A 56,387-nucleotide genomic window follows, 5' to 3' on the forward strand; every position below is an offset into this window, starting at 1 on the left:
ACCGACGGTTCTTTCCTCTTGCTGCCACAGGTCATCCTCGAAATGAGCCTGTCACCGCAATTACCGTGTCTCATTCCAGGGGTGCAGTCCAGTGCCGTCTTTGTCTTTCCAGAGTTCGGACAGACCGCGTGGCCACCAGTGATGGAGAGCGGACTTAAGAGGCTTCCCATTCATGCCGACGGTTCTGGTCTTTCCGACCATGGCAAATCCTAGCCTTGGAGTTTCCGTGCTGCTTCCGCGTGTGGCATCAGGAACGCAGCGAGCCTCTCGACGACGCCCTTTATAGCACCCGGATCGATCGCGACGTCCTGGATGAAAGCTGTCCATTGCTGGATCTTGGTCGGGTCGTTCGCGAAAGTCTCGCTGAGTGCGTCTGGCCGCTCAGTTGGAATTTGTGTCTTCCTGCGGTCGAACGTAGCGCGTATTGCGCGAGCGAGCCGGTCACCCTTGAATTCATAGGTGCGAGCCAGCACCCAGATATCGTAAAAGTCTTTCAAACGCGTATTGGCGAGGCCAAGATGGACCATCGCCTGGAATTTCTCCGCGATGACCGTCTCCGGCGGATAGGCTCGCAGCTTGGGAGCCGGTTGATCGAGCAACGGCAGAAGTTCGATTTCATTGAGTCCAGGCTCGGTCGCGTCGCCATATCCGATATCGACGACGATACGCACGCGAGCCCCATCAATCGTCGCGTAGCATTTGAGGCGGAGCCCGCTATATCCTGAATCGTCGCGAATCGTGTCAACCTCGAGTGTGCCGATATCGAACGTCACGCCATCGTCGGCTTGGATGGAACCAATTTCCCTGAAAAAGCCGAGGGTAAGCTGCGGATCGCTCTCGCCAAATCCAAGCAGATCAAGATCCCGGGTCGGCCGGTGCGGGTCGTCGAGCCATTGGCGCAGCAGTATCGCGCCTTTGAGGACGAACTTGTCCTTGTACTTGCTGATGCTGAGCCGGTAGAGCAATCTTTCAAGCGCATACTGCGTGAGCAGGAGATCGAACGGCTCGTTCCGCTCTTTCGCAAGGTTGAGCAGACGGGCGCGGACCGAAGCCGCGACATTCTTCAGCGGCTTACGCATTGACAGTCAGCGTCTCAAGGCGCGGCTGAACGACTTTTTCCCATATGCCGGCCTCGACTGCGTACTTTGCGATTTCGGACGGTGTCGCCTTGCGTAGCCTGAGCGCGTCTTTCATCGCTTGCGTGGCATGTGCGAGACCTGCGGGCGCGTTGTAGAAAGCCTTCTGACGTTGGCCGCTCTTGAAGAGATCAACGATCGTCTTGGCCGGCACATAGATCGGTACTGAGACCCCTTCGATGGGGTGACGCTCAATGCCCTTGTCGAACTCCTTGGGACCAATTCGCGCGATCTCAATACGGGGGTTCGTGATCTTGGGTCGCCAGTCGCGCGGGCCAATCGCCATCCACACATAGGGAGGGATACGGTCTGTCAGTTCATGAAAGGCGAGCGCGGAGTCGTAGCAGATGACGCCGTTGGGAATGAGTTTCGCGGCAACGGCGAGTGAGTGGTTGCCATCCAGCAGGGCATCAGGGAGCTGGTAAAGGCCGCGACTGAGTTGATTGACCGCAGCCTTTTGCTCCATTCTGGAAATGGTTGCGGCCGTGATTCCTTCCTCGAGGAATTCGGAAAGCCGCATCATTCCCCGCTTCTGGAGAAGCGAGATCGCCCTATCCTCTTGGCGCTGCGGTTCCTTTCTCATGGAACCTATATGATACAAAACCTTGCAAATGTCAAGATATTGCGCAATGATATGTATCTTTTACTCTCCTATCTGTTTGAAACTAATGGAGTTTATTTTATTCTCTGGCTAGGTAGTTTATCTTGCCGGATCGGGGCTCCTCATAGACAACATGATCCAAAAGCCGCCGGGTACGGCAAGGCTTCGCAGGTTTAATAAAACAATTGTTCCCGTTATGATTGTTAGCTTTTAGCGAATCGACGAGGCCCGCGGTGCAATGCGTTGTGAGTTTTCCGGCACGTTGGATTAATATCTCTTCATTTGAAGGTGCATTGCGCCATTCGAGCGGACCTCACGAGCCAGGAACGTACAGTGTCGTCTTTGATTTTCCCGTCGGCTGCAAGATTATGGTCGACGCCGCGATACGGTTGCTGTCGCTTGCCCATCAACTCGCCTCGACGACGCGGCGTGTCTGTCTGAACTTCGAAGAAGGCGAAGCGGGCACGATGGGCTACCTCAATCGGATGGGCTTTTTTGACCATCTCTCCGACCAGGTGGAGGTCATCCCCGCCTGGCCAGATTACTCGGCAGCTCAGATACATCGGGGTGGCAATAAAGCGCTCGTCGAAATCGCCCGAATCAACAAGGATGAACGCGACAACGATCTGCCGACCCGATTGACGAACGCGCTTATGGTGTCGTGCCGCGATCGGGAGGATTCGTCCGCGCTCGAAGGAGCGGCATGGACTATCTTCGCCGAGCTTATCGACAACATTTTTGCTCACAGCGACACCCAACTGGATGGGTATGCGGCACTTCAAGTATATTCAGCAGGGAATCGTTTGTCGGTAGCAGTGTCGGACAGCGGCCTCGGCATTATGAATACGTTGCGCCCTTCCCTCAGGACCGAGTTTCCTCGACTTTCCGAGCTATCCGATATGGACTTGCTCGTCGAGATATTTCGGCAAGGCGTTTCGCGTCACGGAACCGACCGAGGTTGCGGCTTGAAAGGCTGCGCGGGAAAGGCGATCAAGTTCAGTGCAAACCTTGATGTACGGCTGCCGCGACAACGCGTGCTTCTGACGCCGGCCCAGGGAACGTACCTGCCGAATACAGCTCACTGCTATGACGGACTGCCGCTGATGTGGGGCACCCACATCGCCTTTGCTTTCGGTCTCGGGGCTTGACCGTACGGCAAAATCTGGTTAAATGAAGCCAATGAACGAGGAACCACGGGTGCTTGAGCTACGCGGCGTCATGGACAAAGCGGAAGGCTGGGGGCGCGGCCAAGGCCGCGAAGTGTATCAGCGTTTGCTCAAGGCAGTCGAAGATACCCCGGGAGTGTTGATTTTCAGGGTTTCGATGCGGGGCGTAAGCCGGCTGGACATCTCATTTTCGTCGGAGACGATTATTGAGCTTGCCCGACGGTTTCGTGGAAGGAAGGGCTTTTGCCTCATTGATCTGACCGACCGCGACCTGATCGAGAATTTGGATGCTGCAGCGGAGAAGAAGGAGCAGCCTATTCTGGTTTGGCACGGGAAGTCGGCCGACTTGATTGGAGCCACGCCAACCGAAGGAACGCGCGAGGCGTTTGGCTTCGCGATGGGGAGGAGTGAGTGCCGGGCCGCCGAATTCGCTCAGACCCGCGGGCTCTCGATTGCCAACGCGAGCTCGAAGTTTAAGCAGCTTTGGGAGCAGGGATTCCTTCTTCGACGTGAAGCGGCTGCTGAGTCCGGCGGGGTTGAGTATGTGTACCAGCGAATAGGGTAAAATTTTTTACAACCTGATTAACTGGATTAATTGAACGAGACTGGACGAGAATAAGCGGATCGAACGAGGAAACTTGAAGAATGAGCACATCTTCGAAGATCGACGAGTTGGAGCGTCTCCTCAACAGTGAGGAAGACATTCCCATGCAGATCTTGCCGAACGGCGAGATCCGGCGCGTCGGCACGGCGACGGCAGGCGACATCGGCAACAAAAAGCCCCTCACCATGAAGGAAGACCTCGGCGGGGAATATTGAGGATCGAGATGGACAAGACGCGGATCTACCGGGAATTTGCCGAAGCCGAGCGAACCTTCGCGCTGCTCGAGCTACGCTCGGCGGCAGATGGGACGCCGTACGTGCGGGTCGCACTACAGACGACCAATAAAAAGCAATACGTATCGTCGATCCGATTTCCCGATAGCTATCCGAATGCAATGCCACGCGTCTACATCGACGCACCGGTCATTAGCTACGCGCCCCATCGCTATACGGATGGAAACATTTGCTACATGCACCATGCAATGTGGAATCCCGGCGCGCACCATCTGACCTTTGTCATCGGCCGAGCGGCGAAATGGTTGAACAAATACGAAGTGTGGCTCAACAACGGAGGCGTCTGGCCTGGCGCCGAATTGCAGCACTAGAGGACAGCAACGACGAGTGAGCGGCCTGGAAGGAACGAAGCGTTATGACTGATCGCACTTTCGAGAGGATTGAAGCGCTTTTCGACATCGCGAGTTTCGCGGACGTCAAAGTGTTGGTTGCCGGCTGCGGTTCGGGAGGCGCCAATGTTGCTCTGCAGCTTGTCATGTCAGGGGTCCGAAACTTTACCCTGATCGACAATGATATCGTCGGGCCCGAGAACGTCATTCGGCATGTCTGCGGTCGCCGCTATATCGGGCAAAAGAAGGTTGATGCCGTTGCGGACGTCCTCCTCGATCGCAACCCCAAGGCAGCAATCACCAAGGTCGACGCCGACATCATGACGTACGCCGGCTTGGGCGACGCGATTGCGAGTTCGGACGTCGTGGTACTTGCCACGGACAATGAGCCATCGCGCTACACTATCAACGAGATGTGCGTTCAACGCCGGGTCCCATTCGTGGTCGGCAAGGTGTTCACGCGCGGCATCGGAGGTGAAGTCTTCGCCTATCGTCCGGGTGGTCCTTGCCTCGCATGTCTTGAAGCGGCCCTGCAGCGCACACCCTTCCGAAAGGGGATCAAAGAAATCGAGCTCGTCAGTGAAGAAGAGCGCGAAAAAGTCTACGGGATGGAAATCGCCGAAATTAAAGACTCGCCTGGACTGACGGTCGATATCACCTTCATCACTGCATTTCATACGCGCTACGCGCTGGACGCTATTGCTCGGCGTGTTCCTGAACGTCCGAAATTTCTCGACCCCATCGATGAGAATTATCTCATCTGGGGCAATCGACCTGTTCATCCATTCAACAAGCACTTTCAACTGCAGCGTATCTCGCTGAGCCAGCAGGAGCAGTGCGCGGTCTGTGCTTCAGGGAGTGTCCCCCATGCTGTTTAAGTCGAAGAAGTCAACGATTGCGATCTCTATCGCGCGCGGCGTCCTGGACTCGATTTTTGACGAATGCGATCGGTGCGACGCTGACGAAACCGGCGGTCGTCTGCTCGGTACCTACCGTCAAAACAAGAACCATCTTGATATTGAGGTCAAGGGAGTCCTGGAGCCAGGTCCGAACGCACAACGTACGCCAACGTTTTTCATGCAGGACGGCGACTATCAGGAAAAGTTGTTCCGGGAGATCGAGGCCGCGCACCCCGATGTCGAGCATCTTGGCAATTGGCACACGCATCACGTCAACGGCTTGCAAACATTGAGCGGCGGCGACAAGGCGACCTACAATCGGGTCGTCAATCATGACAAGCACAATACCGACTTCTTCTATGCGCTGCTGGTCGTCAAAAAGAACCGCAGCCATCCCCGCTACACAGTGAAGCACTTCATCTTCCGTCGCGGCGACGAAAATTTCTATGAAGTGCCCCATAGCGACGTTCAGCTCGTCGACGTGCCGCTGTTGCGGCCCGCCAACCACGCCGCACCCGTGAGGGAGCGATCGAACGCACCACAGACAGCGGCCAACCCTGAACGGGTCAAAGACCAGGATTTCTTTTCAGACTTCTACCCGGGGATGAAGGTACTTCTCGCCAAGGAGATGAACGCACCCTATTGGAAAGGCTCGTTGCCGCTGGTGGATGGTTCGCGGGCCGATATCGTGGCCGTCGAAGATCCCGAAGATGCGACGAGATCCTATTCCATCGTCAGCTCCTGTAAGAATCCGATGTTGGCAGAGACGCTGGCGAAATATCGGGCTCGCAAATTTCCGTCCGCACGACACGCCGTCATTAATTTGGAGCGTGACCTAAATCAGTCACTTTATCAGGGCCGCGGGGGCAAGGGATGAACATCGTTACGGTGAATGTCGGCCAAGGCGCCCTTGCAATTGTGCGCCATCAAGGGGAGGCCATCATTGTTGATTGCCAGGTCCCGGCATCGGGGGACGACACCGTGGCCTCCGTCAAGCAAATGATGGCTCTGGCGCTCAAAAATCATCGTGTCAGAGGTTTGATCCTGACGGGATTTGACAGCGACCACAGCGAGATTGTCGGCGCGTCGATCGTGCTGCGCAAGTATCGACCTGACTGGATTATGTACCCCAGTTATTACAAGGATACAGCCGAGGCCAAACGGGTGTTTGCCCTCATCGCGAGTGAGGTGAAGGCCCGGCGGGATACGAACAATCCCCTCACCCGCATCGGGGTTCGGCTTGATCGGCTTGCGAGCCGCACTCTTACCGGTCTCTCGGACAAATTCGATTTCGAGCTGTTCTCGCCGCACACCGAGGACATGGATTCGTCCAACAACTGCAGCATCGTGCTCAAGTTGACTGGCAGAGGATCGGGTGGATTTTCCTACCTGATTACGGGCGATACCGAGAACCCGCGATGGGACACTATCAGCAGGCTTTTTGGCAGCGCCCTGAAATCTCACGTTCTTGCGGCGCCCCACCATGGATCGAGGAACGCAACCCATCCTAAGTCGCTGCTCGACATCGCCCCCCATACTATTCTGATCAGCGCGGGCGTGGAGAGCCAGTATGGACATCCGCACTCTCAAGCATTGCAGGTGTACGCGCGAGTGGCCAAGCACGTCTTTTCAACCCACATGGAAGGTGGGGTCTCGCTGCTCACACAGCCCGGCCAAACGGAGATCACGACGACGTTGATCCGGCCCATGGGCGCTCAAGCCGACGTTGCCTGACCAGGTGGGTATGGAAGACGCGACGAAACCAAAGATCGGGCTAGCTCTCTCGGGCGGCGGCTCGCGCGCGATAGCATTCCACCTTGGATGCTTGCGCGCGCTCGATAATTTAGGGCTACTGGACCAGATTGCCATCGTGTCGACGGTGTCGGGTGGCAGCGTTATTGGTGCTTATTTTCATGCGCACCGCGGCGATTTCCCTTCCTTTGAGATGAAAATCCGAAACCTTCTAGCGGAAGGTCTCGTAAAGCGCATGTGCCGTAAGCTGTTGAGCCCGCTTGGGTTCAAACTTATGGCGGCGTCGCTGCTAATCGGTGCCGTGGCACTTGGCACTTTGCTCGTCCGTATTGCCGTTGCCGCCTGCCGCCTATTAGCTCTCCAGTCGCTTAGAAAGAAGTTCGAGCGATTTGACATCAGATCGCCGCTTCATCGCTTTGTAAGCCGAACCAACCTTCTCGAAGCGGTGCTCGATGACGTTCTCTTTGATGGAGCAGCGTTGAGCGACCTTCCTGCCCAACCTCATTTGGTGATCAATGCTTCTGAGCTGAGGACGGGTTCGGCTTTCCGATTTGGAACTATTGAATCGGGGAGCTGGCGCTGGGGCACGGTGCGCAATAACCAAGTTTCGGTTGCGCACGCGGTCGCCGCATCGGCGGCCTATCCCTTGTTTCTCCCGGCCCTAGATGAAACTTTTGCGTTCAACAGAGACGGCGCGATCAGTCAAGCTCGCGTCATCCTGACCGATGGCGGGATCTACGACAATCTTGGCCTTGGCTGTCTCTGGCCGGACCGGTCGCGTGATGTCAGCCTGAATATCGTTTCCGTCGATACAATTATTTGCTGCTCTGCAGGCTATGGCTTACGCCAAGAACCGCCAAGCCAATTCCTTCCGGCGCGCATGTTGAGCGTTTTCAGCACATTATTTGACCGAGCCCAGAATGCGTCGATTCATCGGCTTCACGACGCGCAGCGTTTCGGACTGATCAAAAATTTCATCTTTCCATATCTCGGGCAACTCGATCGCCAATTGCCCAACCCTCCCCCGGATTTGGTTCGCCGGGAGGAAACTCATTCGTATCCTACGAACTTCAACGCAATGCCGGTCGACTGGATAGATCTACTAAGCCGGCGAGGCGAGCAGCTCACAATCTGTCTGGCGCGCGCGTACTTGCCGCATCTCCTCAATGATCCGCCAAAATTGATCCGCGCTCAAACTGCCTAGGAGCGTGCCATGCTGCGTGGAGTCGCCGACAGGATTTGAGAGTCATGTCAAAGTTGTGAGTCCAAACGGCGCGCCTCAACCGCACCCGGATGCGATCTAACGTCAACTTCCGTATCAGGCGACGAATGAAATCCGTGGCGCCTAAACCCATGCGGCCGAATTCTGGCAAGAGCGCCGTGCTGTTGATGTGGTGGTGGGAGCACGGTCGTGTCATCAAATGAGTGCCTGAGGAAATGCGCGTTCAAAGTGGTGTTGCTCCCTAAAATCGCGCGTCCATTAGTTCGACATGTTGGTGTCAATGAGCGCCAAAAGCGAGCGCACCACTACTAGTCGCCGACGTCCGATCGTTGTCGTGACGATACGCCCAGTTCCTATCAACTCGTAAAGTTTCGTGCGTCCCAAGCCAGTCACTTCGCATGCATCGACAATCGTGCAGGTGAGCCGCTGGGCGAATGGCATCGTGCTCGGTTCTGTGGCATTCGGAGCGGATAGACTGACTTGTGACTGCCGTCCGCCAGTTTTCTCTCGTCGATTGTGTCTCACGTGGACCTCATATTCGCAGAAACTCGACGGGACAAGAGTTGATCGTGCGACGAGCAACGTCAATGCGAACAGGCGAGGGCGCTCGCGTACGACAGCGCACGTCAGCGGCGGTTTGAATATTTCTGGACATCAAGGAGCGACGCGAAAATTTTTCGCGAATGCGCCAGCCACAGTGAGGCATCGCGCCGAGGCTATTTGGCGAATGTCGGCAGCAAATTCCGCAAGCGTTCGCCGCTGATCACCAGCGTCTTATTCAACCATTATTCAACGAACTCGGCCGATGGCTACCTAAGTGCCTGAGTTTGCTGGCGCTCCCTAGGGGAATCGAACCCCTGTTTCAGCCTTGAGAGAATTGCATCGCGCACCTTGGCGAACGTCGGCGAACAAGGATAAGCCTTTGATTTCAATTGCTTAGTTCGTACCCGTTTGGTACTGTTCGTGACCATCTTCGACCGCCTGTTGAAGAAAACTTGAAGAAATGGGGAACGGCAGTTGGCACGCGCGGCGCGGCATTCTTCACTTGAAACCCGTACGGCTCGTGCGCGGTTACCGGCGCGTCGGACGCCCTATTTTGCAAAGATCGCGAAGGGACTGCGTCTTGGTTATTACCGCGGCGCAAGTTCGGGATCGTGGGTTGCAAGTTTTTATCGAGGCACAAAGGGCTATGAGACGAAGGCGATTGGTCCAGCCGACGACACCATTGACGCTGATGGCGTCACGGTCTTCGACTTTTGGCAGGCGCAGGATCAATCTCGAATTTGGGCGGAGCAGCGACGCCTGGTCGCGGCGGGAATTGTTCGGACCGGACCGTACAAGGTTGAGCATGCCGTCAACGACTATCTGTCGGAGATAGCCGCCGAAAAGAAGCCCGCTGCCGTCAAGGGGGCAAAATACGTCTTCGATGCTTGGATTCTGCCCGACCTGGCGCCGCTTCTCGTCGATGAGTTGACGACTGAAAAGTTGACTCGGTGGCGTAACAAGATTGCAACCGCCCCCAAGCGCTTGCGAACTAGGCGCGGCGCCCACAAGCCGGCCACGCGAGAAACTCCTGATGACGAGGACGCCCGCCGCGCTCGCAAGGCAACCGCCAATCGCATTCTCACGTTCCTCAAGGCGGCGCTTAACCGAGCTTTTTATGCCGACCGCGTATCGTCCGATACCGCTTGGCGGAAAGTGAAGCCGTTCAAGAAGGTTGACGAGGCGGTCGTTCGTTACCTCGCTCTGGCTGATATTCGTCGCCTGGTTGATGCTTGTCCTCACGACTTTCGGAAAATAGTCGAAGCGGCTTTGCATACCGGATGTCGCTATGCAGAACTCGGTCGCCTCAAGCGCGAAGACTACAACGATGATAGCGGCACGCTATCTGTCAGGTTAAGCAAAGGAAAAAACCGGCACGTCGTTCTGGCGGAAGAAGGAAAGATTGCCTTCCGGCAATGGATAACAAACGTTGTCTTTGGCGAGCATATCTTTTTGAGGGGCGATGGAAAGCCGTGGGGGACCTCTCACCAACAGCGACCGCTTGATGAAGCAAGTGATCTGGCTGGGATAACTCCCGCGGTGAATTTTCACATCCTACGACATACTCACGCATCCTATCTCGCGATGGCTGGCGTGCCCATGGCGGTGATCGCGCGGCAACTTGGCCATGCAGATACGCGAATGACGGAAAAGCACTACGCGCACCTCGCCCCGAGTTATGTTGCTCAAACAATCCGCGAAAACTTCCCGGCTCTCGGCCTCACGCTTCCCTCGACGCCGGTCATCGCATTTCGAAAGCTCACGGCGTAATTCAAGAACGGACGCTTCGGATACCTGAGACCCCTGCGTCCCGAACGTAAGAAGCGGTCGAAAAGATCAACAAAAACAATGAAGTTCGTTGAGGATAGGCCACCTTTATCGCCGTTTGTTCACGGGGTTTCGGTGGTCAACCGGTAGTCAGCAGCGTTGCCTCCCCTTATCGATAAAAGACGGAACACCGGCTGATTCAGAGGCTGACGCTCATGTTACGATTCCTGCGCCTTACCGGAAATTTCATGGTTTTAAGCCTGCTGAAACCAATGCGTTATTTGCGGATTGTAAATCGCAACTCGCCGCCAATCGTGGCGCTATTAAACTGTCGGTCGGTCCAATCCATCGTAAGCGTCGTTCCGCTCGCACCTTTTCGGGGCTAGGCGAGTTTTACGATCTCTTTGAAGGGATCGGCTTGTGTCTATGTTTGACCATACGCTTAAGTCGGATGTAGCGGCGCGCCGGCTGGAAGTGATCACGGAGACGGGACGACGTCGTTGGTTCTCCAAGGACGACAAGGCCGGGATTGTCGAGGAGTTCCGAGATTGCCCGGCGACACGGGCTGACCCCCCAACAAGTGTTCACTTGGCGTCGGAAAGCGCGCCGGCAGCCGGCGCCGATGGCTAACGATCCGCAGTTTGTACCTGCGGTGGTAGACCCCATGGCGCCAGTCGTGGTTGCGGGCCGTGAGCGCAAGACAGCGCGACGGAAGGCCAAGCCGGATGTTGGGGGCATCGAGATCGAAGCCGAAGGCGTCACGATCCGGGTCGGCCAAGGCGCGGACGTGGCGATGATTGCGGCCATCGTCCATGCGCTGAAGGCAAGCCGGTGATCGGCCCGTCAGGCACTGTCCGGGTGATGGTGGCAACCAAGCCAGTCGACTTCCGCAAGGGGATGGAAGGGCCCGCTATGTTGGTACGCGAGCACATAAAGGCCGATCCGTTCTCGGGTGCTGTTTATGTGTTCCGTGCCAAGCGTGCGGACCGGATCAAGCTGATCTTCTGGGATGGAACGGGTTTGTGCCTGTTCGCCAACTACGTGCATTCATACTACATCTCCTTCAGCTTCAGTTGAGGGTTTTAGCACCATGGCCGTCTTGAGGGCGGCGGCTCGATCGAAGCCGATTCCATCGACTGCACTGCTTGCGCGGCAGATTCGATGCGAGGCCTCGTACAGGTAATAGTGCGCATTGTAGGCATGCTTGGTGAGGAGTCCATGTTCAGCCCACCTGGCGAGGGTCGTTTCGTGGATATTGAGGCGCGCAGCGGCTTCCCGTTTTGTCAGCATTCCGCGATCTCGCACTCGGTCATAGCGCGAGCGCAGGCGGTAGCGCTGGACGAGATACGCGACCCGCAAAGCCGTGAAGCGGGCATGGTGGCGGCCCCGCCGCGCTGATCCTCCTGGGCGATATCCTTGCTGGTTGAGGAGTTCGGCGATCTCAGAATCGATGTGTTTGTCGAGGAGCTTGTCGACCAATTCGACGATACCGGGCGGCGTCTTTACCTGTTGCGCGGATGATTTTGGGCTCATGATGGCGAGCGTTTGGATTTTGCCGCCCTTGAAGCGGACGTGAATCGACATCCTCAATGATGTTGGCGAGCAGCCGTTTGCGTTCACGATCCGGCGTATCTGGATCTGCCCAAAGCTTACTGAAATCTACCGTCATCGCGATCAGCCGCTCGCGGATGGCTTCATCGAGGACGAGTTGATCCTGCTCTCGAGCGCGCTCTCGATCTTCGCGGGCTTTGGCCAACACGCGTAGCTTGTCGTTCCATTCACCTTCGAGCGTGTCGGCGACGAGACGATTATTGGGGTCGACCATCATGAAGCGGCGCTGGGCGAGATCCGCTTCGATTTGGGCCCGTTCGATCGAGCGACGGCGCAGCCGGTCTGCTTCCTCATACCTGGCTTCGATATCCCTCCGGATCTCGAGCGTCAACTCGACAGCGGCTGGCGCCATCGCTGATTCCGAAGAAGCCGGGCGACCGGGTGAAGACCAATCGGCGCGACGCGCTCAACTTGGCCAAGCTGTTGCGCGCGGGCGAACTGACCGCAGTCTGGGTTCCGGATGCGCGGCACGAGGCGATGCGGGATCTGGTGCGGGCGCGCGAGGCTGCGGTCGACGACCTCAAATCCAAACGCCAGCAGGTTTTGTCGCTGCTGCGGCTCGGCCGGCATTTTACCGGCAAGCGAACCTGGACCAGGGCTCATATGAACTGGCTGGTGAGCCAGAGGCTCGCTCATCGCGAACAGCGTATCGCCTTCGAGGAGATGCTGTTGGCGGTGCGGCAAGCCAATGAGCGCGTGACCCGGCTCGAGCGGGCGATCGCCGCGGCAGTGCCGGACTGGTCGCTTGCGGAGGTGGTGACGGCACTGATGGCCGTACGCGGTCTCGATCTCATTTCAGCTACGATTTTCCTCGCCGAGATCGGCGACCTGTCGCGCTTTACCACCCCGCGCCAATTGATGGCCTATCTTGGCCTGGTGCCCGGCGAAGTTCGACCGGTGACAAGGGGCTGGCGCGGTGGCTTCACCAAGGCCGGCAACCATCGGGCAAGGCGTATTCTGGTGGAGTGCTCCTGGAGCTACCGCCATCCCCCGCGCGTCGGCAAGAAGAAGCTTGCCAAAGTTGAAGCCACACCGCTCGCCGTCCAGGAGATCGCCTGGAAGGCGCGGGCGCGTCTGACCGCGCGCTACCGCGCATTGGCACGGCGCGGCAAGCGGCCGACCCTCGTGCTGACCGCGATTGCGCGTGAACTGTCAGGCTTCATCTGGGCCGTCAGTCGCGCCGTCGGCGCGCCCGCGACGCCGGCGATGTGAGCACATCGACAGGCCCGACAAGGAGCCAGCACCGCGCCACGATCCCGACGAATATCGTGCAACGGCGGGGGCGAAGCCACGGCAGGGGAATTCGCGATGTCGCTTTGTGGCCGATCAGCCGATCGACGCCCGCGCGTAGACAGCGGACAGCCCCGGACGAACTCTCGGAACTGCGATTTAAACCCGCGTATCAGAGCTTGATCACCGACGTCTTCAGGCTTCGCCTCCACCGTTGCACGATCATCACTCCTGTGCTCTCGGGTGAAAATCGCCGGGAGACGACATCTCGCGTTCAAACCACTTGACGAAGGACATCAGAAGCGACTTCGTTGGAAAATCGTCGCCGATTGCAGAGTGCTTTGTTCAGAAGCCACACAGCACAATAATCCTAGTGCACAACAATCCCACTCGCCGCCCGCCTCTACGCGCAATCATGAATGCGCATATTTAGGCAGTGATCGAGCGTGATGTTCGGTCCAAACTTGTGGTCGGCGAGGAATTATTTCACGACTGGCAACGCAGAGGCGCCGTTGCTCTCAGCAGGCAACGGTAACTCGTTCGAATCGCGTCAGGCGCGTTATTCAGAAATAAAAATGCGAATTCATATATTATCGAAATAGCTGTATAGCTTCGGGAGCTTGGGTGTCAGATGCGCGCCTGCGTAATCACCTTCGTGTAGAGGTAGCCTTCAAGCGCTTCCGAGCCCCCTTCACTGCCGAAGCCAGAATCCTTTATGCCGCCGAATGGCAATTCGGGAATTCCCAACCCGTGATGATTGATAGCGACCATGCCAGCCTGAATCCTGGAGCCGATCCGCTCCGTCACATCGGCCGACTGTGTGTAAGCATAGGACGCGAGCCCGAAATCAATGCGGTTGGCTTCGGCCCAAACCTCTTCCTCGTCCGTGAAACTCCGGATCGCGGCGATCGGACCGAACGGCTCGTCGTTCATCACAGTGCAGTCAACCGAAACCTCGGCAAGAACGGTTGGTTCAAAGAAGGCGCCGCGGTTGCCGATGCGCGAGCCGCCCGTGGTCAGCCTGGCACCTTTAGTCTGGGCGTCGCGTACCAGATTTTCCATTACCGGGATGCGCCGCGCGTGCACAAGCGGTCCCATCTGGGTTTCAGGCTCCATGCCGTCGCCCACACGGATCGCCTCGGCACAGGCTGTAAACTTTTCAACGAACTCTTCGTAAACCTTGTTTTGAATCAAGAAACGTGTGGGTGCAACGCACACTTGTCCCGCGTTGCGGAATTTGTTGGCGCAGAGAATTTCAACAGCCTTGCCGACATTTGCATCGTTGAAAACGACTGCCGGCGCATGCCCACCCAACTCCATTGTGAACCGCTTCATGTGCTTGCCGGCAAGGCTCGCAAGGTCCTTGCCGACCGGCGTCGAGCCCGTGAACGAGATTTTGCGGATAACCTCGTGCGGGATAAGATAGGCCGATATTTCCGCCGGCTTGCCCAGTACGTAGCTGAGAACGTCGCTAGGCACGCCCGCGTCTAGGAAAACCCTGATAAGCTCCGCACAAGACGCCGGCGTGTCTTCAGGTCCCTTCAGGATGACGGAGCAACCCGTGCAAAGGGCGGCTGCAAGTTTGCGAACCGCCTGGTTGATAGGGAAATTCCAGGGTGTGAATGCGGCAACCGGGCCAACAGGTTCGCGTACGACCATCTGCGTAACACCGCTACTACGAGCGGGAACGATGCGGCCGTAGGTCCGCCTGCCCTCCTCCGCAAACCAGTCGATGGTGTCGGCGCCGGCAAGAATCTCGATCATGGACTCCGTCCGAGGCTTTCCCTGCTCGAGCGTCATGATGGCGGAGATTTCTGTCGCCCGCGCGCGTAACAGTTCGGCAGCTTTGCGCATGATCTTGCTGCGCTCGAGCGCCGAAACGACCCGCCAATTCTCAAAGCCACGCTGGGCGGCGGCGAGCGCCTCATCTAAGTCAGCGATCGCAGCAATCGGAAACGTGCCGATGTCTTCGCCAGTGCTCGGGTTGGAAACCGGCCCGGACGCGCCGCCGGATGCGGCGCGCCAGCTGCCGGCGATATGTAATTGAACGGTCGGAAACTTCATTGTTGGCTTGCCATTTCTTGAACGTGACGAATTGCAGCGGACCGGCTTAGCTACCAGCCGTGCAGATAGATGGCGTCGTCGGCCGGCGCGTGGCCTTGTTCAGCCGCCAAGTTCCGAAACTTACCGCCGAAGAACAGCAGCGGGTCGTGTGCGGCGTGGAGCGCCTGTTTGTGCGACGTGATGCGACCGAGGAAAATTTCGTGATCGCCGCCGTCGTAGCGCGCATGAGCGTCACATTGGAGGACGGCGATGCTGCCCGCGATGTGAGGCGATAACCCTTCTGGCTCTTCAAATTTGGTGCCCTCCCACTTGTCGTCTTTGGCGCGAGCGAAGCGGTTGGCGACTTCTTCCTGGGCAGCTCCTAGGATATTGACGGCGTACTTCTCCACGGTTTGCCACGCCGGCAGGCTCAATGCATTCCGATGGATGCTGAACAGGATGAGCGGCGGATCGAGCGAGACTGTGTTGAACGAGCTCATCGTCATCCCGATACGTTGCCCGTCGGCCGTTCTCGCGGTGACGATGATGACGCCCGTGGCGAAGTGCCCAAGCAAATTTCTCAGGGTGCGGCTGTCTAATACCGAAGTCATGCCAAGATCCTTGTTTCAGGGCTATGCAGGCTCGGAACGAGAACGCCGCGATGATGAACGCCGCGGCGCCCTCCCCTCTCAAGTCACCCGAATACTCAGGCCGACATCGCAGCGGTGGCGGGATTTCCGTATTTTCCGGCAATGCCCTCAGCCACCTTGCCGGCCCGGGCCCAGTCGTAAGTCCTGTAACTGTGACCGCGGGTGACGAATTGCGCGCCAGCATAGAACATCTCGTACTGGAGATGCCGCGAGGCGAATTCAGATCCGACAGCGTCCCATGTCAGTTTCAGTAGCTTGACGCGTTCCGCGCCCGACATCGAAGGCGAAACCTGCGTCAGCGAGATAATCTTCGACAACTCAGGATTGCGGAAGTCGTCGACCGAGGACGGCAGCATCAGGAGGGAGCCGCCAGCAAGTTCACGGATCGTATTGATGATCTGCGGGTACATTTCCTGCGACTGCACCTGCGCAGCGTACATCAGGTTACGGTTGGGCAAATAATATTCTCCCCGCATGTTGCCGGCGGCTTCCATGCCGTAGACCATCCCTTCGATGAGTGACGCCTGGGATGCAAGTTTCCCGAGGGTTTCGACGACCGGCGGGAAATTGATGGTCCCGATCGTTTTCGCGATGCCCTGCGCCAGGCCAACAAGGAAGCGGAGCTTAACTGAGAGACGGATCTGCGCCTGATAGTTCTGGTAAACGTGCGCCGGCGTGTCATGGAACTGTGCCCGACAGGCGTCTGTATTGCGCAGATGGAACACGCGCTCCCACGGCACCTTCACGTCGTCAAAGAAAACGAGCGCATCGTTCTCGTCATAGCGGTAGGATAGAGGGTTGTCGAACTCACTCGGCGCGTGAGCTTCGAAGGACTTGCGTGAAAGCAACTGTAAGCCCTTAGTGTCCATCGGAAGCGCGCATGAGAACGCGAGGTCTTCCTCGCCGGGCTTCAGCGGCTGCCCGGATGCGACGAATATCTCGTTCGCCATGATCGCGCTGGTCGCAAACAGTTTGGCACCGCGAATCGTGATCCCAGAGGCGTCTTCATCGACGATACGCGCCACCATGTCCTTGGCGTTCACGCCCTGGTCGCCGAACGCCTTCGAACGGTCGCCCTGCACGTTGTTGATGACATAAGTCAAGAAGATGTCATCGCGGCGAGCCTGCTGATACCATGCGCGAAAAGCCTGACCGCGCTTCGAATCGTATTTGTCGAAAACTTCGGCGGCCATATACATGGCCGAGACCGACGAAGCGACGTGGTCCGGAGACCGGCCCATGAAACCGCCGTGCATTTCCGCCCATTCGACCAGGGCCTTACGCCGCTCAACCAGTTGCTCGTAGCTTTTGGGCAGTTCCCAGGCGCGGCTTACGCGGTGTCCGTCGCCCAGATCGAACGTCAGGCGGTCAATATTCTTGAGATCGGCTTGATAGTCGTAGAGCGCGCCCGAGGACGCCGCGGCGTTTTTGTATGCCGGGTGGGTGGTCACGTCGTCGACCTTTTTGCCATCGAGATAGACGGCGCGGCCATCGCGCAAGCTGGCAATATGACTGGCGCCGTCCTTAACGGACGTCTTCACTGATTGAGGGATTGTCTTCGACTGAACGGCTAGGCTCATGGAGAAACTCCGTTGATAGGGAAGCGACGGCGCTTAATTTGACCAATAGCTAATATACAAAGCTATTGCAAGAAGCGTTTGCGCTGATAGTTTGGCTTGATGCCGCTACTTCGTTGGTCTTCGACCTGCAAGGCTGCACCCGATCAGTGCGGGCCGCCCAGAAACGCGTCTGCAAGCGTCGGATCGTTGATAAGGGCGCTTGCTGAGCCACTCGTCAAAACGCGACCGGTTTCAATGAGATAAGCGCGGTCAACAATTTTGAGGGCCTGACGGGCCTTCTGCTCGACCAGGACGACAGTGAGACCATCACTTCTGAACTGTCCGATCATGTCGAAAAGCTTCTCGGTCATTAGCGGCGCGAGCCCCAGCGACGGTTCGTCGAGAAGGAGACAGGACGGACGGGCCAGTAGCGCGCGCGAGATCGCCAGCAATTGCTGCTCGCCGCCAGACAGCAGGCTTGCAAGCCTGTCGCGGCGCTCGGCAAGTATCGGAAACCGCTCGAGCATCCGCGCGACGTCATTGGACGCCGCTTTCTTATCGCGACGGGCATACGTGCCCATGAGCAGATTTTCGTACACCGTCATGCGGGCCAAAATCCCGCGTCCCTCCGGGACCAGCGCAACGCCGCGACGTAATGTATTCTCGGCATCGTTGGGTTTGAGCCGTTCATTTCGGTAGGTGATGCTCCCCTGGAACGCCATAAGGCCGGCGACCGCGCGCGCGATGGTGGTTTTGCCGGCGCCGTTGGCACCGAGAAGCGCGACGATCTCCCCCTCTTTCACTTCGAGGCTGACGTCACGTACCGCGGTGATCGCGCCGTACTTGACCTGGAGATTTTCGACGGAGAGCACTAGGCATCCCTCCCAAGATAGGCATCGAGCACTATAGGATTTGTACGAACGTCTTCGGGTGCCCCTTCAGCGATCAGGACGCCGAAATCGAGCACATAAAGATAATCGCACAAGCGCATGACAAAGTTCATGTCATGCTCGATCAGAAGGATTGTGAGCCCAGAGTCGCGTAGTTTTACCATGAGGTCTCGAACCTCTTCCGCCTCGTCGTAGTTCATTCCCGCGACCGGCTCATCGAGCAGCAGGAGTTTTGGCCGCGCCGTAACCGCCCGCGCCATCTCGACTTTGCGCTGGATCCCGTACGACAGCGACTTAGCGGGGTAGTCCCGCAGCTTGGTAAGTGCAAAGAATTCCAGGACCTCTTCGGCACGTGACTTTGCTGATGGGTTGGCCCAGCCAATCGGCAGCAGGCGGCGCCACCAGGACTCGCCATGCGGCTGTGCAACGAGCAAGTGTTCGAAGACCGACATGCTTCCGAAAAGGCGGATATTCTGAAAGGTCCGAGAAATTCCGCCACGTACGATGCGATGCGATGGCCAGTGGGTGATAGCCACGCCCTCCAGCCGGACCTCGCCAGCGTCAACACGATAGGCGCCGGTGATCGTATTAAAAAGCGTGGTCTTGCCGGCACCGTTAGGCCCGATAATTCCGACGATTTTTCCTTTGGGCACCTCGCAGACCATCTCGGAGAGTGCGCGAATCCCGCCGAACTGCTTGGTCACGCCGTCCAGCTCGAGGAGCGTACCGGTCATGCCCCACCTCTCTGCAACATCAGTTGGCGAATAAGGGCGCCATCAAGGATCCCTTGCCGGCGTATCAGCAGGACGAGGACGAGTAGTGCTCCAAAGGCCGCCATTCGCCAATCGGCGATCGGTCTCAAGACCTCGGGAAGGAACACGAGCAGCAGTGCCCCGACGAAGGGCCCAAGACACGTCGTCGAACCTCCAAGGATCACGGCCAGCACGAGATCGATTGAGCGCTCGAAGCCAAAGCTTGATGGTTCGATGTAGACGAGGTGATGGGCATAAAGGCCGCCAGAAACGGCGGCTATGGCGGCACCCGCAGCAAATGTGCCAACCTTGATCATGACGGTGTTTAATCCAATCAGCCCGGCAGCGATCTCGTCATCGTGGACCGCTTGGATTTCGAGCCACATACGCGAGCGTTCCATCACCATGACCGCGACCAGGATCAGAGCGCTCCATGTCCAAATATATCCAACGGATACGTGCTGCATGCCGTGAAAACCGCCGGCGCCGCCCATAGGGTCGAAGTTCAACAAGAAGCTACGTATCATCTCGCCGAAGCCCAGCGTCGCCATGGCGAGATAGATTCCACGTAGGCGCAGCGCCGGAAAGGCGATGACTGCGCCGATCATTCCTGCCGCGAGAGCAGAGATCGCAATCGCGACCGTAACCGGCAAGGCAACGACGACGGTCAGGTAGGACGAGCAGTACGCGCCGATACCCATGAATGCGGCGTTACCGAGAGAAAGCTGTCCAGTCGAAAGGATGATGTAGACACTGAGCCCCCCGAGCAACAGGATCCCAGCATCGGCAAATAGACTGGCGTAATATGTGGACATCAGACGCGCTGCCCCTGCTGGCGGCTTCCGAGGAGGCCTTGCGGCCGAAGCAGCAAGATCAGGATCATAAATCCGTAGACGACGAAGTCGCGGATCTGCGAGCCTCCATAGGCAACCGTCATCACCTCCGCGGTCCCGATCAGCGGTCCGGCGACCAGCGCCCCCCAAATGTTGGTCGTTCCTCCGATCACCATAACGGCAACGGCCTTCAACCCGATCTCGACGCCCAGATACGGCGTGATGGCGCCGTAATGCAGGGCGATCAGCACGCCGGCGACACCAGCCAAGGCTCCCGAGAGAGCAAAAGCCAACAGCGTAAGTCGATCGGCAGACACGCCAAGGAGGCGCGCAACGTCCCTATTCTCGGCGACGGCGCGCAGCGCGCGCCCAATAGAGGTCCGCTGAATGACAAATGCGACGACGGCTACCAGACCGACCGTGGCACCGATCACGATCAGTTGCATCTCTCCAATGCTCGCTGCACCGATCGCGTATTGTTTGCTGAAGAGACTGTCTGGCAGTTGCAGCGGGTCCGAGCCCCAGATGTTCGTCGCAACGTTTTGGAGAATGATCGAGAAGCCAAGCGTGCTTAGCATCGGCGTCACCAGCGGCGCGTTGCGCAATGGTTGATAGCCGACTTTCTCGATCACGACGGCGATCCCGGCTGCGCCGAGAAGGCCACCCGTCACGGCGACGGGAAGTGGCAAGCCGGCGGCTATCAGCGTGAAACCGAGATAGGCTCCAAACATGAAAAGCTCGGCGATCGCAAGATTGAGGATGCCAAGTATCCCCATCACGATCGAAAACGATAGGGCCAGCAATGTGTAGACCGCGCCGAGCGTCAGTCCATTTATAAGCTGTTGAATGAGCATGAAGGCTATCCGCGCAATAGAGTGATCGCCCAGGCGACCCGAGCCGATCCGGTCGCCTCATTTTTTAAGAGTTGCGTTCAGCAAGCCGGATGATTGGGTGCCGAACTGCAGCCGCGCACCTTTGTTTCCCAAGTGCCGCTCTGCCCCTGCAAGACGAAGAACGCCTTGATGGCATCACCGTCGTCGTTAAACCCGATCGGCCCACTCAGACCAGGAAACCCTTCGAGCTTTGCGAGATAGTCTCGGACCTTGCTACGATCAGCCTCCAGATCTTCAGGCTTGCCGGAAATCCCGGCCTTCTTCAACGCCGCGATATACATGTTGACGATCTCGTATATGTTAGCGTCGTACATGCTGGGCTCGATCTCCGGCGGAAGGCCGGATTCTTTGCGGAGCAACGGCTGCAGGCTGGCAACAAACTTCTCGGGCGCTTCCCCCTTCATCGTCGCGTAGAACGATGCAGGCGCTACGATCGGAAGATCTGGAGCGGCCTTGAGGATTGCCGACGAGATGAGCTGAGTCGAACCAATCACCGGTTTCATCAAGCCCTGTCGCTTCATCTCACGGATGACTGTAATGGCTTGGCTGTAGTCCGCGCTCACGACGACCCCATCGGTATTCAGCGACTTAAGCTTGGTGACCTGCGCCGAAACGTCGAGATCGCCAGTACTGAAAGAGAGCAAATCGCCTTCGTTGGCGACCGTAATCTCGTTAGCTTTCATGACCGCGGGCATGATCACCTTGCCCACCGTCGATGCGGTCGCATCCTTGGCATCGAAGATGATGGCGACACTCTTGATGTTAAATGCCTTCTTGTAGAACGGCACAGTCGTGTTCGCGAGGACGCCTTCATCAATCGTATTGCGGAAAGCCCACGGGCGGTTGAGCTTTGCCACGCCGGGTTTGGCCGACGCCTGCGATGTCGAAACCACCTTCATTTCGTTCGCGACTGGAAACGTTACTTCCGCTGCGCTTGACGTCAGCGGCCCCGCCACAGCAATGACCTTGTTGTCGCCCGCCAGTTTGCGAAGCGAACTTGCCGCTTGAGCTGGCTTGGCGGCATCGTCGAGGATGGTGATCTTGAGCTTCGCTCCATTGATACCGCCCGCTTGATTGGTCTGCTGCTCGAGCATTTTCAAAGTGACGGTGTTGCTGCGACCCCATTCCGCAAACGGGCCGCTGCTAGGCACAACTGCGCCAAGCTCAATTTCGCTGACCTGCCCGAAAGCCAGACCCGGCGTCATTGTAAGGATCGCAGCGGCGAGTGCATTTGTAAGCATAGCCATGGAGTCTCATCCTTTTTAAGGTTATATCGCAGGAGGCGCAGGCTTGTCGGGCTTAAGCGTCAGTGCGCGGCCGCTCCAGAGAAGTCGCGAGGAAGCTTGTTCTGAGCGACGCGGACATTACGGATGGCGGCCGGCGTATTCCTGCTGCGTCCGACAAACCGCGGCACGCCGTCGGTGAAGACCGCGGCCACGGCTGGCACGTCGCCGTTGCGAAGCGCAGACAAAGCGTCGTCCTTAGACCCTCCTGCGCACGCGTCGACAAGCACCACGTCCGCGTCCCTGCCCGCAGCCAGAATGCCGCTGTTGAGCCGATAAGTAATCGCGTTGTTGCCCGTCGCGGCCGCGATCGCCTGCTCAGGCGGAATGTTGCCGAGGCTGGCGAGATGGCTAATGGTGTACAGCATGCCGAGCGGCATAATTCCGCTACCCGTCGGGGTGTCCGTCGCAATCAGCAAGCGCTCGGGCTGACCGGCCTCATCCAAGAGCTTGGCAGTAAGAAGCGCAGTGCGAAGATTGCCCGCAGTACAGAGCTGAAGGGCGATGCGGCTCTCGTTTACCAGTCGCGCAAATCCTTCGTCCGGCATCGCGACGGGCCCGCCATTGACGTGGAAGGAGACTGATGGATCGGAAGCGAGTATGTGCTCCGCCCAGATCCCCGAAGAGCCGGGGATAGACGATCCACCAGTGTGCATCGTCGTCACCATCCCCATCCGTTTGGCGGCTTTCATCAGGGGCGCGTACTCGAACGGGGTCTGGAAGGCTCCAAAGCCTGCTTTGGCGAGCCAAAGTCCGGCCTTTACGAGTACTTCAAGGTCGCCTTCGGTCAGACCGGGCTCAAGAATGATCGAGCCCGCGTGAACGCGCATGCCGCCGGGTCGATAGTCGAGAAAGCACGATCGCGCGGCAAGCGCGAGGGCTTTAACGCCGGCGGGGTCCTTTGGACGACCCGGCGTATGGACCTCGGACGCCGTGATCGATGTGGTAACACCGCCGTGGACGTAGCTTTCAAGATATCCCACGGCGCGCTGGCGCGGCGTGTAGTCGCCGAACGTGATATGGACGTGACTGTCAATCAGCCCGGGGATTGCCGTTGTCGCATCGGCGTCAACAACCACGTCGGCTGATGCGACCTTATCGGCTGCCACGGTACCGATGCCGGTGATCCGGCCGTCTTCCATAAGGATGGTGTCGCCGCTCAGGATCGGTGACTTGAGTTCACCAGTGACGATGCGGCCGATATTGACGATAGCTGTTCGCATCACGACCTCCCGTGCGCTGCTCTTTAATGCAGGCCATCTGTACCTGCGACATCTTTAGCTGCGAGACCGCCCACGCGGGCGTTCAGGCGGCCACGATTTGCGACGCAAACGATCAGGGCCACCTCATCTGCGCCCGGAGCATCGGGCGGCAGCGTGACCGTCATCCCGTCGTAGTGCGACCGAACGTAGAGCGCGTCCTTGTGCGCGAGCGGCACGTCGATCGAGCAGCCTGGCGCAGCGTATTTCGTGAAAGAAGGGATCCAGGACTTCGCGCCACCAACCGCGTCACGCAAGGGCGTCGCGAACGTGGTGGTGAGCATCGCATTCGAATGCTCAAGTTCGCCGCCAAGGCCGACCACGCCGCCCTTGCCGTAGCTCTCAATCTTGTGCGGCCCCATCGCCTCGAGCGCCAGTTTGGCAAGCAGTGCCCCGACGTCAACGCTCGCCTCGATGGCAGCTTGCAGGTCTTCTTCATACCGGCCTGCAAAGGGATTAGCGACGATGGCGATCGCCGCCACGCGGCGGAGCGGCTGCGAGTGTCGACGGCCGGCCTCCACCTCCCTGTGATCGACCAAGCTAATCAAACGTCGGATATCAAGTTTCATCACGGGTCTCCGGAGAAAGCTAAAGGCTAATAAAAAGCCGTTAACACCTCCGTACAATAGCTTCGTTTACAAGTCAAGTATGCAAGCTGTCCCACTCAGGCGTCGCTTTACTTGTTACGATTCCGGCGAATTTCGGCAACACCTCCGCCTGACGCGATCGAATTGACGAGATACAATTCGTCTGCGCTCGGCATCACGGCACCGCGCTTTTGAGTTGATCCGATCCAGTTCGGCAGCGTAGCGCCTTCGATCTTGACGATCAGTTCGTCGCCCGTCTCCGCCACGGTGTAATTCCCAAAATACGCAATTAAGCCGCGTACAATCGCGCCGTTTTCTGCAGGTGTCCCCTGCTCGCGGTTTCCGGACGCGATTTTGGGAAGATCCGACCGGATAATCGAAATCATGAAGTTGCCCTTGGCGTCGAAGCTCGCGGCTCCGATCGGATTAGGCCCGAGATTCTCGCGTTTTGTACCGTCGCCGGCGGTGCTGACGTACGAAACCAGTGTCCAAGATCCGACGGCCGTGGCCTTGATAGATTGCGCCATCGAAATCCCTCCAAACGCTGTTGTCGTGACTATCGCAATGAACGCTGTCCGCCACATGTATCCGCCACGCAAAAAATCACACCAGCGCCACCCCCGCCGAATCGCCGCGGCCGCGACCTTGCGGAGCGGTGGTCTGCGTCGCGGCCGGCCTCGCGGCGAGCCTCGTCAATAAGGGTGTGACTTTCCTGATGCGCATCTCTTACCTCCGGTATGCAAGCTTTAATCGCTAATTCTCGAAGCTATTACAAGCCGCACCGAAGAACTTTCCGCGCGCGGTCGCCCCGATCTGGCAGGCGTGGCCAATCGGAACCGCGGACCCGCGTTGTCGTCGAAGCTGTGGTGATCGAGGATGCGCGCACCTGCTAACACGCGCGCGGTTAGCCGGCTTGGTTACCCGGTTCAGCGCAACGCTACACGAAGACGGCGTCGTGTGACCGGATGCGCGCAACGCAAACCAGCCATTGCAAGCTCAGCTTTGCCTGTTTCCGGTCGCGCCTTGGCGGATCGGAGCGATCCGACGCCGCTCCTCCTCCAGGTAGGCCTGGAGCCGCAACGCGCGGTTGCTGCTGTCAATAAGCCGCTGGATCATATCCGAGAGCTGCTTGAATTCAGAGGCGCTGAGGCAATCGAATTGAACATCGTTCACCTGCCGTTGAACGGGCGCCAGTTCAGCCAGGCGTCCCCACCCCTCTTCGGAAATCTCAAGACGGACGCGGCGCCGGTCATTGGGATCCGGGGTCTTGTGGATAAAGCCATGCTGCAGCAGCTTATTTGTCACGGTGGTGACGAACGCCCCACTCAGATAGAGGTGCTCGGCAACCCGATTGACGCTCACGTCACCTTCCTGAACGGCCAGATGGCCTATCGAAATCAGTACAGTGTACTCAATCCCCACGAGTCCGATCCGCGCGCCGTGGCCGGCACGCACCGCCTCGTGGCGCGCAAGAAATCCGAACAAGCTGTGCACAAGACTGCGGAATGCCCGATCGGATCCCTGGACGAGCAATTCGGGCCGCGACACGGTCAGCGGAGGCGCTGGACGCGCCTTCTTGCCCGCAGCCTTAACAGGAGGGCCGCCCTTGGTTTTGGAGGCCGTCCCGCGGACGACAGGACGTTTGACCGTACTTTTGCTCAATGAAGCCACCATAAGCCGGACCAGAAATTGCTGAAGGAAACACGGCGAATCGTCACCGTGGCCGCAATTCTGATTGACCGGTTGCATACACCGCCGCGGCAGGGCTGGCTAGGTTTGATATTGATAAACGATTTCAAAAATAGCTATGCGGCTACGATAATTTGGCGGCATCGCTGCGCTGCATCATCGAAGATTGAAAAGCTCGCGGGTTGACGTACCGGTTCCAGACCGTCGCACCCGCGTGCGGAGAACACCGATCGCCGAGGCGCTGTCCTTACCGACGCGGGCGACCGGTGGATGATTGTTTCTCCCCAAACAAGCGCGGAGATCCACTCGCGCTGCACATCTTGGCACGCTGCTCGACTGACTGCCGCGCACCACCCTGAGATTCCCGCGGTCAATGGCTGCTCAGCACGCTGCCGAAGCGGGCCCATGTTTTTCCATCAAACTTCACGAGTTGGAGCTGCTCGATCGGGTAGTGATCCTCAGGACTTGTGTTGAGGGTGATCCCAGGCAGCAACAACGGGAGCTGGAGATCCTTGATGCCGTTTGCCTGCTTCAGGACATTTTCGCGAGTGAGATCGGCACCGCATTGCTTCAGCACCTGAACAAATGATGCCCCGATCGACACGCCGATCTGATTTTGCGGATCGTTCACGTCGCCATCGGAATAGTACTTCTTCATGAAATCGAGGCACCATTTCATTCCGGCATCATCGGCAAACTGCGGATCCACCGGATCCCGCCAATCGAAAATGGTGGAAATAGCATGGCGTTTTACATCGACTCGACCCCCGATGGGTTGCCAGTCATCGGAGAAGCATCGAGCCTACCTGGCTTGATATTGGCTGCGGGCTTTAGCGGCCATGGCTTTGGTATAGGCCCAGGATCGGGCCACCTTATCGCGGACATTGTGACGGGCGCCAAGCCAATTGTGGATCCGAAGCCCTACAGAGCAAGTCGCTTTACTGGATTTAGCGTGGGAAGCGTATCGGACTTCTGATGCGGCCATGGCCATGCGATACGCCTTAACCACGGAGCGACCGCCGCGTCGGCGAAGGCTTTCCGGGTCGGGAAATGGAAGTCGTCGTCCGTGAAAAATCCTGAAGCGATTGAGCGGCAAGGAAAATGCCGGAACTTCCGGGATTGGATTTGCCAGCAACCGGTGTTTGGGAGGCGGTTTTCTTGCAGAATGATGTTTGTGATTCCTTCGAATCTCGAGCTGTGATTCCCTGCTGGTGGTGACGAGCGGAGGATTCGATGCGGCCACGGGAGCGTCGGGAGAGCGGCGATCAGGATCTGTTTCGTTCACGGCTTGACCAGATCATTGACACGGAACACGCGCTGGTGAAGCTGGCGCGGACGATCGATTGGGGATTTCTGGAAGCGAGGTTCGGAGCGGTCTACACCGATGCCCCCGGCCGCCCGCCGCTGCCGACGCGCTTGATGGCGGGGCTGGCTATTCTCAAGCACACTTATGACCTGTCGGACGAGGTGCTTTGCGACGCTGGGTCGAGAACCCCTATTACCAGTTTTTCTGTGGTGAGGAGTTCTTCCAGCACCATCTGGTGTTCGATCGCTCGTCGCTGACGCGCTGGCGCAACCGGATGGGCGAAGAGCGGCTGGCTGCACTGATCCAGGAGAGCCTGTCGGTGGCCACCAGGACCAAGGCAATCAAGCCGTCCGAGCTGTCCCGGGTGATCGTCGACACCACGGTTCAGCCCAAGAACGTGACGTTCCCCACCGATGCGAAGCTTCTGAACCGGGCGCGCGAGAAACTGGTGCGGCTGGCGAAGCTGGCCGGCGTCAATTTGCGTCAGTCCTATGCGCGGGTGGGCAAGTTCGCCCTGATCCAGCATCAGCGCTATGCCCACGCCAAGCAGTTCAAGCGCGCCAACCGGGCGCTCAAGACGCTGCGGACCTATCTCGGCCGCGTGATCCGCGACATCGGCCGCAAGATCGACGGCAACGGCGGGCTCAAAGCGGCGTTCGCGAAGCTGCTGCCGCTGGCGCGGCGCGTGCGCGAGCAGCAACAGCGTCAACGCGGGCCGAAGGTCTATTCCCTGCACGCGCCGGAGGTCGAATGCATCGGCAAGGGCAAGGCCCATCGGCCTTACGAGTTCGGCGTCAAAGTCTCCGTTGCAACCACGATCAGCCGCGCCAAGGGCGGCCAGTCCGTCACCCATGTGAAGGCGCTGCCCGGCAACCCCTATGACGGTCACACGCTGGCCACCGTGATCCCGGACATGGAAGCGATGGTCGGCAACACCATCGCGCGCATTCTCGCCGACAAGGGATACCGCGGGCACAATGCGCCGCCCGATCACAAGTTCAGGGTCTTCATCTCCGGCCAGAAGCGAGGGGTGACGCCCAAGATCAAGCGTGAACTGCGCCGCAGGGCCGCCGTCGAACCCGTCATCGGCCATCTCAAGGCCGAGCACCGCATGGGCCGCAATTATCTCTGGCGCTGCCAGGGGGACGCCGCCAACGCCGTCCTTGCCGCCGCCGGCTACAACTTCCGCCGCCTCGTCCGCTGGCTCAGCCTGTTGCTGCGCCGAATCCTCATGGCTCTCACCGCCGCGATTCAGACTGTTCCAGCGTGAATCTAAAGTTCTTCACGGACGACCGAGTAATCTTGGCAGACGGCAACAGCTTCAGCGCTGCCGTGCACTCATCCTGTCGTTCGCCTCGCGGACAATGAGGCCGTCAGCGCGGCGCCGGATCAACGAAAACGTAGAGCGACTTGATCCGTCCGCCTTCGAAATGGGCTATGTCGGTACCCGTCACGGCTACGGCGCCGTCGGGTGGGCCCGCCCGCCAGAAGAGCCGTCCGACGCCGTTGTGGCCCACAGCACGCCCGGCCGGGGTGAAGATGAAGTTGGGCGGCAGGCTGGCGTGGAGGTTGCCAATAGCATCGGAGATCGCCTTTCGTCCGGTCGCGACGGTCTCCGGGTCGTAAAGGATTGCGTTCTCGGTGTACAACTCCCGGAGTGCGGTGCGACGGCGGTCCGCGTCATGCTCGTTGAAAACGCGAACGAGATTGACCTGCATCAGCGCATCGAAATCGATCGTATCTCCGGTGCCGGAATTCTGTTTTGAATCGCTCGCCATAGTCGCGCTCCTGTGGAACAAATCGCACTCGCCGGGCATGCGCAAATCAGAGTGATGTGCAAACCGAATCGAACTCGAGCCGTGGCGAGCGATCGAAGATCTTCGTATGATCGCCATAGCCAAGGTTGCATAGGAAGTTCGACTTCACCTGGGTGCCTGCAAAGAACTCCGCGTCCACGCCGGCATTGTTGAAGCCCGACATCGGACCGCAGTCCAATCCGATCGCGCGGGCGGCGATGATGAGGTAGGCGCCCTGTAGGGTGCCGTTGCGGAACGCCGTCATCTCGATCAAGGGCAACTTACCTTCGAACACGCCTTTTGCATTCGCATTGTGCGGGAACTGCGTCGGCAGATGCTCATAGAAGGTGAGATCGTGGCCTATGATAACGGTGACCGGAGCCGCCATAGTCTTGTCAACGTTACCTGGCGCGAGATGCGGCTTGAGACGCTCTTTGGCGGCCGCCGCACGCAGGAACAACAAGCGCATCGGCTGCGTGTTCATGCTGGTCGGACCAAATTTGGCGATATCGTAGATTTCGCGAAGTATCTCGTCCGGCACGGGCGTGTTAAGCCAACCGTTGTGCGTGCGCGCATCCACGAACAGCTGTCGTAGGTCGGCATGTTGGAGGCGTCGGGATTCCTTGCGCGATGCGTGGGCGGGTGTCATGGCAGGTCCTCGCGTTCGAAGCATCGGAGACGGAGCGGCCCGATGTCGCACCGTCGATGTTATCTGTATTAGGCGGCGGCGACGGGAGCGAATACGATCTCCTTGGCGCCCGGCGGTACGAAGTCGACCGCATTCGGAGCCCCCTCCTCGCGCCACATCTCGTAGGCGATTTCGCGAATTATCTTCCCGTCTTTCATCTCAAACACATGGGTCAACCGAACGGCTAGTTCCGACCCGATGGGATATGGAATGTTCGGCATCTCGTCGCCAACGATCGTAACGTGTCCGATCTGGTCGTCGAACACAAATTGTTCCGTTGCGAAGCGACGTAGCGGAATGACGCGGCGAAACGCCACCGTGCGAAAGATGCCACGATATGCCTTGAGGATCTCGGCCTTGTCGTTCATCACGACGCCGCGCGTTGGCGCCTCCCAACTGATATTATCGCCATAAAGCGCAATGGCCTTTTCCACGTGTTCAGGGTTTTCATTGTGAAAATGTGCTTCGACAACCTCAAGGTTGCGGGCAACGATCTGCTCGCGCGTGAGTGCGCTGTCCGGGACAGTCGTATCGACCGTGATCGCGCCTTCGATCTTTCGCTCTACACCAGCCATTTCTTCCTCCTTGATGATGTCGTCAGGCGCGGTGCGTGCTGTCGACGATTGAATTCGTAATGCTACAGAGGCCGTCGATCCGCGTGGTGAGCGAGGCGCCCGGTTTCATGTAGATCCGCGGGGTACGGCCAATCCCGACGCCATCTGGAGTACCGGTCAGAATCACGTCGCCGGGTCGCAGCGTGACATGGCGAGAGGTGAACGCGATTAGTTCCGGTACGCTGAACACCATTTCCGCGGTGGTTCCGGACTGCATCACCTTTCCGTCCACAATCGTCTCAAGCTTGAGGTTGTCGACGGAGATAGCGTCGGCCGTCTCGATGAAGGAGCCGATCGGACAACTCTTGTCGACGTTCTTGCCGAGCCCCCATTGGCCGGTGCTCAATGTCGTGGACTGAAGCTGCGCTGCACGGCCACTGACGTCGTTGGCGACCGTATAGCCGAACACGCTGGCGGCGGCCGTATGCTTATCGCCGTCAATCGTCGTGACGCCCATGATGGCAGCCAGTTCGACTTCCCAATCGAGGCCGTCCGGTTCAGCGACGGGCACCGGAATAGTTGCGCCATCGACGACAAGTTCAGAAGCCCAGCGCGCAAAAAGGTTCGGAAACGTCGGTGTCGGCAGTTTTGCTTCCGCGCCGTGCTTGACGTAGTTGATGGCCGCACAAACAATTTTCGCGTCACGTGGTACGGGCGGTGCGAGCAACAGACCGGCGAGCGGAATACTACCAGCCTTAATCTCCGAAGCATGGCTCTTCCACGCCGGCAGATCATCGTAGAAGGAATCGATCTCTGCGAGCGGCGCGACCTTGTCGCCAACGACGACACCCATCATTCGGTCGCGCGGATCACGCCGATCGGGCTTGATGTAGCCAACAAAACGCATCCGGCTTCTCCCTTAAATTCGTCTTTGTTACTGCGGCATCGGAAAGGCGAGATCGACCTGGCTGGCCGCCGTTTCCGGCCAACGCGCGGAGACGGTTTTTGTCCGGGTATGAAAGGCGATGGCGTCCGGACCGAATAGTTTGGTCTCCGTGAACGCACTGTCCTTCCAGCCAGCAAAATTGTGGAAGAATACCGGGAAGGGGATCGGCACGTTGACACCGACTTGCCCGGCTTCGACTTCGTCGACGAAGCGGCGGGCAAGACCACCATTGGCTGTGAAGATCGCCGCCCCGTTCCCCAGCGGATGCGCGCCAATGACGGCGATAGCATCGGCGTAGCTCGAAGCCCGCACCACGGAGAGGACGGGACCGAAAAGCTCATCGGAATGCAACGCCATGCCCGGGCGAACATTGTCGACCAGGCTTGGACCAAGAAACCAGCCACCATCCTCCATGACGACATTCCGGCCGTCAGCGACGAGGGAGGCGCCCCCGGCTTCCGCTTTGGCAAGATAAGTCGCGATCCGGTCGCGGCTTTCGCCCGATATGAGCGGTCCGACATCCGTGGCGGGGTTCGCGGCGTTGCCGGTTTGCAGCTTGGTCAGGCGCTCGTTGATTTTGGTCACCAGTGTGTCACCGATCCCACCGACCGCCACCAAGACGGAAACTGCCATGCAGCGCTGGCCAGCGGCGCCGTAGGCGGCCGAGACTGCCGCATCGGCCGCAAGGTCGAGATCGGCATCGGGCAATACCACCATATGGTTCTTCCCGCCCCCAAACGCCTGAACGCGCTTGTTGCGACTGACGCCTGCTATGCGAACCGCTTTTGCAACCGGTGTCGACCCGACGAAGGTGACGCCTGCGACGTCGGGATGCTCAATCAAGTGGTCCACAACCTCCTTCCCGCCCAGCACCACGTTCAGAACGCCGGCCGGCAGGCCGGCGCCGGAAAAAATCTCGGCAAGGCGCAAAGTGGCGGAGGGATCGCGATCGCTTGGCTTGAGGACTACGGTATTCCCGCAAGCGATTGCCATCGCGCTCTGGACCACCGGAATGAGCACCGGAAAATTGAACGGGCTGATCGCTGCGATCACGCCAATCGGAAAGCGGACCTCGACGGCGTCAACACCCCGGGAAACGTTCGGACTGTATGCGCCGCCGTACCAGCTACCTACTGACGCCAGTTGGCCGAGTACCTCGATTGCGCGGTCAACCTCCGCCGTCGCGTCGGCAACCGTCTTGCCGAGTTCGGCGACGACGACGCCCACGATCTCATCGCGCGAGTCCTGCAGCGCTCTGCGCATGTTCAGCATCATGCTCGCGCGCTGCTGCAGCCCGACCGAGGACCAAGTCGCAAACGCGGCCCGAGCGGCCGCGACAGCCCTATCGACGTCTGCCGATGTTCCGACCGCGGCTATGCCGGTGTGCTGCCCGTTCGAAGGATTGAAAATCTTAGAACCATGGTGAGCGGATGATGTTTCGCCGCCGATGAAATGGCCAACGTGCCTCATTTCGTCCTCCCGCGGCCTGGGCCGCTGCTATCGGCTTGTTTCCCCGCCCGCGCTATGCCGCGGCAAGCGCCCTCATTGATCGCAAGCAAACAGTTTATGTACGATATGTCAATACTGATATAGCGTATAATTCGTGCCAACACGGCGCGTGCTGTCACCGCCGCTGACCGGTGATGTCTGAGCCACACAGGAGCGGCCCGTCCGCGTCAGGCTCCTGACGATCGCAATTAAGGGGCGACCTGTGTGTTAAACGTCGTGGGATTCCAGTAGTCCCTGTGTTCGATGATCCGGCCCCCGGAGATGCGCATGAAGCAGCATCCTTCAATGCGAAAAGACTTACCCGTAGGCGCCTGACCAAACGATTCACCCAGGAATGTGCCGGACATCACCCACTCACCGGCAGCCGTCTCGGCTGTGACAGCGCAAAACCCCACATCCATTTTGAAATCCGGAAAGGTAACGAATGTCCCCTCGAAGAAGGTCTTGATGGCGTCCCGGCCGCGAAACGATTTGTCCAAGGCGACGTCACGATAGAGGGCGCCCTCAGCGAACAGGCCGAGAAACAACACGGAGTCCTGCGTGCTCCAGGCCTTGGCCCATTGCCTCACCAGGTTCTCACCGCCTTCGGCGTGCTGATTATTCATAGGATGGTCTCGGCTGGCGAACAGGGTCAAATGTCGTCCGCACGCGCCGCGACATCGCCGCTCCCGTGACGCGCCTGCTTAAACATTCGGCTCAATCGGACTAGGTGTCAATAATGACCTTTCGTCTACATAAGCCTAGGTTGAGTCGACGAACGTCGTCGCTGGTGATAAAATGAATGCGAATCCTGACAAACCGGATCGTATTAGCCCTTCACTGGCCGGAAAGCCGCCGGCCTTCAACGCACCAGGTTCGATGCCAGCCAAAGCAATTGCGAACGACGACCCGCCGGAGACCGCCAACCGCAACGACCGCCGGCGGCAGCGCACACGCGAGACTATTCTCGCCGCTGCCGAACAGGTTTTCCGCGGGAAGGGAATCGACACCACGACCGTGAACGATGTGACCGAGGCGGCGGACGTAGCCTACGGTTCGTTTTATAACCACTTCAAATCTATGGAAGAGGTCGTGTCAGCACTCGTAGAAGCTTCGCTGCGGCGGGTCGCGGACCGCACGGCAAGCATTCTGGATAAGGCGGACAGAGTTGAACTTTTGCCATGTGTTGGTGCTCGGGTCGTGATGCGTACGCTCTGGCAGGATCCGGCGATCCGCTGGATGCTAGGCCGTCCCTACATCTTCGTTGAGGAGTTCTACAAGGTAGGAACGCCCTTCATGCTCCGATTTGAGCGCGAAGCGGTCGAAGCCGGTGTATTGAAGCCGGCTGGAGGCCACGACTGCTGGCTCAAGACCTACCCATGGATTTTGATTGGCGAGCTGACGGCACTGGCGGAAACCGGCAATATCCTGGAGCACGAGAAGCGGTTTGCCGAAATCAGCTTGCGTTTCCTCGGCGTCGATGATGCCCTTGCCCCGAAGTTGATCGCCCGTTCACGCGAATTGGTGCTCGAAGGCGGGCTACCGGAGCCAAAGCGTGGCGCTGCCAAGCGCGCCAAGCGCGCGACATCATCGTAGCGGCGCCATCACGCGCACCTCGCTATACTCTGTGCGCGCGCTCGGCTAATTCGCGCAGGCTGGGCACGAAGAGATCGGGTGTGATGTCAATGTCCGCGATGCCTGGCGGATTGTAGCGCGTCAGATCGGTGACGCCGTTCGCGGTGAGCACTTCGTCGTCGACAAAGAAGTTTCCGGTCACGGTCTTGGCGTTCGACGTCAGCACCAGATAGGCGGCGTCGGCCATGATCTGCGGCGAGCGAAGCGAACCGACATCGAGATGTGACTTGAACTCGGCCATTGCCGCGGTATCTATCGCAGTACGTGGCCACAGTGCGTTGGCTGCGACGCGTCCGCGAAACTCGCCGGCAACGCCAAGAATGACGAGGCTCATGCCGTACTTTCCCATTGAATAGGCGACATGTGGAGCGAACCAGCGCTCCTCCATCTGAAGCGGCGGAGAGATCGCAAGGATATGAGGATTGTCCGACTTCAACAAATGCGGCAAGCATTTCTGCGTGACCAGGAAGGTACCACGCGCATTGACGGCATGAATCAGGTCGTAGCGCTTGACCGGCGTGTCAAGGATCGGCGTCAGCCGCACCGCGCTCGCATTATTGAGGCAGATGTCGATCCCGCCGAATAAGTCGACTGTGGCTGCGACTGCGGCCTCCACTTGATCCTCTTCGCGGATGTCGCACAGCAGCGGCAGGGCTCGGCCTCCGGCCTCTTCGATCTGGTTTGCGGCGGTGTAGATCGTGCCCGGAAGTGACGGATGCGGCTCGGCAGTCTTTGCCGCGATCGCAACGTTGGCGCCATCGCGCGCCGCGCGCAGCGCGATCGCAAGCCCAATGCCTCGCGAGCCGCCGCTGATGAAGACTGTCTTTCCCGCTAATGGTCTGTTCATGCCACTCTCCCGATTACTGCCCCGCCATTGCTAGGCAAGGGTGCTTGCGCCTTCTCGATCCGCACCGGCAGCACTCCTTGCGAGGACCTGCGTGCGCCTACCTCGTGCATCAGTTTGGCCACCAAGTGGTCGAATGGCAAAAGCAACCCCTGCTCCGTTTTTTTCATAGCCTCGGGTGCCAAAAGCCGCTGGCCCTTCGTGACTTGAACCGCTGGCGCGGCAATTGCTCAATCGATATTTAAGATCGGTCCGAAGCGTTCCCAATTGGCCCCGTCGAACCGCTGCAGCTGCAGCTGCTCGATCGGATAATGATCGGTCGGCGACGTCGTCAGCGTAATTCCCGGCAGCAACAGGTCGAGTTCCAGCTTGTTCAGACTCTCCGCCTGTTTAAGCACGTTGGCGCGGCTCAGGTTGTCGCCACACTGCTTCAGCACCTGCGTCATGGCTTGCGCGGACATGTAGGCGTACACCAGGTTCGAATTGCTTTTGTCTTCGTCGGGCAGGTATTTGGCAAGGAACGCAAGAAACGTTTTCATACCCTCGTCGTTGGCCCACACCGGATCATCGGTATCCTTGGCGTAGTTCGTGCTTATGACGCCCTTGGCGTGATCGAGACCCGCCGGCTTGAGCACCGAACCGACGGAGATCGAGATGCCGTGCAATATCTGCGCCGGCTTCCATCCCATTTCACCCGCCTTCCTGATGGCCATTGCGGCGAATTTCGGTGTCGTAAAATTCGCGAATACTTCCACGCCAGCGGCGCGCAGCTTCAGCAATTGCGACTCAACCGTTGGTTCGGTTGACTCGTAGGTCACTTCCGCAACGATATTTTTGGCCTTATCGCCAAGGCCCTGCCTGAAGCCTGTAATATTGTCGCGGCCAAAACCGTCGCCGGAATAGAGGACACCGATCTTGGCGTTCGGGTACTTTTCTGCAACATAGCGTCCATATACCCGGGTCTCACCCTCGGTGTGAGGTTGGAAGCCCATCGACCACGGGTATTTCTTATGATCACCGAACACCGTACCGCCGGAAGCGATGAACAAATGCGGCACTTGCTTCCCGTTGACATATTTGATGATCGCCATATTGGGCGGCGTCCCCAGCGTACTGTACAACAGCAACACCTCGTCACTTTCGATCAGCTTGCGCGCCTGCTCGACGGTTTTCGGCGGGCTATAAGCATCGTCGTAAGAGAGAAACTGGATCTTGCGGCCGTTCACGCCGCCCTGATCATTGATCATCTTGAAGTAAGCGGCCTGGGCACGGCCGACGATCGCGTAAGCGGACGCCGGACCACTGTAGGATTCCGTGTTACCGATCTTGATCGTCGTGTCGCTGGCGCCGGGATCGTATTTCTTCTCGGCATAGCATGAGTTAACGCCCATCAAGATGAATACACTACCGAGCAGCGCGGCACATATCTTGGACATCCTTCCCTCCTTGCATTGCTGTCTTTTGCGCCGTTCGCGCAGCGACGATTTCGGCGCCGCCTCCGGCACCGGCGCACCGCGTCTTTCCGCGCGGCTACGCCGATCTCTTCAAATGGCACTCCGAAACGTTCGCGCTCGCCGGGTCCCGGCTAGGGCGGACGTTCAATAACCGACCGTGAATCTGCGGCGAGAGTGGCGCGGCTGTTCTATCTCGTCGACCAGCGCCACGGCGTAGTCTTCGTAAGAAATCCAACTTCGGCCGTTTGCGTCGCGTAATACGGTGTCCGTTCCGAGCCGGAAAACACCCGTACGCTCTCCGGAAACGAACTGCGCCGACGGCGACAGAAACGTCCAGTCGAGATCGTCGGTCGCGCGCAAGCGATCGAGGAAGGCGCATCCGGCTCGCGACTCCGCCTGGTACGGCTCCGGCACACCGCCCGCGTCGATCAACCTAACGCCATTGCCGTTGTCAAGACTGCCCGCACCGCCGACAGCGACGTAACGCGAAACACCCGCCTTGCGCACCGCGCCGATTAGGCTGTCGGCCTCGCCATCGAGGAAGTGAACGCTGCTTACGACAACATCGTGACCCGCGAGCGTCGCGGCAAGGGCGTCGCTTTGATTGGCATCACCCGATCTTGCGACGACGCCATCCAGCTTCAGAACCCGTTCGGGATGTCGAACAACGGCGGTCACGTGATGACCACGACGCGCCAACTCGCTGAGAATGCGCGACCCCGCATTTCCCGTCGCGCCGATCAGGCAAACGTTTACCATCGAAACCTCCCGCTGAGCGAAGACCCCATTTGATCGGAGTTCGAAACGTTGGCTGTGGATCACGAATTGTGCCGCCACCTTCCGCGAGGAACGTGACTTTCCAGAAGCTAGGCGTTCTTGAATGAGATGTCAATTATGACGTATTATCTATTTTGTCGTACTTCGCTGGACGATTCCAGATCCATGAGAACGAAAATCTTCCGGGGCCATGCTGGGATCAGCCGGGCCAGTTCTTGACCGACGTGCGCGCGACATGCAGATCATCGTCACTCAGTTCGTGGCCAGCAGAAACCGTGAGGGCAGACACCGTCGCGTTACGCGCGCTCAAGACTGCCGCTAGGCCGGGCGGAAGGGATGCATAGGGATCATCGCGCCCCTCGATCATCAATACCCAGCAGCCGGACAGATCTGCCTCCGGTCGCGACTCGAGAACCATGGATGGTCGAAGCAGGATCGCGTACCGGGCGAAGGGTGGATGGAGGAGCATGGTCGCTGCCAGGAAGTTCGCTCCGTTGGAATATCCGAGGAACGCTAGTTTCTCGGGGACAAGCCGATATCCTTCGATCGCACCTTCCATGAAGGCGGCAAAGGCTGCTGCCTCCGCCCGTATGTCGGCTTGATCGAACGTGGTGTCCGAGAACCGGCGGAACCAGCGCAACACGCCCCTCCTCCACGCTGCGTCCACGCACGCCCAGCAATGTGGCGCGCGGCATCAGCCTCGCCGCGAACGGCATCAGATCGGCCTCGTTCCCGCCAGTTCCGTGCATCAGAACGAGCGTTGTGCCATCCGGATCGGATGGGACATGGAATCGGTGCACAAAGGGCAACTCGAGATACTGGATGCGGTCTTCGCCGGGCATCGAAAACTGAGGTAGTCGCGTGCGGATCGCATCAGCCTGATCTACATTGGAAGGCGGAACAAAGAGCACCGAGCCCAGAGTTTCGATGGACTCATCGACCGTCATTCCAGGTCCGTCGGTTGCGAGTTCGAACAAGGCCTCTCCGGGCTCTCGGACGTACAGCGACACAAAATACTTGCGGTCGTGAACGTTGGTGAGGCTGGAGTTGAGACTTGCAAGTTTTCTCTCCGCCTCCACGAGGGACTCGAGGTCCGGTGTGCGGAAGGCGATATGGTCGACGACGCCCGCTCCTGGTGCGCCTGGCCAGAAGCCGGAGGCCTCACGAACGTCGACCACGTCTCCGCTTTCCGAGACGAGACGCTGCACGGCCCCGGCCTGTTTAAGGGGGCGATATCCGAAATAGTTCTGCAAGAACACCGACGTCTGCTCGGCAACCGCCGAATAGATCGTCGCACCACGAATGCGCCGAATTGCGTGCTCCGGCTCGATTCCGTGGGTGTGGTGCGACGGCGCATTGGCGCCGAGAGCGCTACCTACGATCTTGAGCACTACGCCATCTGGATCGGTCAGGCGCAGAACGGGCTCACCGAATTCCTGCGTTGGTCCGATGGACTTCAGCCCGAATTGCAACGACCGCGTCACCCAGAAGCCAATGCTGGCGGGATCGACGGATAACGCGACTTCTGCGACTTGACCAAGGCCGATCCGGCCTGGCGACCCGTCCTCCCACACGAGGAAGGTGATGAGGGACCCCGGCGAACCGATGCGGTCGCCATAAACCAGATGCAACTGCTCGGCGTCCTCGAACCCACCGGTTCGCTTGGCAAGACGCAGCCCGAGGAAGCCGACATAGAAATCAACGTTGGTTTGGACCCTGCGCGTGATCAGCGTGATGTGGTGGATCCCCGATGCCATGCCGCGCTCCCTGCCGACAATATCTCACTGGGCACTTATCGGACGTACGCGGAAGGAATCAATGTGCGTCAACCCTGAAGCTGCCGCATCATTTACGCGAAGTCCGCGACTTCCCAATGCTCCGCGAACTGTCCGCTTTCAATTCGATAGAGCTGAAAGGCCATCGCGTTGATCTCTCTGCCAGTGGCCCTGAGACCAGCGAAGTCGCCTTTGTGCGTCCCGCGGACGGCGCTCAGGACAGCAGCCTTGTCGCCCTCAGCGACCATCGTCGAAATCTGTAGCTTCAGATCAGCAAACGCGGAGTGAAGTCCCGCGAAGTACTGCTTGAGGGTCACGCGTCCGCGACCTTGCCCAACCCGATGATCGTTGTAATCCTGCGCGACTATCTCGTCAAAGACGTGGAAATCTCCGCTTTCGACGGCCGTGAAGAAGCGCCGTACGAGTGCTTTGTTCTCTTCTAAATTTAACGACATACCGCGTTCTCCATTCGAAATTTGCTCAACATCGCTGTCATCGTTGGTGTGGTGCGACGGAGCGTGGGCACCAAGGGAGCTACCCACGATTTTGATCACTATGCCATCTGGATCGGTCAGGCGCGGTACGGGCTCGCCGAATTCGTGTGTTGACCCGCTGACCTTGAGCCCAAATTGCAGCGACCGCATCACCCAGAAGCCGACGCTGCCGGGGTCGACGAGTGCTTTGTTCTCCTCGATACTTGACGCCATGACGCGTTTTCCAGTTCAAAAGTATGTTCAACCGTTCGTTGCTGTCATCGGCCCGCGCCGTTCATCCGAGTTGAACGAAGTCCTTGCCGGAAACACCACCGCCGAACTGTTGCGCACGGCCGCCTTCGGCGATGCCGCCGAGATCGACGGCGGCAAAACCGAGGCGGTCAACGAGATCCACAACAGCGAGCCGAGCCGATTGATCATCGCCCGAGACGAACAGAACCCGCCGGCCGCCGAGCACCGCCGGGTCGGCCCCGAGGACAGCCGCAGGAAGCGTGTTGAAGGCTTTCACCACGCGTGCACCTGAGACGGCCTCAGCAATGATGTCCGTCGACGGACGGCCCTTGAGGTCGCGCGGCGAGAAGGCAGGGAAGTCGATGGCGTTCGTGGCGTCGACCACGATGCGGCGGTCCCATTCAACACCCTCCACAGCACCCCGAACGGCATCGAACGGAATCGCTAAAATGACGACGTCGGCCCGAAGGGCTTCCGAGGCAGTCACCGGCTTTACGATAGGGCCAAGTTCACTGACCAGGCCAGCTAGGCTCTCTGGGCCCTTCGAGTTGGCGAGGGCAACATCGATGCTCATGGCGACGAAACGTCGCGTGAGCGCGGTGCCAATCGCTCCCGATCCAAGGATGGCGTAGTTCATTTCTTGGCCCTTCCTAGTGCGTTTCGTTCGTGGTCCGGGCCGATCTCTGGACCTGTTGCCCTCTCAGAACATTCCGTTTGCATTGGCGCGGGGAATGTTCGGCGCGATCAACGGGGCCGAGTTTTTCGGATCGCCGACCACCTGTAAGGTGTCCCAATGTTCGATCGCTTTGCCGTCAGCGTCCATTTTGTAGATGTCGACGCCGGCGATCCCGGTATCGTTCGGATCATCATTGAACAGATTTAGAAAATTTACGTGAGCCCATACGTAATCGCCGACTGCGATGATGCGGTGGACGACAACGCGGGAATTGGCACGCTCGCGAGTAACCTGACCGAAGTATTTCCCCAACGCCTCGGCGCCATCCGGAATGAGCGGGTTGTGTTGAATGTACGATGGACTGACGTACTTGGCCGTGGCTTCCTCCGACTTCTTCTGGTGGATCATCAGGTCATAGAGAGCGAGGACATTGTTCTTGTTGCGAACAGCGCGGTTATCGTTGGTGTCGACGAGTACGATCATGGGTAGCTTCCTTCTCATGAAATGTGATTGTCGGTTGACCTAGCTCAGACCGACGACTTGGAGTCGGAACGCATCCAGTTCAGCGTCAGACTTCTCTCGAGCAACACGGAGCATCTCTTCGGCGTCCGACCCTACCGGTGCGCGACTCGGCGCGGGTTTCTGCTCAGCCAGTTCGATCACGCGCGTGGCGGCCGCGGCCGACTCGAGCCCGCTGCTCTGCATGCTGTTGAGCGTATTCGCGAAGGTTCCGAACGTCTGACCGTACAACTCGCGCTGCTCAGAACTCATATCGTCCGCGACCCGCTTTAGAGCGGCAGCCGTCTTCGCCGGCCCCCCAGTCTTCATATTGCCCGCCGCAGCCACCACGACATCGACGCCGAAGCGCTTCAGTTCGGCGCGGTAGACGGCCGCAAACACCTCCATCGCAGCCTTCGATGCGCCTGATGGTCCGTTGAACGGGAGCGGCACGCTGGCGGTCCAGGTGCTGACCTGGACGATGCGACCACGAGCCTTCCTCAGTGCCGGCAAGAACGCGTTCATGACGGAAAGCGCGCCGAACACATTGACGTCGAATTCGCGCCGGATGGCGTCGAGTGGCAGAATTTCGATCGGGCCCGGGGTCAGGATGCCTGCATTGTTGATCAGGATATCTAGGCCCGCATCGCCGAGCGCGTCGGATACGCCGCCGGCCCAGGCTTTCACCGCCTGTTCCTTGGTCATGTCGCAGACGGCCAAGCTGACTCGCCCACCGGAGGCGTCCTTCAGATCCTGGACCTCCGCGGCGGACATGGCCGTGCCGAAGACAATATAGCCCTTGGCCGCCAGTCCGAGCGCGATATCGCGGCCAAGGCCGCCGCCAGCGCCGGTGACCGCGGCGGAGCAACTCGAATGTTCAGAGGGATTCGGCATTTGAGTTCTCCTTTTCAGTCGGCGGTTGCTGCTTTGACCGTGCGCGGACGAGTGGCGCCACTTCGGTTCCGAGCAGCTCTATGGAGCGCTTCATCGCAACCGTTTCGATGGTTGCGGTACTCGTTTGGAAGGTGATCCTTGAGACGCCGCCGAGTGCACGGCCGGCATCGAGCATCTTGCTGACGACGGTTTCCGGATCACCGATCAGAAAGGCGCCGTTCGGGCCGCACATCACCTCGAACTGCTCGCGCGATGGCGATGACCAGCCGCGCTCGGTGCGACGCTGGTGATCCAAAGCGTCGAACTGCAGGCGCGAGATCAGTCTCGCCTGTTTTGAATGACTTATCAAGTATGACGTATAATTCAATTGTGGAGCTATCCGCTCGTGGACAGGCGAGCGTCCTTGATGGGCACCTGCAACTATCTGAAATGCTCGATAAGCAACTCGGTCAGGACTCGTCCTTTTCGCGCGGGGTGACCCGGGGGGTCGAACGACAAATACGCCTCCAACTTTGAGACACCGAGCCTGTTAATCAGCGTGGGGTTCCCGGCGCCGATCGGCGAGCTAAGCTATTGACCTACTTTGCGGTGGAGGGACCCGCGCGATCCGCGACGCCGAGACGCCCAAGGTGCTATTCACCAGGTCGCCGGATTTGAGCTGGCCGAGAAGCTGGCCGACAAGCTGGGTTGGGGCGTCGCCGACGTGCAGCCCTGGATCGAGGGCACGTTCGCCTTTGACGTCGACGGCCAGCTCGCCAAGGTCTTGCAGCTCAACGTTCCGATGCTCGTCGGCAAGGCGCTCGAGGTCACGCTGCGTCCTGCCGAGGGAGGCCGCCCATGAACGCCTTGGCAACGACCGATCAACCCCTGACCGTTCACTCCAGGGCGCGTCTGCAGCAGCGCGCGATCCCTCCGCTCGTCGTCGACCTGCTGATGCAGTTCGGATCCGCCTCGCGCGCCAACGGCGCAGAGAGGCCAGGCGGCCCGAGTTGCGCTTCCCGCTTCGACAGCACGCCGAGCCGCACCCGAATAGGTGCGCATGAGCCGCCGACAGGCGCAAGATCGTGGGGTGGGCGGATCTGGAAGAAATACGTGGACATTTTCTGCTCGAAGTCGGCGTCGCGACGCTCCAGATAGTAGCGCACCTTGTGCGGCTTGATCTCCTCCTGGCCGAGAATCTTGCACACCGTGCCCTGGACCAGATGGGCGAGACATTCATGTCCGGCCTCTGGTCCGTGCTCGCGCGCATGGCGGACCAGCAGCCGCGTCGTCCACAACTCGTGCGGATAACCGTGCTCCTTGGCCTTGTCGCACGCCAAAGACACCAGCCAGGCCTTGGCCTCCGGCGTAATCACCGGCTCTTTGCCCGGTCGCGGCCGGTCCTCGAGGGCCGCCAGCGCCCCATAGGCGACCGCCCGCTCAACGCAACGCTGGACCGTCTGATGATGGACGCCGAGTCTCTGTCCCACGGCAAAGAACGACGGGTTCTCGCGGTACGCAAGCAGCATCGCCGCCCGCGATACCCGGCTCGCCGGCTCGGTCCGCGACCGCGAAAGAGCCGTCAACGTTTCTATTTCCGCCTCGGTCATCGCCAACTCGACTGCTTGCCGCCATGTTGCCATGATACCAATCCTCGTTCAGACAAACTCAAACGAGGAATCCACGAACACACTTCCAGTTCCGTGGACACCGGTTTCATGGAATCGATGGTCTAGCCTTGACCGCCAGTGCCTTTGGCATCGGCACCACCGAATTCCTCATCATGGGACTGCTGCTGCAGGTCGCCGCCGACATGCAGGTATCGGTATCCGCGGCCGGCCTGTTGATCTCCGGCTATGCACTCGGCGTGTTCGTGGGCGCGCCGATCCTGACGCTGGCAACACGGCAGATGCCGGGCAAGGCGGTGCTGCTGGCGCTGATGGCGATCTTCACGCTCGGCAATGCGGCGTGCGCGCTGGCGCCGAGCTACGGGTTCTTGATGGCGGCGCGCATTCTCACCTCGCTGGCGCACGGCACCTTCTTCGGCGTCGGCTCGGTGGTTGCGACAGGTCTCGTCCCGGAAGACAAGCGGGCGTCGGCGATCGCCACGATGTTCATCGGTCTCACGGTCGCGAGCCTGCTCGGCGTTCCGTTCGGCGCCTGGTTCGGCCTGATGCTCGGCTGGCGCGCAGCATTCTGGGCGGTGGCGGTGATCGGCGTGGTCGCCTTCATCGTGCTGGCGGTGCTGGTGCCCGGTCATGTCGGAGCCAAGGACAAGCCTGCGCCGCTGCGCGCAGAGCTTGCCGTGCTCGGCCGCCCGCAGGTCCTGCTCGGGCTTGCCATGACGGTGTTCGGGTTCGGCGGGCTGTTCGCCGTCTTCACCTACGTGCAGCCGATCCTGACGCGGCTCACCGGATTTTCCGATGCCGCGGTGTCGCCGATCCTGCTGGTGTTCGGCGCCGGTCTCGCGATCGGTAACGTCGCGGGCGGGCGCCTCGCCGACAAAGGACTTGCGCGCTCGCTATTGGTGTCGCTCGGCGGCCTCGCCGCCGTGCTCGTCGCGTTGGCGGCGGTGGTCTCGATCAAGGCATTGGCGGTCGCGCTGCTGTTCGTGCTCGGCATCGCCGCTTTCGCGACCGTCGCGCCGCTGCAGCTGCGCGTACTCGAAGCCGCCGGCGTGCAAGGGCGGACGCTCCAGCCTGAACATCGCGGCCTTCAATCTCCGCAATGCGCTCGGCGCCTGGGCCGGCGGCGTGACCATCGATCGCGGCCTCGGCGCGCTGCCGCTGGTGGCGGCGTTCATCACCGCGATCGGGCTGTTGCTTGCATTGTGGAGTCTGCGGCTCGATCGGCCCGCCGTCCTGGCCACACAGTGCCCGGCCGAGTGAGCCGGATCAAAAGGAGTATGACCATGGAACATCGCAATCTCGGCGCCTCCGGCCTCAAAGTCCCGGTGCTGAGCTTCGGCACCGGCACCTTCGGTGGCCGGGGACCCTTGTTTTCGGCGTGGGGCAGCAGCGGTGTCGACGAGGCGCGGCGGCTGATCGACATCTGCCTCGAGGCCGGCGTCAATTTGTTCGACACCGCCGACGTCTATTCGAACGGCCATCGGAGGAGATTCTTGGAGCCGCCATCAAGGGTCGCCGCGACAAGGTGTTGATCTCGACCAAGACCGGCCTGCCGATGGGCGACGGTCCGCTCGATGCGGGCACGTCGCGGCGTCGACTGGTCGCAGTCGTCGACGCTGCGTTGCGCTGGCTCGGCACCCCGACTATATCGACCTGCTGCAGCTTCATGCCTTCAACGCCTTTACCAATCGACGAGGTGGTCTCGACGCTCGATACGCTCGTGCGCGCCGGCAAGCTGCGTTATGTCGGTGCCTCGAATTTCTCCGGCTGGCACCTGATGAAATACCTCGGCATCGCCGAGCGGCACGGCTGGCCGCGCTATGTGGCGCACCAAGTCTACTATTCGCTGGTCGGCCGCGACTACGAATCCGAGCTGATGCCGCTCGCGCTCGATCAGGGCGTCGGCGCGCTGGTCTGGAGCCCGCTCGGCTGGGGCCGGCTCACCGGCAAGATCAGGCGCGGCCTGCCGCTGCCCGAGAGCAGCCGGCTGCATGAGACGGCGCAATTCGGGCCGCCGGTCGACGACGAACGGCTTTTCTCCATCGTCGATGCGCTGGACGTGGTGGCCGCCGAGACCGGCCGCAGCGTGCCGCAGGTGGCGATTGCCTGGCTGCTGACGCGGCCGAGCGTGTCGTCGGTCATCATCGGTGCGCGCGATGAGGTGCAGCTGCGCGACAATCTCGGCGCGGTCGGCTGGTCGCTGGCGCCGGACCAGATCGCGCGTCTCGACCGTGCGAGCGCCGTGGTGCCCGCCTATCCCTCAATCCGCCGCCGGTGTGAGCCGGGCGCAAGCCTGCCGGCGTCGCGGTCTCACGCTGGTGCGGTGTGCTCGCAGACCTGCCGGCGATATTCCGCCGGTGTGAGGTTCATGTGCTGCCGGAACACGCGGTTGAGGTGGCTTTGATCGGCGAAGCCGCTGAGCAGCGCGATCTCCTTCAGCGCGGCACGGTCCTTACGCAGATGCCGGCACGCGTGCTCCACCTTGCGGCGCAGGACGTAGGCGTGGGGCCGCATGCCGTAATGGACGCGGAACTTGCGGGCGAACTGCACCGGCGTGCAATTGCAGATGTTCGCCAGCTCCTCGAGCGTGATGTTCCGGAAGATGTTCTGCTCGATGTAGTCCTCGATCAGCCGGGCGTGCGCCGGGCGAAAGCGTCCCTGCGCGCACGGCATCTTGAATTCGATCGCCGCATATTTCCGCAGGATGTGCACGCTGGCCTGCAACGCCAGCGCGTCATAGCAGAGGCGGCCGCCCGGCCCTCCTGCCGCAACCTCCTGAACCATCTGGTCGTTGATCCAACTCAACATCGGATCCTCGGCCTTGAGCAGGTCGTGAAGCTCGATCGTCTCGGCATCGCGGTCGAAGGCGTCGCTCGCGGTTTTCATCATGAGCGCAGGAGCGATATAGAAATGGGTGACCTCGATGTCATCGTTCCAGCGCCAGTTCGACGGCTCTGCGCGGGTCAGCAATGACGTGACGCCGCGACCGACGTGATCCTGCTTCCAGGCGCCGGTGACGCGGCGGTTCATCGACGTTACGCCCTCGCGATAGAGCACGATGATGAAGTTTGCCGACGGGGGCACGCAGATATCGGATGGTCCATAGCGGAAGATCCGCAGCCGGAAATCGCTCCTCCCGACCGAGGCGCTGTCCAGCTTCAGCTCACCTGGCGCGTAGCGCGGCAACTCCTCGACCGTGATCAACTGGCCCATCGCGCAAGCCTCCTCCCTGGACTCCGTGGCGCGGTTGACCGCTTCTTCTTGGCCGGACGGCTGGGTGCAGTATAGGCCGCTTTCGCGGTTTGCCAAGCCGACCAACGGCCGATGTCAGTAGCGCGTGATCTGTCGCCTGTTTGTAGCTCGTGAAGTGTCGTGTTTTTGGTGCCCCGGAACAAAGGGGCACGATGGCACGGCATCCATTCACGAGGGTGTACGACGGATGCGGTTTTCGGATTTGCTGGATCGGACGGAGGCGAAGAAATTGACGCAGGAGGCGGCTTCCGAGCTTCTCGGGATCAGCGTGCGGACGTTTCAACGCTGGGCGGACCGCTTTGAGGCGGAGGGCGATGACGGGCTGATCGACCTGCGCATGGGCCGGCGATCGCCAAGGCGGGCGCCGGCGGAAGAGCTGGAGCGGATGCTGGGACTGTTCCGGGACAAGTACACGGACTTCACGGTGAAGCATTTCCACGAGCAGATGCAAAAGCGGCATGGCTATTTGCTGGGTTACACGGTGACGAAGCTCGCCTTGCAGGCGGGCCTGGTGCGGAAGGCGCCGAAGCGTTCGGCGCACCGCAAGAAGCGTCCACGGCGGCCACCGCCGGGCATGCTGCTACATCAGGACGGGTCGCGCCACGTCTGGATCGAAGGTCTTCCCGCGATGGATCTGATCGTCACGATGGACGATGCGACCAGCGAGATTTATTCGATGCTGCTGGTCGAGGAAGAAGGGACGGCGTCGACGTTCCAGTCCCTGGGCGAGGTGATTGGCGAGCACGGTCTGTTCTGCGCGCTCTACACCGATCGCGGCAGCCATTACTTCTACACCCCGAAGGCCGGCGAGAAGGTCTCCAGGACGCAACAAACCCAAGTGGGACGGGCTTTATCGCATCTCGGGATCGAGCATATCGCGGCCTATTCGCCGCAGGCGCGCGGGCGTTCCGAGCGGGTGTTCAGCACGTTGCAGGGCCGGTTGCCCAAGGACCTGCGGCTCGCCGGGATCAACACGGTCCAAGCCGCCAATGTCTGGCTGAAGGCCCATTACATCGCCGAGCATAACGCGGCGTTTGCGATCAAGGCCGAACAGCCGGGCACGGCGTTTGTTGCCGACAAGCACGAGGCGTGGCGCGAAGCGCTGTGCGTGATCGAAGAGCGGACCGTCGGCAACGACAACACGATCGCATGGAGCGGCCGGCGGCCGCAGTTGCCGGAGAGCCGGCTCAGGCCCCACTTCGTCAAGGCCCTGGTGCGGGTCCATGCATATCCCGATGGCACCGCGAGCGTGTTCCTTGGCCCGCATCGACTGGCGACGTTTGCCGCCGACGGACACCAGATCAGCCCCGACGCGCCCGAGCCTGGCAGCGTGCTCGGAGCCGTCAAGGACAAGCCCTTGCGGGCGCGCAAGCGCGCGTCCTTGACCGCTCCTGCGCGCGCCGCCGTCCAATTAGCGCGGGTCGGGACGGAGAAACGAGCTTCAAGTCGAACAAAGAAACCGACAAGGAGAGCTAACCCGCAGGCAATATCTCTGGCATGACCAAGCTGGCGGAACCGTCCACGCCTTCCGGCTCCGCTGCAGCTCCACAACGAAGGCGACAGATCACGAGCTACAAAAACACGACAACTTCACCCGCTACGAACAGCCGACCAACGGCCGATGCGTTGATTGCGCGGCGGCGTTCCAGAGAATGTCGGTTTCATCCAAGCCGCTCGCACCAGCGGCCGGTAGCCTGCTCTGCGTTTCGGCGACTGCGCCAGCGGCCGAGCCCAATTTGACGCAGCGCACCATCATCCGGCGTCACGGCGGGTGGGTACGTACGTGCCGCAAGATACAGGAGGAAACCATGAGCGAGACCGTCACAAGGTCGAATGGAAGCAACGGTGCGCATGCAACGACAAAGCTCGACGCCGTGGTCGTCGGCGCCGGCGTCGCGGGTCTCTATCAACTGTTCCGTCTGCGCGAGCAGGGACTGAGTGTGAAGGCGGTCGATGCCGGTTCAAGCGTCGGCGGCACCTGGTACTGGAACCGCTATCCCGGCGCGCGCTTCGATTCCGAAGGCCACACCTACCAGTACCTGTTCTCGGAGGAGCTCTACAAAGGCTGGAGCTGGAGCGAGCGGTTTCCGGGCCAGCCGGAAATCGAGCGCTGGCTGAATTACGTCGCCGACCGCCTCGACCTGAAGAAGGACATCCAGTTCGGCACCACGGTGAAGAGCGCGCACTTCAATGAAGCGACGCAACGCTGGCTGGTGACGACGGATCGGGGCGATGTGATCGACGCGCAGTTCCTGGTCACCTGCTGCGGCATGCTCTCGGCGCCGCATGTGTCCTTCCCGGGACAGGAGACGTTCAAGGGCAAGCTGTTCCACACTGCGCGCTGGCCCAAGGGACCGGTCGAGCTTGCCGGAAAATGCGTCGGCGTGGTCGGCAACGGCGCGACCGGAATCCAGGTGATCCAGTCGATCGCCGGCGAGGTCGGTCATCTGAAGGTGTTCATCCGCACCCCGCAATACATCATCCCGATGAAGAACCCGAAATGGGATGCGTCGGACGCCGAGGCCTACAAGTCGAAATTCAAGTTCCTCACCGAACGCCTGCCGAAGACGTTCACCGGCTTCGAGTTCGACTTCGAGCACGTCTGGGCCGACCTGACGCCGCAGCAGCGCCGCCAGGTGATCGACGACTGCTGGAATGACGGATCGCTCAAATTATGGGTTTCGTCCTTTGCCGAATTGTTCTTCGACGAAGCCATCAACGCCGAAATCAGCGAATTCGTGCGCGAAAGGATGCGCGAGCGGATCAAGGATCCCAAGCTGTGCGAGCAGTTGATTCCGTCCGACTACGGTTTCGGCACGCACCGGGTGCCGCTGGAGAGCAATTTCCTCGAGGCTTTCCACCGGCCCAATGTCGAGATCGTCAGCGTCAAGAACAATCCGATCGCCCGCATCACGCCGGACGGCATCCAGACCGCCGACGGCACGGTGCACGCGTTCGACGTCATCATCCTGGCGACCGGCTTCGACGCCGGAACGGGTGCGTTGACACGCATCGACATACGCGGCCGCGACGGGCGATCGCTGAAGGATGACTGGGGCAGGGACATCCGGACCACGATGGGCTTGCAGGTCCACGGCTATCCGAACCTGTTCACCACGGCGGTGCCGCTCGCGCCCTCGGCCGCGCTTTGCAACATGACCACCTGCCTGCAGCAGCAGGTCGAGTGGATCGCCGATTGCATCAGTTATTTGCGTGGCAAGGACCTGAACGTCATCGAGCCGACCAGGGATGCCGAGGATCAGTGGGTGGCCCATCACGACGAGACCGCCAACGCAACGCTGATAGCGAAGACCAATTCCTGGTATCTCGGCTCGAATGTCGAGGGTAAGCCGCGCCGGGTGCTGTCCTACTGCGGCGGCGTCGGCACCTACCGCCAGAAATGCGACGAGGTCGCCGCCAGCGGCTATCGCGGCTTCGCTACGCAGTAGCGTCCGACCGCGACCCGACTTCGTGGCCCGGATGGAGCGCAGCGCAGTCCGGGCCTTGTGCCGCACGCTGTCACCGGTCCCGGATTTCGCTTCGCCGCATCCGGGCTACGCAGACCGGGCAGGCGAAGACTCGAGCGGGAGGCGCCTCGCGAATGCGGCCATCTCGCTCGAGGCTGACAACATCACAAATCAGGAGGAAGACAATGAGCACCAACTTCAGCGCGGCAGCAGATGCAATCCTCGACGGTGTCGTGACCTCGAACCCGCGTGTCCCCGGCGTCGTGGCGATGGTGACCGACCGCCATCGCAACATCTATGAAGGCGCCGCCGGCAAGCGTCGCCTCGACCAGCCGGCCGACATGACGACCGACAGCGTGTTCGCCATATTCTCGACCACCAAGGCGATCACCGGGACGGCCGTCCTGCAACTCGTCGAGGAGGACAAGCTCGATCTCGACGCGCCGGCCAAGACCTACGCGCCCGACATCGGCAAGCTCCAGGTGATCGAAGGCTTCGACGACAGGGGCGAGCCGCGGCTCCGCGCGCCGAAGCGCGACATCACCACCCGCATGCTGATGGTCCATAGCGCGGGCCTGAGCTACGACTTCATCAATCACACCTACAACCGGCTCGCGCAGGAGAAGGGGCAGCCCAGCGTCATCACGGCGTCCAAGGCTTCGCTGATGACGCCGCTGCTGTTCGATCCGGGCGAGCGGTGGGAGTACGGCACCAACATGGATTGGAGCGGCCAGATCGTCGAGGCCATCACTGGCCGCCGGCTCGGCGAGGTCTTCAGGACGCGGATCTTCGAGCCGCTCGGCATCCTGGATACGACGTTCGAGCTCACCGATGCGATGCGCCGCCGGCTCGGCGGCATTCACGCCCGCAACGCCGACGGCTCTCTCACGCCGATGGATTTCGAACTTCCGGCCAATCCCGAAGTCCACATGGGCGGCCATGGGCTCTACGGCACCATCGGCGACTACATGCGGTTCATCCGGATGTGGCTGAATGACGGGGCCGGCGAACATGGCCGGGTCCTGAAAGCCGAAACTGTGCGGATGGCGGAGAAGAACCATCTCGGAAGCAACAAGGTCACCGCCATCACCGGCGTGATCACCTCGCTCGCCAACGACGCCGAATTCTTCCCCGGCCAATCGAAATCCTGGGCGCTGAGCTTCATGATCAACGACGAGCAGGCTCCGACCGGCCGTCCCGCCGGTGCGCTTGGCTGGGCCGGTCTCGCCAACCTGTTCTACTGGATCGACCGGCAGAACGGCCTCGGCGGATACTGGGCGACGCAGATCCTGCCGTTCGGGGATCCGACCTCCTTCATCGGCTACATCAATTTCGAGACCGCATTCTACGACGCTCTGAAGCTGCGCAAGGCGGGTTAGAGCACGATCCGGAAACGCACGAAGCGGTTTTCCGAGAGATCATGTTCAAATGACTGGCAAAAGCGCGGTGACGATTCGGCCCGATCTCATCGCGCTTCAGCCGCCGAGCAGCTCCGTGATCAGCGACGCCGCCTTGATGCCGGTGCCGCTGATGATGACGACGGTGCGCTCGGCCGGCCGGATTGCGCCGCGCGCGATAAGCACGTCGAGCGCGGCGGCGACCGAGGCCGAGGTCGGCTCGACGAACAGGCCGGTCTGCGCCAGCCGCTTCAATGCGGCGACGATGCCGTCTTCGGGAATTGCGACGGTGCCGCCGCCGCTCTCCCTCAGCGCCGCGATCATCTGCTTCAGCCGCAGCGGATGTTTGATCGCGGTGCCCTCGGCGATGGTCTTGCGGACCTCGCGATCGACGGGCGTGTCGACGCCAGCGGCAAAGCTGGCATCGACCGGCGAGCAATTGAGCGGCTGTGAAGCGAAGAGCCGCGGAAGCCGCTCGATCTGGCCGGCCGCGAGCAGCTCCTTGAAGCCGATATAGCAGCCGAGCAGGCTGCTGCCGGCGCCGACCGGCATGATGACATTGTCCGGCGCGGCGAAGCCGAAATCTTTCCAGATCTCATAGGCCAACGACTTCGTGCCTTGCAGGAAGAACGGCTGCCAATTGTGACTGGAGTAGAAGAGCCGCCTTCAGCATCGGCACGACCTCTAGGACAAAGACGTTGGCCAAGGGATCCGGCCGGCGCCTTTGCCGCGGTGACTTCTTTTGCGACGGAAGACGCAGATCCTTCTCGAGCCGATAAGCGGTCGACGAACTGAACGACACCTTCGCGGCCACCACTGGCGGCGAATTGGTTTGACGGAACTTCATGTAGAGCCTCATCTGGTGATCGGTGAGATGGCAGCCTGGCAACGGGTGATTCCTCTTTGGCGAGAAGAACCATCCATCACCGGCCAGCCGCGATCACCAGACGGCGCGGTCCGCTCGGATCGCGCCGTCGCCGGGCTCGTAACTCCGGTCGGGCTACGCCCTCCCTACGTCACGAGTCCGGCGAAGCTCTCTCATCCTGATTGACGCTGCACTTCCATCCTGATTGCCGCGCCGCAGACGCTCGACCGAACAGCTACCCGTCAGCGTTTTCCACAGCGCAATCGGCTTCGAAAGCCATCCTCATCGGTCCTAAAGAGAGCCTCAGGCCCATCAGCCCCCGTCACCACCTGATCGTCACGCTCTCGCGACGCGCGTCCACCGTCAACACCGCAATCAAATCGCCATAGCGCGCGCCTCACCGTCGGCAACTCATCTCCCGCGCGTTCCTTCATTGGAGGCTTTCGGACGACGGCCCCGGTGCAAGCCGAATCGTCGCCATGGGCCGTCATTCGCGGTAGGGACGGCTGTTGCCAGCCGCCCCCCGCACAGATCCGTACGTGCCCAATTCGGGCATACGGCTCCTACCTTGAGTATCTGACGGCAAAGCGCTGCTGCGGCCACGGATGAAGGATTTTCGGCTTAGGGAGCCAGTCATCAGCGATCTACTTAATCCGCTGCCAAGTGATCCCACCTCGCTCGCTGCGTCGCGATAGCGAGCAGCGCCAGAGGTCGACCACGTGATGGCGGAAAGCTCCGATCGCCGCCGAGTTGGTCGGCACGGCGTGGTAGGCGAAGTAGCCTCTGACAACCTGCGCCAGCCAACGCCCCTGCTCGGGGATCGGCTGATGCATCCGCCGTCGCATCTCCTCCTTGATCTCCTTGAGCTTGCCCCGCATGCGGTCGCGTCGGGATTTCCTCTTGAGGAGGAACTTGCCATGACGAGAACGTCCGCAGATGTGGGTGAACCCGAGGAAATTGAAGGTCTCCGGTCTGCCGAGCCCGCTCCGCTCGCGTCGGTTCGCCGCTTGGCGACCGAACTCGATCAGACGGGTCTTCTCCGGATGAAGCGACAGCGCGAACTCCTCGAACCGCTTGCGCATCGCGTCCCAGAAGCGCCGGGCATCGACTTCGTGCGCGAACCCAACGACGATGTCGTCGGCATACCGCACGATCATCATTCCGCCCGTGGCCTCGTGCCGTCGCCAGCGCTCGGCCCAAAGATCGAACACGTAGTGCAGGTAGACGTTGGCGAGCAGCGGTGAGACCACCGAGCCCTGCCCCGTTCCTTTCTCACTGGCCGTGACGACCCCGTCCTCCAGCACGCCCGCCTTCAGCCATTTCTGGATCAGGCGGATGATGCGTGGGTCGCCGACCCGATGCTCGACAAAACGGATCAGCCAACGCTGGCTGACTTCATCGAAAAAGGATCGGACGTCCGCGTCAAGAATGAAGTTCACCTTCTTGTCGGTGATCCCGACCGCCAGAGCGTCCAGCGCATCATGCTGGCCGCGCTTCGGCCGGAAGCCATAGCTGAACCCGAGGAACTCTTCCTCGTAGATGCAGTTCAGCACCGCAACGGTCGCTCTCTGGACGATCTTGTCCTCGAGCGCCGCGACCGCCAGGGGCCTCTGTCGCCCGTCCGCCTTCGGTATATACGTCCGGCGTGATGGCGTTGCCCGGTACGCTCCTCGATGGACCCGTGCATGCAGATCAGTGAGGTTACGCTCAAGGTCTGCGGCATAGGCTTGCCACGTCAGCCCGTCCACCCCGGGGGCGGCGTCGCGCTTGAGCACGAGGAACGCCTCCCGAAGCAGATCGACACTGATGTGGTGGAAGAGCGCGGTGAACTTCTCCTTCGTCCTTTGATGAGCTGCTTTCCGTACGCGAGCGAGCGCTTGGGTCACACGAGTCCGACCCTGTGTCCGGTGTGTGCTTTGCTCGCCTGCGTTCCTCTTGGTCCCCGCCCTTGGCTCCACCGGCTCCGCCGCCGGTTGCCCGGCATTGTTCGTCGGTTTCACAGCTACTATGGCGGAGTCAGACTTCCCACGGTCGTGCATCATCGGCTTCGGCTCCTCGCCTTCCCGATGCGGACCAGAGCAGCACCCGTTACACGCGCTGCCGGCCGGCCGTGGGACCTCCCGGTTCCCGTACAAGAAGCTTCCGCACATGCCAGGGTCTGTGACCACGCCGAGTCGTCCGGACGCTCGCGAGTAGCGCGCCCGTGCACATGGCCTTCCACATTCGGAACTGTGTCGGCACTCGGGATGATAGGTCTTTCGCGGTTCAATGGCTGGCCTATGCACTCCCCTGCCGACGCTTCGCCGGCGCCCTTGCGGGCGTCTGCGCACGGCTCGGGGCCGATGCGAATCGCTACTCCTTCATCGTAAGGGACTTGCACCCTCTACTCCTTGCCGGTCTCCCGGCGCACTCCGAAACCCTTCACAGGAACGGACTCGTGCTCCGCAGCAGTTATCTTCTCTATTCGATCACCTCGTCGGAGCGGGCGAGCAGGGTCATTGGAATGTAAAAGCGGAAATGCAAGGTGTCCCTGAAAGGCTGTTTTCAATGCTCCGAAGTAAACTTTAAAACAGCTTCATTGAAAGCCTTTGGATTCTCGGCGGTCATTGCGTGACCCGCGTAAGGAATAATGACCGGCGGCTCGAAATTGCCCCGATTTTGCATCTCAGAAATCAACACACCGTACATTGGCGGCGATTTCTCGCCATTTATCATAAGGACGGGGAAATTGAAATTCCGCAGCTCTTCGTTTGTGGTGAGAGGAAGTGGATCATCGACGATCGCCGTCCGAATATTCTGAAGAAACTCTTTCTGCCGCCCCGCTGACAAACTCTCCCAAAAGTCCGGACCGATCAAGCGATGCATGAAGCGGGCCGTGCCGCCCTCAACATCTCCATTGGCTACATCTTTCCGCAAATCAGCAAACAAGTTTGATCGGAAGGCCGTCGCTGTTAAATTCGCTTTCGTTTCAGGAAGCTCAAGCCTAACACCTGCATCCGCCAGAATGAGGGTTCGGATGAAGTCAGGATATTTTTTCGCCACTTCGATAGCAACTGCACCGCCGCGAGAAACACCCAACAAGTGGACCGGACCAAGGTCCAGCTTTTCTACGAAGGCGCCCACATCGTCGGCGTGCTGGGCGAATGAGAAATCGTTTCCCACGCCGTCCCACAATTCAGGGAAGTAGTGCCTGAGGCTTACGCTCATAACTCGATGTTGTTTGGAAAACGGTTCGAGCTGGTCCGGCCAAATTCGATAATCACAGAACGATCCATGGACCAGGACAAGTGGCGGGCCAGCTCCACGATCTTGATAGGCCATGGGATATCCATTGACCTCGATCCATTTTACATCAGCAGGGATCGACCACTTCAGCGGAAGATAAGACATCAGGGAAGCTCCAGTATGGTCCGTCAATGGCCGAAATCGTACCACTTTGGGATCGAGCAGAATACTAGCTGCGCTGAGTCCGTTTAGGGTCTTGGTTGTGTAAAAAAGTCCTAGCGGAAGCATAGACGCGTCGCGAGCTTGGCGACGTGGCGGGGCAGTCATTTTGCCGAGTTTGGCGGCGTTTTCGATATGGCCGCGCTCCTGATGCGGATATCAGCGGTCTTGGGCGGTTCTTCACGGGCAGACGAAGGGGTATCTGAGACGACTATGCCCTCATCGCCGCCATGAGCGGTTGGATACCCATGATGTTCATGACGCGCGTGAGATTGTAAGCCAGCACATGGAGTGCCATCTCGGCGGCAACCCGTGGCAGCGTCTTCACCAAGAAGTGGGTTGCTCCCATCCGGGCCTTGATGGTGCCGAAGGGATGCTCGACCGTCTCGCGCCGCTGGCGCATCTTCTCCGGATGCTCGTCGAGTCGCCGCTGAACGGTTTCGAGAAGGTGTTCATGCTCCCATCGGGTGATTCTCCGCTCCTTGCCGGTGGTGCAGCTCTGCTTGATGGCGCAGCGCTGGCAGGCGTTGGTCGAGTAGCGGCGCAGGACTAATTCGTTTTCTTCGGTCGTAAAGGAGTAGGCGAGCCGCTCTCCCGCCGGACAAATGTAAACATCCTCCTCGAGGAGATAGCGGAAGTCCTGCTTGCCGAAGCGCCCTTCCGTCTTTGAGTTCGAAGTCATCGGCTTCGGCAGCGTGACTGTGATGC

At 59.9% G+C, this 56,387-nt stretch carries 54 protein-coding genes and 8 pseudogenes (1 of these 62 running past the window's edge); 23 read left to right on the forward strand and 39 right to left on the reverse strand.

The features are described from left to right. A partial coding sequence (locus ABIB06_RS12125; RefSeq protein WP_354047323.1) for a hypothetical protein occupies positions 1-213 on the forward strand: 213 nt, incomplete at its 5' end. Here the strand turns inward: ABIB06_RS12125 and ABIB06_RS12130 are convergent. Next, complete coding sequence (locus ABIB06_RS12130; RefSeq protein WP_354047321.1) at positions 210-1,079, reverse strand: nucleotidyl transferase AbiEii/AbiGii toxin family protein; 870 nt, start codon at positions 1,077-1,079, stop codon at positions 210-212. The genes ABIB06_RS12125 and ABIB06_RS12130 overlap by 4 nt on opposite strands. Beyond that, a complete protein-coding gene (locus ABIB06_RS12135) occupies positions 1,072-1,659 on the reverse strand; it encodes a type IV toxin-antitoxin system AbiEi family antitoxin domain-containing protein (RefSeq protein WP_354047320.1) in 588 nt (195 codons plus the stop codon). The genes ABIB06_RS12130 and ABIB06_RS12135 overlap by 8 nt, the downstream gene beginning before the upstream one ends. Positions 1,660-1,982: 323 nt before the next feature. Here ABIB06_RS12135 and ABIB06_RS12140 point away from each other — a divergent pair, with 323 nt between their 5' ends. From ABIB06_RS12140 to tnpB, 11 genes are all read left to right on the forward strand, one after another. Continuing rightward, on the forward strand, positions 1,983-2,885 hold the full coding sequence (locus ABIB06_RS12140) for a hypothetical protein (RefSeq protein WP_354068733.1): 903 nt from the start codon (positions 1,983-1,985) through the stop codon (positions 2,883-2,885). A 22-nt stretch (positions 2,886-2,907) separates the two neighbouring features. Further along, positions 2,908-3,468 carry a hypothetical protein gene (locus ABIB06_RS12145; protein ID WP_354047317.1) on the forward strand — a complete coding sequence of 187 codons (561 nt, stop codon included), beginning with the start codon at positions 2,908-2,910 and terminating at the stop codon, positions 3,466-3,468. Between the two features lie 80 nt (positions 3,469-3,548). Continuing rightward, a complete protein-coding gene (locus ABIB06_RS12150; RefSeq protein WP_354047315.1) occupies positions 3,549-3,722 on the forward strand; it encodes a hypothetical protein in 174 nt (57 codons plus the stop codon). 8 nt (positions 3,723-3,730) lie between these two features. Next, on the forward strand, positions 3,731-4,111 hold the full coding sequence (locus ABIB06_RS12155) for a ubiquitin-conjugating enzyme E2 variant (RefSeq protein ID WP_354047313.1): 381 nt from the start codon (positions 3,731-3,733) through the stop codon (positions 4,109-4,111). Between the two features lie 44 nt (positions 4,112-4,155). Beyond that, positions 4,156-5,007 (forward strand): HesA/MoeB/ThiF family protein, encoded by an 852-nt coding sequence (locus ABIB06_RS12160; RefSeq protein ID WP_354047311.1) that lies wholly within the window; start codon positions 4,156-4,158, stop codon positions 5,005-5,007. After that, positions 4,997-5,905: a hypothetical protein gene (locus ABIB06_RS12165; protein ID WP_354068737.1), complete on the forward strand. Its 909-nt coding sequence runs from the start codon at positions 4,997-4,999 to the stop codon at positions 5,903-5,905. Before ABIB06_RS12160 ends, ABIB06_RS12165 begins: the two co-directional genes overlap by 11 nt. Next, a complete protein-coding gene (locus tag ABIB06_RS12170) occupies positions 5,902-6,762 on the forward strand; it encodes a ComEC/Rec2 family competence protein (RefSeq protein ID WP_354047307.1) in 861 nt (286 codons plus the stop codon). Before ABIB06_RS12165 ends, ABIB06_RS12170 begins: the two co-directional genes overlap by 4 nt. 10 nt (positions 6,763-6,772) lie before the next feature. Beyond that, positions 6,773-7,984, forward strand: a complete 1,212-nt coding sequence (locus ABIB06_RS12175; protein WP_354047305.1) for a patatin-like phospholipase family protein — start codon at positions 6,773-6,775, stop codon at positions 7,982-7,984. A gap of 1,035 nt (positions 7,985-9,019) precedes the next feature. After that, positions 9,020-10,315 carry a tyrosine-type recombinase/integrase gene (locus ABIB06_RS12180; protein WP_354047303.1) on the forward strand — a complete coding sequence of 432 codons (1,296 nt, stop codon included), beginning with the start codon at positions 9,020-9,022 and terminating at the stop codon, positions 10,313-10,315. Positions 10,316-10,976: 661 nt separating this feature from the next. Beyond that, the gene (locus tag ABIB06_RS12190) at positions 10,977-11,147 is read left to right on the forward strand and encodes a hypothetical protein (RefSeq protein WP_354047349.1); all 171 of its coding nucleotides are present in this window, start codon (positions 10,977-10,979) and stop codon (positions 11,145-11,147) included. Further along, positions 11,144-11,389: an IS66 family insertion sequence element accessory protein TnpB gene (tnpB, locus tag ABIB06_RS12195; protein WP_354047301.1), complete on the forward strand. Its 246-nt coding sequence runs from the start codon at positions 11,144-11,146 to the stop codon at positions 11,387-11,389. The genes ABIB06_RS12190 and tnpB overlap by 4 nt, the downstream gene beginning before the upstream one ends. Here tnpB and ABIB06_RS12200 read toward each other — a convergent pair. After that, on the reverse strand, positions 11,360-11,791 hold the full coding sequence (locus ABIB06_RS12200) for a hypothetical protein (protein WP_354125593.1): 432 nt from the start codon (positions 11,789-11,791) through the stop codon (positions 11,360-11,362). The genes tnpB and ABIB06_RS12200 overlap by 30 nt on opposite strands. Next, positions 11,754-12,275: a transposase gene (locus ABIB06_RS12205; RefSeq protein WP_354047299.1), complete on the reverse strand. Its 522-nt coding sequence runs from the start codon at positions 12,273-12,275 to the stop codon at positions 11,754-11,756. Before ABIB06_RS12205 ends, ABIB06_RS12200 begins: the two co-directional genes overlap by 38 nt. On the opposite strand from ABIB06_RS12205, the pseudogene ABIB06_RS12210 reads away from it, so the two are divergent. After that, positions 12,266-13,135 (forward strand): annotated as a pseudogene (locus ABIB06_RS12210) (IS110 family RNA-guided transposase); the annotation flags it as partial. The gene ABIB06_RS12205 and the pseudogene ABIB06_RS12210 sit on opposite strands and share 10 nt — an antisense overlap. Before the next feature lie 645 nt (positions 13,136-13,780). Here ABIB06_RS12210 and ABIB06_RS12215 read toward each other — a convergent pair. The 13 genes from ABIB06_RS12215 to ABIB06_RS12275 form a co-directional block, all read right to left on the reverse strand. Next, a complete protein-coding gene (locus ABIB06_RS12215; RefSeq protein ID WP_354047297.1) occupies positions 13,781-15,217 on the reverse strand; it encodes an NAD-dependent succinate-semialdehyde dehydrogenase in 1,437 nt (478 codons plus the stop codon). A gap of 50 nt (positions 15,218-15,267) precedes the next feature. Next, positions 15,268-15,807, reverse strand: coding sequence for a flavin reductase family protein (locus ABIB06_RS12220; protein ID WP_354047295.1), 540 nt, complete (start codon positions 15,805-15,807; stop codon positions 15,268-15,270). A 95-nt stretch (positions 15,808-15,902) separates the two neighbouring features. Then, entirely contained in the window at positions 15,903-17,426 is a 1,524-nt protein-coding gene (locus ABIB06_RS12225; protein ID WP_354047293.1) for a 4-hydroxyphenylacetate 3-hydroxylase family protein, read from the reverse strand. 143 nt (positions 17,427-17,569) lie between these two features. Next, a complete protein-coding gene (locus tag ABIB06_RS12230; protein WP_354047291.1) occupies positions 17,570-18,277 on the reverse strand; it encodes an ABC transporter ATP-binding protein in 708 nt (235 codons plus the stop codon). Then, positions 18,277-19,029: an ABC transporter ATP-binding protein gene (locus ABIB06_RS12235; RefSeq protein WP_354047289.1), complete on the reverse strand. Its 753-nt coding sequence runs from the start codon at positions 19,027-19,029 to the stop codon at positions 18,277-18,279. The genes ABIB06_RS12230 and ABIB06_RS12235 overlap by 1 nt, the downstream gene beginning before the upstream one ends. After that, positions 19,026-19,862, reverse strand: a complete 837-nt coding sequence (locus ABIB06_RS12240; RefSeq protein ID WP_354047287.1) for a branched-chain amino acid ABC transporter permease — start codon at positions 19,860-19,862, stop codon at positions 19,026-19,028. The genes ABIB06_RS12235 and ABIB06_RS12240 overlap by 4 nt, the downstream gene beginning before the upstream one ends. Then, entirely contained in the window at positions 19,862-20,734 is an 873-nt protein-coding gene (locus ABIB06_RS12245) for a branched-chain amino acid ABC transporter permease (RefSeq protein WP_354047285.1), read from the reverse strand. The genes ABIB06_RS12240 and ABIB06_RS12245 overlap by 1 nt, the downstream gene beginning before the upstream one ends. A gap of 77 nt (positions 20,735-20,811) precedes the next feature. Further along, entirely contained in the window at positions 20,812-22,020 is a 1,209-nt protein-coding gene (locus tag ABIB06_RS12250) for an ABC transporter substrate-binding protein (protein WP_354047283.1), read from the reverse strand. 59 nt (positions 22,021-22,079) lie between these two features. Beyond that, complete coding sequence (locus ABIB06_RS12255) at positions 22,080-23,279, reverse strand: amidohydrolase family protein (protein ID WP_354047281.1); 1,200 nt, start codon at positions 23,277-23,279, stop codon at positions 22,080-22,082. A gap of 23 nt (positions 23,280-23,302) precedes the next feature. Next, positions 23,303-23,884, reverse strand: a complete 582-nt coding sequence (locus ABIB06_RS12260; protein ID WP_354047279.1) for an amino acid synthesis family protein — start codon at positions 23,882-23,884, stop codon at positions 23,303-23,305. 107 nt (positions 23,885-23,991) lie between these two features. Further along, entirely contained in the window at positions 23,992-24,429 is a 438-nt protein-coding gene (locus ABIB06_RS12265; protein ID WP_354047277.1) for a lipocalin-like domain-containing protein, read from the reverse strand. Between the two features lie 469 nt (positions 24,430-24,898). Continuing rightward, positions 24,899-25,651, reverse strand: a complete 753-nt coding sequence (locus ABIB06_RS12270) for a MarR family winged helix-turn-helix transcriptional regulator (RefSeq protein ID WP_354047275.1) — start codon at positions 25,649-25,651, stop codon at positions 24,899-24,901. Between the two features lie 310 nt (positions 25,652-25,961). Then, positions 25,962-26,300 (reverse strand): type 1 periplasmic-binding domain-containing protein, encoded by a 339-nt coding sequence (locus ABIB06_RS12275; RefSeq protein WP_354047274.1) that lies wholly within the window; start codon positions 26,298-26,300, stop codon positions 25,962-25,964. 36 nt (positions 26,301-26,336) lie between these two features. On the opposite strand from ABIB06_RS12275, the pseudogene ABIB06_RS12280 reads away from it, so the two are divergent. Then, positions 26,337-26,567, forward strand: a pseudogene (locus ABIB06_RS12280) (NAD(P)/FAD-dependent oxidoreductase); the annotation flags it as partial. Between the two features lie 257 nt (positions 26,568-26,824). Then, positions 26,825-28,167, forward strand: a pseudogene (locus tag ABIB06_RS12285) (IS5 family transposase). A gap of 103 nt (positions 28,168-28,270) precedes the next feature. Here the strand turns inward: ABIB06_RS12285 and ABIB06_RS12290 are convergent. The 6 genes from ABIB06_RS12290 to ABIB06_RS12315 form a co-directional block, all read right to left on the reverse strand. After that, a complete protein-coding gene (locus ABIB06_RS12290) occupies positions 28,271-28,675 on the reverse strand; it encodes a nuclear transport factor 2 family protein (protein WP_354047272.1) in 405 nt (134 codons plus the stop codon). Positions 28,676-28,721: 46 nt separating this feature from the next. Beyond that, a complete protein-coding gene (locus ABIB06_RS12295) occupies positions 28,722-29,342 on the reverse strand; it encodes a malonic semialdehyde reductase (RefSeq protein WP_354047270.1) in 621 nt (206 codons plus the stop codon). A 68-nt stretch (positions 29,343-29,410) separates the two neighbouring features. Then, positions 29,411-29,956, reverse strand: a complete 546-nt coding sequence (locus ABIB06_RS12300; RefSeq protein WP_354047268.1) for a nuclear transport factor 2 family protein — start codon at positions 29,954-29,956, stop codon at positions 29,411-29,413. A 22-nt stretch (positions 29,957-29,978) separates the two neighbouring features. Beyond that, positions 29,979-30,842, reverse strand: a complete 864-nt coding sequence (locus ABIB06_RS12305; protein WP_354068739.1) for a fumarylacetoacetate hydrolase family protein — start codon at positions 30,840-30,842, stop codon at positions 29,979-29,981. A 27-nt stretch (positions 30,843-30,869) separates the two neighbouring features. Continuing rightward, on the reverse strand, positions 30,870-32,351 hold the full coding sequence (mmsA, locus tag ABIB06_RS12310) for a CoA-acylating methylmalonate-semialdehyde dehydrogenase (protein WP_354047264.1): 1,482 nt from the start codon (positions 32,349-32,351) through the stop codon (positions 30,870-30,872). Between the two features lie 227 nt (positions 32,352-32,578). Then, positions 32,579-32,995, reverse strand: coding sequence for an ester cyclase (locus ABIB06_RS12315; RefSeq protein WP_354047262.1), 417 nt, complete (start codon positions 32,993-32,995; stop codon positions 32,579-32,581). 172 nt (positions 32,996-33,167) lie between these two features. Between ABIB06_RS12315 and ABIB06_RS12320 the strand changes: the two genes are divergently transcribed. After that, positions 33,168-33,965 carry a TetR/AcrR family transcriptional regulator gene (locus tag ABIB06_RS12320; RefSeq protein ID WP_354047261.1) on the forward strand — a complete coding sequence of 266 codons (798 nt, stop codon included), beginning with the start codon at positions 33,168-33,170 and terminating at the stop codon, positions 33,963-33,965. A 22-nt stretch (positions 33,966-33,987) separates the two neighbouring features. Here the strand turns inward: ABIB06_RS12320 and ABIB06_RS12325 are convergent, their stop codons facing one another. From ABIB06_RS12325 to ABIB06_RS12365, 9 genes and pseudogenes are all read right to left on the reverse strand, one after another. Beyond that, positions 33,988-34,851, reverse strand: a complete 864-nt coding sequence (locus ABIB06_RS12325; protein WP_354047259.1) for an SDR family oxidoreductase — start codon at positions 34,849-34,851, stop codon at positions 33,988-33,990. Positions 34,852-35,078: 227 nt separating this feature from the next. Continuing rightward, entirely contained in the window at positions 35,079-36,284 is a 1,206-nt protein-coding gene (locus ABIB06_RS12330) for an ABC transporter substrate-binding protein (RefSeq protein ID WP_354047258.1), read from the reverse strand. Between the two features lie 162 nt (positions 36,285-36,446). Then, positions 36,447-37,061 carry an NAD(P)-dependent oxidoreductase gene (locus ABIB06_RS12335; protein WP_354047256.1) on the reverse strand — a complete coding sequence of 205 codons (615 nt, stop codon included), beginning with the start codon at positions 37,059-37,061 and terminating at the stop codon, positions 36,447-36,449. 217 nt (positions 37,062-37,278) lie between these two features. After that, positions 37,279-38,836: pseudogene (locus ABIB06_RS12340) on the reverse strand (VOC family protein). A gap of 92 nt (positions 38,837-38,928) precedes the next feature. After that, on the reverse strand, positions 38,929-39,561 hold the full coding sequence (locus ABIB06_RS12345; RefSeq protein WP_354047254.1) for an ester cyclase: 633 nt from the start codon (positions 39,559-39,561) through the stop codon (positions 38,929-38,931). Between the two features lie 61 nt (positions 39,562-39,622). Beyond that, on the reverse strand, positions 39,623-40,216 hold the full coding sequence (locus ABIB06_RS12350; protein WP_354047252.1) for an NADPH-dependent F420 reductase: 594 nt from the start codon (positions 40,214-40,216) through the stop codon (positions 39,623-39,625). Positions 40,217-40,279: 63 nt separating this feature from the next. Beyond that, entirely contained in the window at positions 40,280-40,738 is a 459-nt protein-coding gene (locus tag ABIB06_RS12355) for a nuclear transport factor 2 family protein (protein WP_354047251.1), read from the reverse strand. Between the two features lie 39 nt (positions 40,739-40,777). Next, positions 40,778-41,647 carry an SDR family NAD(P)-dependent oxidoreductase gene (locus ABIB06_RS12360; RefSeq protein WP_354047249.1) on the reverse strand — a complete coding sequence of 290 codons (870 nt, stop codon included), beginning with the start codon at positions 41,645-41,647 and terminating at the stop codon, positions 40,778-40,780. Further along, positions 41,631-41,921: pseudogene (locus ABIB06_RS12365) on the reverse strand (hypothetical protein); the annotation flags it as partial. The gene ABIB06_RS12360 and the pseudogene ABIB06_RS12365, both read right to left, overlap by 17 nt. 309 nt (positions 41,922-42,230) lie before the next feature. Here ABIB06_RS12365 and ABIB06_RS12370 point away from each other — a divergent pair. Further along, a complete protein-coding gene (locus tag ABIB06_RS12370) occupies positions 42,231-42,488 on the forward strand; it encodes a hypothetical protein (protein WP_354047247.1) in 258 nt (85 codons plus the stop codon). Between the two features lie 34 nt (positions 42,489-42,522). On the opposite strand, the gene ABIB06_RS12375 is transcribed toward ABIB06_RS12370, so the two are convergent. Then, on the reverse strand, positions 42,523-43,236 hold the full coding sequence (locus tag ABIB06_RS12375) for a helix-turn-helix domain-containing protein (protein WP_354047245.1): 714 nt from the start codon (positions 43,234-43,236) through the stop codon (positions 42,523-42,525). Positions 43,237-43,349: 113 nt separating this feature from the next. Between ABIB06_RS12375 and ABIB06_RS12380 the strand changes: the two are divergent. The 3 genes and pseudogenes from ABIB06_RS12380 (at position 43,350) to ABIB06_RS12390 (ending at position 45,658) form a co-directional block, all read left to right on the forward strand. After that, positions 43,350-44,514: pseudogene (locus ABIB06_RS12380) on the forward strand (MFS transporter). A gap of 23 nt (positions 44,515-44,537) precedes the next feature. Continuing rightward, positions 44,538-44,786, forward strand: coding sequence for an aldo/keto reductase (locus ABIB06_RS12385; protein ID WP_354047243.1), 249 nt, complete (start codon positions 44,538-44,540; stop codon positions 44,784-44,786). After that, the gene (locus ABIB06_RS12390) at positions 44,783-45,658 is read left to right on the forward strand and encodes an aldo/keto reductase (protein ID WP_354047241.1); all 876 of its coding nucleotides are present in this window, start codon (positions 44,783-44,785) and stop codon (positions 45,656-45,658) included. The genes ABIB06_RS12385 and ABIB06_RS12390 overlap by 4 nt, the downstream gene beginning before the upstream one ends. Here ABIB06_RS12390 and ABIB06_RS12395 read toward each other — a convergent pair. Continuing rightward, positions 45,565-46,467: a helix-turn-helix domain-containing protein gene (locus ABIB06_RS12395; protein WP_354047239.1), complete on the reverse strand. Its 903-nt coding sequence runs from the start codon at positions 46,465-46,467 to the stop codon at positions 45,565-45,567. The genes ABIB06_RS12390 and ABIB06_RS12395 overlap by 94 nt on opposite strands. A 226-nt stretch (positions 46,468-46,693) precedes the next feature. On the opposite strand from ABIB06_RS12395, the gene ABIB06_RS12400 reads away from it, so the two are divergent. The 3 genes from ABIB06_RS12400 to acmB all read left to right on the forward strand — a co-directional run bounded on the left by ABIB06_RS12400 (position 46,694) and on the right by acmB (position 51,352). After that, positions 46,694-48,007, forward strand: coding sequence for an ISNCY family transposase (locus ABIB06_RS12400; protein ID WP_354068756.1), 1,314 nt, complete (start codon positions 46,694-46,696; stop codon positions 48,005-48,007). 307 nt (positions 48,008-48,314) lie between these two features. Next, the gene (locus ABIB06_RS12405) at positions 48,315-49,955 is read left to right on the forward strand and encodes a flavin-containing monooxygenase (protein WP_354047235.1); all 1,641 of its coding nucleotides are present in this window, start codon (positions 48,315-48,317) and stop codon (positions 49,953-49,955) included. A gap of 203 nt (positions 49,956-50,158) precedes the next feature. Then, positions 50,159-51,352, forward strand: a complete 1,194-nt coding sequence (acmB, locus tag ABIB06_RS12410; protein ID WP_354047233.1) for a methyl acetate hydrolase AcmB — start codon at positions 50,159-50,161, stop codon at positions 51,350-51,352. 96 nt (positions 51,353-51,448) lie between these two features. Here the strand turns inward: acmB and ABIB06_RS12415 are convergent. The 5 genes and pseudogenes from ABIB06_RS12415 to ABIB06_RS12435 form a co-directional block, all read right to left on the reverse strand. After that, a pseudogene (locus ABIB06_RS12415) lies at positions 51,449-52,027 on the reverse strand (threonine synthase); the annotation flags it as partial. Position 52,028: 1 nt separating this feature from the next. Next, positions 52,029-52,259: pseudogene (locus ABIB06_RS12420) on the reverse strand (IS21 family transposase); the annotation flags it as partial. Positions 52,260-52,879: 620 nt separating this feature from the next. Further along, positions 52,880-54,121, reverse strand: a complete 1,242-nt coding sequence (ltrA, locus tag ABIB06_RS12425) for a group II intron reverse transcriptase/maturase (protein WP_354047231.1) — start codon at positions 54,119-54,121, stop codon at positions 52,880-52,882. 658 nt (positions 54,122-54,779) lie between these two features. Beyond that, positions 54,780-55,625: an alpha/beta fold hydrolase gene (locus ABIB06_RS12430; RefSeq protein ID WP_354047229.1), complete on the reverse strand. Its 846-nt coding sequence runs from the start codon at positions 55,623-55,625 to the stop codon at positions 54,780-54,782. Between the two features lie 265 nt (positions 55,626-55,890). After that, positions 55,891-56,387, reverse strand: the 3' portion of a protein-coding gene (locus ABIB06_RS12435) for a transposase (RefSeq protein WP_354047227.1). Its footprint extends 178 nt past the window's final position; 497 of the gene's 675 nt are visible here — the last part of the coding sequence; the start codon falls outside the window, past its right edge; the stop codon is at positions 55,891-55,893.

This window comes from Bradyrhizobium sp. LB8.2, assembly GCF_040548035.1.
Classification (GTDB): domain Bacteria; phylum Pseudomonadota; class Alphaproteobacteria; order Rhizobiales; family Xanthobacteraceae; genus Bradyrhizobium.

Bases quoted from the DNA above. Each gene is read 5' to 3' on its own strand.
- ABIB06_RS12130 (WP_354047321.1), bottom strand. From the start codon at position 1,079: ATGCGTAAGCCGCTGAAGAATGTCGCGGCTTCGGTCCGCGCCCGTCTG.
- ABIB06_RS12135 (WP_354047320.1), bottom strand. From the start codon at position 1,659: ATGATGCGGCTTTCCGAATTCCTCGAGGAAGGAATCACGGCCGCAACC.
- ABIB06_RS12145 (WP_354047317.1), top strand. From the start codon at position 2,908: ATGAAGCCAATGAACGAGGAACCACGGGTGCTTGAGCTACGCGGCGTC.
- ABIB06_RS12150 (WP_354047315.1), top strand. From the start codon at position 3,549: ATGAGCACATCTTCGAAGATCGACGAGTTGGAGCGTCTCCTCAACAGT.
- ABIB06_RS12155 (WP_354047313.1), top strand. From the start codon at position 3,731: ATGGACAAGACGCGGATCTACCGGGAATTTGCCGAAGCCGAGCGAACC.
- ABIB06_RS12160 (WP_354047311.1), top strand. From the start codon at position 4,156: ATGACTGATCGCACTTTCGAGAGGATTGAAGCGCTTTTCGACATCGCG.
- ABIB06_RS12165 (WP_354068737.1), top strand. From the start codon at position 4,997: ATGCTGTTTAAGTCGAAGAAGTCAACGATTGCGATCTCTATCGCGCGC.
- ABIB06_RS12170 (WP_354047307.1), top strand. From the start codon at position 5,902: ATGAACATCGTTACGGTGAATGTCGGCCAAGGCGCCCTTGCAATTGTG.
- ABIB06_RS12175 (WP_354047305.1), top strand. From the start codon at position 6,773: ATGGAAGACGCGACGAAACCAAAGATCGGGCTAGCTCTCTCGGGCGGC.
- ABIB06_RS12190 (WP_354047349.1), top strand. From the start codon at position 10,977: ATGGCGCCAGTCGTGGTTGCGGGCCGTGAGCGCAAGACAGCGCGACGG.
- ABIB06_RS12205 (WP_354047299.1), bottom strand. From the start codon at position 12,275: ATGGCGCCAGCCGCTGTCGAGTTGACGCTCGAGATCCGGAGGGATATC.
- ABIB06_RS12215 (WP_354047297.1), bottom strand. From the start codon at position 15,217: ATGAAGTTTCCGACCGTTCAATTACATATCGCCGGCAGCTGGCGCGCC.
- ABIB06_RS12220 (WP_354047295.1), bottom strand. From the start codon at position 15,807: ATGACTTCGGTATTAGACAGCCGCACCCTGAGAAATTTGCTTGGGCAC.
- ABIB06_RS12225 (WP_354047293.1), bottom strand. From the start codon at position 17,426: ATGAGCCTAGCCGTTCAGTCGAAGACAATCCCTCAATCAGTGAAGACG.
- ABIB06_RS12235 (WP_354047289.1), bottom strand. From the start codon at position 19,029: ATGACCGGTACGCTCCTCGAGCTGGACGGCGTGACCAAGCAGTTCGGC.
- ABIB06_RS12240 (WP_354047287.1), bottom strand. From the start codon at position 19,862: ATGTCCACATATTACGCCAGTCTATTTGCCGATGCTGGGATCCTGTTG.
- ABIB06_RS12245 (WP_354047285.1), bottom strand. From the start codon at position 20,734: ATGCTCATTCAACAGCTTATAAATGGACTGACGCTCGGCGCGGTCTAC.
- ABIB06_RS12250 (WP_354047283.1), bottom strand. From the start codon at position 22,020: ATGGCTATGCTTACAAATGCACTCGCCGCTGCGATCCTTACAATGACG.
- ABIB06_RS12255 (WP_354047281.1), bottom strand. From the start codon at position 23,279: ATGCGAACAGCTATCGTCAATATCGGCCGCATCGTCACTGGTGAACTC.
- ABIB06_RS12260 (WP_354047279.1), bottom strand. From the start codon at position 23,884: ATGAAACTTGATATCCGACGTTTGATTAGCTTGGTCGATCACAGGGAG.
- ABIB06_RS12265 (WP_354047277.1), bottom strand. From the start codon at position 24,429: ATGGCGCAATCTATCAAGGCCACGGCCGTCGGATCTTGGACACTGGTT.
- ABIB06_RS12270 (WP_354047275.1), bottom strand. From the start codon at position 25,651: ATGCAACCGGTCAATCAGAATTGCGGCCACGGTGACGATTCGCCGTGT.
- ABIB06_RS12290 (WP_354047272.1), bottom strand. From the start codon at position 28,675: ATGGCGAGCGATTCAAAACAGAATTCCGGCACCGGAGATACGATCGAT.
- ABIB06_RS12295 (WP_354047270.1), bottom strand. From the start codon at position 29,342: ATGACACCCGCCCACGCATCGCGCAAGGAATCCCGACGCCTCCAACAT.
- ABIB06_RS12300 (WP_354047268.1), bottom strand. From the start codon at position 29,956: ATGGCTGGTGTAGAGCGAAAGATCGAAGGCGCGATCACGGTCGATACG.
- ABIB06_RS12305 (WP_354068739.1), bottom strand. From the start codon at position 30,842: ATGCGTTTTGTTGGCTACATCAAGCCCGATCGGCGTGATCCGCGCGAC.
- mmsA (WP_354047264.1), bottom strand. From the start codon at position 32,351: ATGAGGCACGTTGGCCATTTCATCGGCGGCGAAACATCATCCGCTCAC.
- ABIB06_RS12315 (WP_354047262.1), bottom strand. From the start codon at position 32,995: ATGAATAATCAGCACGCCGAAGGCGGTGAGAACCTGGTGAGGCAATGG.
- ABIB06_RS12320 (WP_354047261.1), top strand. From the start codon at position 33,168: ATGAATGCGAATCCTGACAAACCGGATCGTATTAGCCCTTCACTGGCC.
- ABIB06_RS12325 (WP_354047259.1), bottom strand. From the start codon at position 34,851: ATGAACAGACCATTAGCGGGAAAGACAGTCTTCATCAGCGGCGGCTCG.
- ABIB06_RS12330 (WP_354047258.1), bottom strand. From the start codon at position 36,284: ATGTCCAAGATATGTGCCGCGCTGCTCGGTAGTGTATTCATCTTGATG.
- ABIB06_RS12335 (WP_354047256.1), bottom strand. From the start codon at position 37,061: ATGGTAAACGTTTGCCTGATCGGCGCGACGGGAAATGCGGGGTCGCGC.
- ABIB06_RS12345 (WP_354047254.1), bottom strand. From the start codon at position 39,561: ATGGCGTCAAGTATCGAGGAGAACAAAGCACTCGTCGACCCCGGCAGC.
- ABIB06_RS12350 (WP_354047252.1), bottom strand. From the start codon at position 40,216: ATGAACTACGCCATCCTTGGATCGGGAGCGATTGGCACCGCGCTCACG.
- ABIB06_RS12355 (WP_354047251.1), bottom strand. From the start codon at position 40,738: ATGATCGTACTCGTCGACACCAACGATAACCGCGCTGTTCGCAACAAG.
- ABIB06_RS12360 (WP_354047249.1), bottom strand. From the start codon at position 41,647: ATGCCGAATCCCTCTGAACATTCGAGTTGCTCCGCCGCGGTCACCGGC.
- ABIB06_RS12375 (WP_354047245.1), bottom strand. From the start codon at position 43,236: ATGACCGAGGCGGAAATAGAAACGTTGACGGCTCTTTCGCGGTCGCGG.
- ABIB06_RS12385 (WP_354047243.1), top strand. From the start codon at position 44,538: ATGGAACATCGCAATCTCGGCGCCTCCGGCCTCAAAGTCCCGGTGCTG.
- ABIB06_RS12395 (WP_354047239.1), bottom strand. From the start codon at position 46,467: ATGGGCCAGTTGATCACGGTCGAGGAGTTGCCGCGCTACGCGCCAGGT.
- ABIB06_RS12400 (WP_354068756.1), top strand. From the start codon at position 46,694: ATGCGGTTTTCGGATTTGCTGGATCGGACGGAGGCGAAGAAATTGACG.
- ABIB06_RS12405 (WP_354047235.1), top strand. From the start codon at position 48,315: ATGAGCGAGACCGTCACAAGGTCGAATGGAAGCAACGGTGCGCATGCA.
- acmB (WP_354047233.1), top strand. From the start codon at position 50,159: ATGAGCACCAACTTCAGCGCGGCAGCAGATGCAATCCTCGACGGTGTC.
- ABIB06_RS12430 (WP_354047229.1), bottom strand. From the start codon at position 55,625: ATGTCTTATCTTCCGCTGAAGTGGTCGATCCCTGCTGATGTAAAATGG.